Genomic DNA, 57,671 nt, shown 5'->3' on the forward strand with positions numbered 1-57,671 from the left:
CGAGTCGAGCAGTGTCGGATTGTCGTCGAATGCGTGCCGCAGTTCACGCAAGAACCGCGTCATGGGGTCGTTGTCCCGGATGCTCACCGAGTCCGACAACGGTACCGGCCGAGCGCGGGTCTCCGCCGGATCGCCGGAGGTGTAGGGCTGTTCCAGCTCGTCCGACAGCCGCTGGGCGGCATCGGCCAGTCCTTCGACCGCTGCCGCCTCGCGCAACGCCCGGTAGGTCTGCTCGTCGATCACCCGGCGCAGTGTGTCCGGACTGTCGTCGGGCAGTTCGAATCCCAGGCGGCGCGCCATATCCGACAGCGATTCGCCGGGTGGCGCGTTCGTCGGCTCCGGCGCTGTTTCCGGCTGATACGGCGGCTCGTCCTCCAATGCGATCGCCTCGTCCACCGACACCAGCTGGTGGTGATAGAGGTCATCGATCATGCGCTGTCGCAGCTCCGGATCGGCCCGGTCGAAAAGCTCCATCAGCGTGTCACGAGCCTCGGCGCCGTCGATCAGTCCGGCATCGAGCTGGGCGACAATCCCCTGCCGAACCTGCTCCGGGTCGGCTTCGGTGATCCAGGGCCGGTACTCGGCTCCGTCGGCGTCGTACACGGGAACGTAGTCGGCTGCCGGAACCGGTTGCCGACCGGACAGCCCGCCGATCAGCGGCGCGTGCTCCCGGCCCTGCCACAGGGTGATGCTCTCCTTCAGAATTCGGACCACGTTCGGAGCCGGATCCCCCGCGTCCGGTGCCGGTCCGATCGTCGGGATACCCGGGGTCGGTGGCGGCGGCTCGGGTGTCGCCGGGGGCGGTGCAACCAGATCGTCGATGCCCTGGACACCGTCACGGATGGCCGTCTGCCCCTGCCCATCGATGCCGGAACCCGACGGATACTTGGGAGTGTCGGCGAAGTATCCGCGGTGCAGCAGGGCATCCATCGCGCGGCGGGCCAGGGGACGCTCGTCGGGAGTCACGTCGCGAACGGGCTCCACCGCCGAATCGGCCGGCGGCCGGACCGGGCGCCAACTGCCTTCCCCGTCCGGCACCACGTGCACGACGAACCGTTCGCCGTCGATCTCGAACTCGATACGGCGCGGCCGATCTCCTCCTGGTGCGGACGGTTCGCCGTCCATCCAGTCGACTTCGGGCGGCCCGTCTCGGTCCGATCCGTTGTCCGATTCCGGATCGCCGGATGCCGAATCCTGTTCGGCGGTATCGCGCCCGAGCTGCAGATCTATCTCGGACCGGATCTGCTCCGGTGTCCTGCCGAGTTCGGCCTGCCTCGCCAGCACGGCGAGTTCGTGTTCGGGGGAGTCGGTGCGCAGTTGCACCGGCGGTTGCCCCTCGACCGTCTCGATACTGGTCATAGCGATACCGTCGACCGATATCGGAACCTTGGTGTTATCGGCCATCCACGCGCGATAGACCGCGAAGTCGAAGTCCGGGCGGGAAACGAGTTCTTCGGCGTGCCTACGGAGCTCTTCCGCATCTCGCCGGATCCGATCCGGCTGCGAATCCGACGGCGAGGGCCGGTTTCCTGGCTCGTCCGGGGCCGGTCGGTAGCCCGGGTCGTCTGCCATTGCCACACGCTCGTGCAGTCCTCGGTCGATACGAGCCTGCGTATGCCACAGGGTCATTTCCCGGTCGATTTCGGACAGCGACCGGTCGGCCCAGCGAACCGCCGGCTCGGCGTCCGGCGCGAACCGGATCAGCGGTTCGTGGCCGGAGTTCGGATCGGGATCGAATTGATGGTCGCCGACGATCTTTTCGAAGTTGTTCGCACGCTGATAGGGGTCGAAGGTTTCCCAGTACAGGTGCGGGCCGTGCTGTACACCGGCATCTCGACGGATCAGTTCCTGCTGATGACGGTTCAACTCGTCGTAGGTTAGCCGGCTGTCGTCCTCATGCCGGATATCGAACAGATCATGGTCACCGGTGATCGGTTTCCAGGTCCCGTCGGCCGCCCCCTGGACAATGCCGTCCTCGGTGACCCGGAACGTGCCACGCTCCGCGAGCCTGTCCATATGATCTCGGTACTGCTCCCAGTCACCGTTGCGCCGATCCAGCCGGGATTCGAGCGCCTCCCGGTGGTCGGCCGGCATCCCGGTGGTATCCGGCATCGACAACATTCCGGGCGGGAACCGACCGACCAGGCCTTTCGCCTCGGGCGGTGCCCCGAGTTCGATGTCCAGGTCGTTGATGGTCTTGTCCTTGATGGCCATCGGCTTGGGCATCGCGCCGTCCCGGAGGTGCGGTACGGCATCGGGGTTGGTCGGGCGAACATCGATGACCAACCCGTGATCTTCGGCGTAGACCTGCAGTTTGCGCTGGTTCTCGACCGGAATCCCGTAATCCGACTCGATCTGCTCCGGGGTCGTCCGTGACGGTTCCGGCGCTCCCGGATCATCGTCACCCATCCAGTCGATGCCGTCCGACGGCGGCTCGATCCGGCCCGGCGGACGCAGGGCGTCATCACTGCGCGGGTGAACCGGATAGTTACCGGTTGCACTCTCGGTACCCACCAGTAGATGCGTGCAGTTGGCGCAGCACGGCGCGCCACGGCCCTCGCCGCTCAATGCGTACGGCGCGTTGAGCGCTTCGGCCATGACCTGCCTGCCGTGCTCGATCGCCTCCTCGATACGCTGCCGAACAGTTTCCACGTCGCCGGGATCGTTCAGCTTCCTTGCGATATCCGCGGGATCTGCACCGTCGCGGAGCATGTCCTGGACCGCGCCCAGCTCCGCAGGGTCGGTGAGCAATTCCTCGATGGCGCCGATGTCCACGCGGTCGTGCAACAGCCGGTCGGTCGTCTTGATCTCGGCGTGCCCGAGCGGCTCGTCTGGGTGGGCATGCCGGTTCGGCCCGTTGTCGTACTCGTACGGCCCGTTCTCGACCATCCTGGCGAGACTCTCGCGCAGGGCGGGATGCGGCCGGGCAACAACATCGTTGTCACCACCATTGACACCCTCGTAGACCGTTCCGGTGGTTCGATCGATGCCGACAGCGAGCATCGGCCCGACAGCTGATGCGTCGAGCCTTCCCGTCTCGGGTTCCGGCACCGGCCTGGACTGCTCTGCCAGGGCAGCGTCGCGTTCCCCGACTGCGTTTTCCAGCGCCGTCCGGGCGTTCTGTGCTTCCGCAGCGAATTGTTCCGCCTTGGCTCGGAGCGCGGCCGCTTTCGCCTCGTTGCCGGCACCGATCGCCTTCTCGAGCGCCGCGGCGACACCGCTGGCTTTCGATTCCAGTGCATCGGCCGCCCGCCGGGCGTCTCTTGCGGCCACCTCGGTCCGTTTGACCTCCTCAGCACGCAGATTCTCGAGTCGTTTCGGTTCTGCGGCGGCGTCGTAGAGACCCGCCCGTTCCTCCGCCAGCCGCAGCGTGTAATCCGATACCGGCTCGCCGTCGACGTGGGTGATCAGGCCGGACTCCGGGTCCCTCGTCAGTTCGGGGCCGCCCTCGTGGTCGAGGGTCCCCAGAACGTGGGTGTCCGCATGTGGGGGCGGCACGGACCCGTCGGGGTCGGCTCCGCGCAGCAGATCGGAAGGCGGTGGCCCGCCGCTTCCGTCCATGACATCCAGGCCGTATCGCCAATCGGCATCGGTGACGAGCGACTCGTCGGCATCGAGGGGTGTCCGGTCGGCTTGCGCATCCGTCCGGTCGCTCGGCCCGTCGCCGGGTTCGGTGGAGGTCTGTGGTTCGAAGGTCCGCCACTCCCCGCCCGGCTTGATCTGCGCGGGTGAATCGGGGGTGCGCGGAGTACCGACGGCGTCGGTCGGGGCGTAGACGGTCGCGCCCAAAGCATCGGCGACGTACTGGGCCCAGCCCGCGTTGTTTCCGCTGTGGCAGGAAAGCAGCCGGATAGGTGTGCCGGGAACGTAATCGGGGTTGTTGCGGATCGCGTCGACGATCTGCTGCGGGTGGGTGTTCCACCGGTTGCCGGGCACCGGGCTGCCGTCTCGGGTGCCATGCACGACCACGTCGTGCTGCCCCTCGTTGCGTACGTTCTCCCGAACCCGGTGGGTGGCCGGGTCGTCACCGATCGAGGTGCTGTCGGGCCGGTGAATGACGCCTTGCCCGTTGTCCAGGAAGCTGTCGTACACCGGCGGGTTGCCGTCGCTGTCCACCCAAGGTGGTTCCGGAGAGTCGTCGGCCCGGTCCCGATCCGTGAAATCGGTCCGGTCCGGCCCGGGCTCGGCATCGCTGTCGGTCCGGCGCGCGCCGGAGTCGTTGCCCGCAGACGGGGTGTGGTTCGCCGAACCACCGGACGCCACTACCGGCGGCACGACCACCACGGGAATGACATCTCCGGCCTCTGCAGCGTCCGGGCGTCGTGGCGCCGCGGAGTCACCGGCATCGGCCGGGTCGTCGGCACGAGCGGTCGAACCATCGGCCGTACCGGCTCCGCTGGGCACAGGGTGCGGACCGCCCGGCGTGGTGCCCGGTGCAGCAGCGGTCACGGCATCTGGTTGCGTCGAGTCCGCAGTCACCTCGTCCGGGCGGGCCGATACCGTCTCTCCGGCCGTTTCGGTCGTCCGGCCCACCGGAGCGGGCGCATCGGACCGTCCGGCCTGGACCCCGACATTGTCGTCGGCCGACACCATTGCGGCGCGAGTATCGACCGCACCGGCGCGGGGGCGCGGCGCCGAACCGTCGCCGATCCGGGGGCGGTCGGCCCCGGACCGGGAGTCCGCGGCGCCGGCCCGGGACTCGGATGTCGATGGGCGGGGCGAATCCGTCGCACCACGGACCTCCGGGGCCCCCGCCCTCGGCGACGAATTGGCCGGCCCGGAACCTGCGCGGGATTCGCCGCCGGTCCCCTGCTGCGGTGCCGACTGCGCTGTCCCGCTCTGTGGCTGGCCGGCGGCGGCCGGGGCGTGACCGCCCGATTGCTGCCCGGCCGGCGCGCCGTTCCGGGTGTTCGTTCCGGAGCCGTCCGTCGAACTGCTTCCCTGCGCATCGCCGGCCGCGCCCACTGCCCGGGCATCGGTGTCGGTCCCGTTGCTCTGCTGCGGACTCGCACCGTCGGACTGTCCGTTGCCGGTACCGCGGCGGGATCCGGAGTCCGAATCCGACTGCGGCGAGCCGGATTCGCCCCGCCCGGATCCGGAATCCGAGTCCGACCGCGCATCGTTGTCCCGGCGGGAGCCGGTATCCGAACCGGATTCGGCGGCTCCCGCGCTGCGGGTCTCGACCTGCGGCTTACCCGAGCCGGCGGCATCGCCTGCACCGCGGCTCTGATCCGAGCCGGAGGTAGCCCCCGACGGACGCGTGCGCGCTCCGTCGGAGCCGCTGTTGCTGCCGCCCGACCCGGTTGTCCCGGCACCGGTCGTACCCCCGCCGCCACCGGTCGCACCGGCGCCGGGTCGCCCGTTGACCGAACTTCCGTCACCGGCCGATGGGGTTCCCGGGCTCGGAGTCGGGGGGTTTCCCAGAACCTGATCGATTCTGGAGGACAGGCTCGGCCTGTCGAACAGCGAGGGTGCGAAGTTGTTCCAAGCCGCTGCGGCACCGGGTTTCATGGCGCCGGTCATGAACCCGTTGGATGCCCCGGCGGACCAGGTCAGTGGGTCGGTCAGCCCGGCTTTGAGCCCGTTGACCGCATCCCCTACGGAGAATTCGTCGTCGAAACCAGCGCGGCCGAGGTCGTAGCCGAACTGCCCGAGCAGGCCGCCTGCCGAGCCGGCCAGGCCCGCGCCGGTGCCGGTGATCGCACCGCGGAGCCACGGCGTCATCCCCTTGACGAACGTGTTCCCGATCAGATCTCCGGCAGGCCCGGCCAGCGCGCCGCCGGCCGCGGAGCTCACAATGGCGCCGGCCAGCTGATGCCCATCGATGCCGTCACGATGGTTCTGCGAGATCTGCCAGCCCTGAATGCCGATTTCCTGCAGCGTGCCGATGGTCACATCGATAGCGACATGCCGCAGCAGGAATCCGAGCACCCGGGTGGCTGCAGCACGGCCGACGGCCTGGATGATCCGGTTCACGATCTGCCGGCCGAGAATCCGCACGGCGATCCGGGTAGCCGCGATCGCGGCCGCGTCGATGCCGGGTTTGAACGGACCGGCCGCGAAGGAAGCTGCCAACTCGGCGGCCAGCAAGGCCAACGAGCTGATGTACATCAACTTCGTGTACTCGATCTGGGTGCCGGTGTCGGACACCGATTCGGAGATCTGATCGAAGTACGAGGCGAGCTTGATGATCGACTGATCTTTCTCGCCGCCGTCGCCACTCATCATGCTGTTGAAGCCGAGGACCATCTCCTCGACGCCTTCCCCGAAGGGATAGGCCGTCAGCGCTGCGGCTTTGGCGTCCGCTATGTCGTCGACGATCTCACGCAGGCTCGCCGCGGCAGCGGTCCAATCACCGGCCATGGCCCACATGTCGTCTTCATTGCCCTGCGGCCATTCGACACCCGCGACCCAGGACAGATGCTGCAGATAGCCCGGAATCTCGATGGCCAACGGTCAACTCACCCTCCCGTCGACGGCACGTGTCCTCGCCGACCAGTCACTACTCGCCGAGATTGCCACCCGACTTCGAAGGCACCCCAAACACTATATGAACAAACATCTCTCGCAATCCATCCGGTGAGCGCAGCCCCGTTCCACCACGCGACCTCACCGATACCCGATGCACGGTAGGGCAGTCCGGCAGCGTCGGGTATCGGAGGACAGCCCTGCTCGGCAGCAGGTGTTTCGCCCGGATACCATCCCCGAGACGGCACCCGACCTCACCACACGGGTGCCACCTCGACCGCCCCCGGGTGGGAACAGCAAGAGGAGTTCGACGTTGTCCATCGAAGAGTTCGTTCGAGAACGCCCCGCACTGCTCGAAGAAGGCAACCGCCTGGACGCCCTGTATCGGAAGGTCGGCCCGACTGACGAAGGCCGCGAAGCCGCCCGCCGATCCGGCGCGCTCCACGAGCGTTACACCGAACTACTGCCGAACACGCTGGTCTCCCGATGCCCCTTCACCGATCGGCCCGTCCACTGGTACATCGACACCGTCGGCTTCGACGGCTGGTACTGGAAACATAGGAACCCTTGCCGCCGAACGCAGCACGGAAATCCACGCACCTGGCTGACCATGACCGGGGCAGCCCGCCTCACCGAACCCGTCACTCCGGCACCATTCGACCGCAACCCCGGACCCGATCGGCCGTACGTCATCCCCCACGTACTCCGCGAACCGACTACCCGCGCCGTCCTCAACCACACCCCCGTCGGCCCCCACACCGGCTGGAACATCACCTACTTCACTTCGGACCACTTCCACCACGGCTCAGTCGAACAGCGCTGGAACACACTCCCTTTCGAGTACTACGATCCGATGGGTTTCCCTCTCGTATGGGGCACCCACAGCGCGAGTGCTCGAGAATGTGACTTCGACCTCGCTGCTTGGATCGAGAACGGCAAACTCGCCTGGATCGCCCCGGGCGACCCGGACGCAACGCTGCACCACACCACCAACGGCTGCCCCTACCTCGAAATCCCCGGCACCCGTATCAATCAACGGCTCCCACTCACCCGGGACTGATCCGGTCACGCCCCTACCGAATCACCGGCACCGCAGTCGACGTCGGAACTCCGGCGAGGATGCTCCGGCAGCATCATCGGCGGAAACGTTGCGGACTTCACCGCGAAGTCGGTTCCCGACAGCTGCACATCGAGGTCCGGCGCCACCGTGACCCGGCCGGCATCGGCGAGCACCGCGCCGGTGACGCTCAGCAGGCCGGCACGACGGCCGACCGCACGGATAGCGCACTGCGGTGCCGCCGGGTCACCAACTGCTGCCGGTGACGCCCCCGCGTCCGGCGGCGGGCATCGAATCCCGGCTGTCCACGCGATTGCGCTCCCGCGGGGAGGTCAGCGGAGCTGCCGTGGGTTCGGGCATCTCGATTTCGGGCATGTCCTCGATGAGCTCGTGCAGTTTGGGCAATCGGGCCCGCGTCTCCTGCAGCGGGGCCATGAGTTCGGCCGTCCGCTCGGCGACCACAGCAGCGGCCTGCTGGGCGGCTTCGGTCACGGCGGCCGCGATCTCTTCGAAGGTCAGCTCGTCGATATCGTCGCTGAACTTGGTCTCCACTACCACGTTGTCCGCGTTCACGGTGACGGTGACCCGCTTGCCGCGCACCGCCGCCGTCCCGAGGATCTCCTGCCGTTCCCGCTGGATCCGGGCGACATTGCGAAACTGTTCCTGAACACCGTCCAGGATCTCGGCCATATCGGCCTTGGCCTGCTCGTTCGTCACCTACTGCTCCCGGAACCGTCAGCGCATGCCGTCGGCATTGCCCTGCTCCATCTTCTTGATCAGTGCGGCACTCTCACGCTGGCCGTCGGCGAAGTTTCCCATTCCCCCGGCCATGTTCTCCGCACCTTCGAGAGTGGCATCCCGCGAGGCGATGTAGCCGTCGTTCCCGCCGGGCCCCTTGGCGAACGCCGACCCCACCGCGTCGTCCCCCCAGCACCCGTCACGCCCGGCGAGAGCCGTGTTCAGGGTCGTCAGGACCGTGTTGATATTGCGCTGCACCCGTTCGGACTTCTCGGCAGCCTTGATGAACAACTCGTCGTCGTACTCGAACTTCGGGGCCATCGCTCCACCTCCCACACCGGCGGGACGCCGCCCGCCGTCACGCTCCGAGCCCGAGGCTAACACCGAACCGGCGACCGGGCTTGAACACCATATGAACAAACTGATTTCGTCGAATGTCCACCTCGGGCAGATCGCCATGGCAGGGTGTCTATGGCAGACTCGCAGAGGTGGGAGTCTGCGCACCTGGGCGCGGCGTTCGGAGAGGTTGACGCGACGATGGGGTATCGATGGGGCGGCCGGTGGATCTGAGTTCACTGGAGCGCCGGGTCGGCAGCGATCGCCGGATCAGCGCCGCCGCGCAAACCCCCGAATCCTATCTGCAACTGGCCGACGCCCTGCGGGCATATGCGACCGCGCTGGCGGCAACCCGATCCACCCCGAACACCCGGGACCGCACTGCCGAGGCACTCGAGCCTGCACAGGAGGCTATCGCGATCCGGCTGCACTGGTTCGTCAGCGGCTACTCGACTGCCAAGGACGCCGGAGCCCTGCAGGATTGCCTGCGATTGTTCGAGCAGACCACGCGCACCCTGGGGCACCGCCAGCTGGCCACCAACACCATTCGCAGTGCCTGTTCGGCCTACCGTCAGGTGGCTCACGACCGGCCGGATGTGGCGGCGACCTGCGCCGACGGTCTGTCGAAATGCGGTGTATGGCTGTGCCGGCTGGATCCGGAGGCCGCCGCGGCCGCCACCGAGGACGCCGTGCGGATCCGAGCCGCCCAGTACGCCCGCAACCCCGAGCTGGCGGCGAAATACCTGACCGGCCTCAGCACCCTGCTTCGTACCCTGATGGTGGGCCGCTCCCGGAAACAGGCGGTTGCCGGGTACCGCAGCATCTACAACGCCGTGACCAGCACCGAGATGACGGCCGGACTGCGTGACCTGCCGATCACCGAACTGGATTTCACCGCCAAGACCCAGCAGGCGCTGACGAAGCTCGGCACCCCCACTCTGGACCAGGCGGGCCGGCTCACCCAGCAGCAGATCCTGTATCAATCCGGTGGCGATCTCGCGACGATCGAGGAGATCAACTGGAAACTGGCCCTGGTCGGCCGCAAGCCGCTGGCCGCCGGCGCAATGCCCGAACCCGCACCCCGGCCGATGGAGATCAGCGCCACCTACGGCGCGCTGGCAGTGCGTTGCGCCGCACCCGACGCCCTGGACCAGGTTCGGGCCGCAGTAGTCGCCGCGTATGCACGCGACGGTGCGCAGCCGGTTCCGGGTGCCCGGTTCGCCGGCGTCGACCGTCCGCACTGGGGCGTGCGCGAACCCGAGGTGAACAACGACACCGCCCTCGGCGAGGACGTCGTACTGCTGGAACGCACCAGCGGCAGCTGGATTTCGGTGAAGAGCTTGAACTGGGAACTCGGCCCGGTCGGCCGGCATCTGCTGGCGCAGCGTCTCTCCGAGCGCTGGCCGGTGATCACGGTCGCGACCATCGAGGATGTGTCGTACGAACTCTGCGGCTACGAGAACGGTGCTGCGACCCAATACGCCGCGCTCGGCCGGCCCAGCGGGCAGGCGCCACTCGGCCATCCCTTGGCGCCGCTGGACTTCGGCACGCTGGCGGACTACGGCGCCGATTACGCGTCGGAGACCCAGGTGCGGGGCGCGTTCGGCAATGCCGCCATGTTCGCGAAGCTCACCCAATTGCCGGGCAGCGGGATCCGGCAGGCAGCGGAGAAGGGGCCGCTGGTCGACGCCGAACCGTACGCGCTGTTCTTCGAAGCGCAACGGGACCGGCAGAACTGACCGCCACGCTACACCGGTCGCGGACCGGGATAGCGCAGCCTGCCGTCACTGACCAGCGCGACCTCGTGCTCCCCGCTGATGTCCAGATAGGGACATCCCTCGACCCCGCTGTGCAGGGTCATTGCCGGATCTCCCGGTTCGATCCAGCGGAGCTTGCCGGATTCGAGCCACGGCGTGAGGTCGAAATCGTAGTCCGGTGGCCAGGGCGTGGTCGAGTTCCAGCCCAGCCAGCGGCCGTCGTCGTCGTAGACGCTGTACTCACGGTCACCCCAGGTGTTCTCCAGCCGCACCTCGGGTGGCTTCGGGCCGAAGTAGCTGATCGGCCATCCGGTGTGCGGCCCCACCGGAACCTGACCGAGTACCGCGACCACACCGGGACAGGACAGTAGCCTGGGCACCACGAAAGGCGCCGCGGGCCCGGGCCTCGACAGAAACGGCGCCCGCTCGACCGGTGCCACGATGCGCATGGCACCCGGCATCGCCAACCACGTCGCCGGCAGGCGCGGCACCCGCCGAATGGGATTGTGGTAGTCCCAGAACCAGCCTTCCAAGCCGGCCGTATCCAGCGGCCAGGACACCGGTTCCCCGGTGTGCGGGCACCGGGCCACCGGCACGTCGGGCAACAGGTCACGGTAGCGAGCATGCCCGGCATCGAGCCGGGCGAGGAGCTCGGGGGCCGGATCCGCAGTGGCCGACACTTCTGCGGCAAGCCGGTTGCCGGTGTCCAGCAACTCCCGGCGTAGCTCGAGTTCTGCCGCCGAATAGTGGTTCACCCGCGCCCCTCGCCCATGATCTGCTCGTGGATATCCCGCTCGGCGGGGGTCTCCGGCGCCCAGTAGCTGTCGATACCACGCAATGTGGACAAGCCTCGGGCTCGCAGGTCCTGAACTGTCGGCCAATAGTCTTCCGGCCCCAACGGGCTGCCGTCCCGGCGCCGGATGTCGAACACCGATTCCGGGCCGCGAAGGGCGGAGTAACCATCCGGCACCTTCACAAACACGATGCCATCTCGCAGCATCACCGATCCCGATGCCACGTACGCGGCGATTCGGTCGGCGAGCAGGTCGTGGAACTCCGTGTACCGCATCCGGAACCGTTCGACCAGGGCGGTCCGGACCCGAGCATCAGCGCTCTGTTCGGGTGGTAACTGCGGGTCGAAGAACCCGACCAGACCGGCACCGCGGGGATGCGCACCCAACCGGATGTCGAAGGAATCTATCGTGGCGGACCCGATATCCGCCGCGGTCAGTGGCATGTCCGGCCCCCGTCGCTCATACCACCACAGCGTAATTCATCGAACCCGGTGGCGCGCTGCGGCACCGGTCGCATCCCCCGGCATCACCCCCACGGCAGCGGCCGGACCGCCTCGGCCGCAGGTTCGATCACCTGCCCGGTGACGAATCGGCTCCACAGGCCGAACTGCAGCGGCTGACCGGGGAGTGCGGCGGCCCGGACGAAACTGTGCGTGCCCGACGGGCCGGTGTGCACACCCCCGAAGCTGACCCGGAACCGGGTGGTTGCGCCGCGATCGGCCGGCGGCAGCGGGGAGGGAAGCAACTCGTCGAAGGCCCAGCGGTAGGTATCGGCGTGCGGGCCCGCCACCGGTTCCAGGGTGTTCTCGAAAACGGCGCCCCGCTCCGGAACGGTGATCAGCACGCCGCGGGCACCGTCGGGATACACCGTATTGAACACTGCAACCTCGGCCGCACCGGTCGGATAGAAGTCCGCCCGGCCGGTGCCGACCCGCGAGCCCGGCGGGCAGCCGGCCGGCCCCTCCGCCTCGAACATGTCCCGGGAGCAGGTCGGAAAGTGTTCCGGCGCAAATGATATCGACTTGTCGAAGAGGAAGACGAACTGGCTCGCAGCGGCGGGCTTGCGGCCGTCGGCAGTCCGGCTGGTGCGGTCGAAGTGCACGGTGACGCCGGTGAGGGCACCCCCGTCCGGGCGTACCGAGACCGCCAGGGTGTCGAGGTTCTCCGGCCCGGCGACCTCCGGTTCGGCCGGTGCCACCGGGCCGCTGGGCGTCGGCGCCGCAGGTGATTGTGCAGTGGCGGCGCCGGACATCGGGAGGGAAACGAGCAGGGTGGCCACAGTGGCCAGCGTTGCGCGGATACTGCTGGTGGTGAGTGCCATGCCCCTGATCCTGGGCCGGGTTGCCGACGCCATCCAGGGCGGCGCGTGACCAGGTTGGCCCGATGGCATGATCGGTGGCGTGCGAGTACTGGTGCAGCGAGTGAGTTCCGCGCAGGTGTCGGTGGACGAGGAGATCGTCGGCCGGATCGACCCGGCGGCGACCGGCGCACCACACGGCCTGGTCGCCCTCGTCGGCATCACCCACGACGACACCGATGCCACCGCGAAAGCCCTCGCCGACAAGGTGTGGCGACTGCGTATTCTCGACGGACAACGCAGCGCCGCCGATCTGAACGCCGCGATCCTGGCGATCAGCCAGTTCACCCTCTACGCGGATACCGCCAAGGGCCGCCGACCGTCCTGGAACGCCGCCGCTCCCGGACCGGTTGCCGAACCACTATTCGACGCCTTCGTCGCAGCCCTACGGGAACTGGGCGCCACCGTCGCCACCGGGCGATTCGGCGCACACATGGCCGTGGAACTGGTGAACGACGGGCCGGTCACCTTGCTACTGGAGGGGTGAACCGCCGCTGCGCACCGGCCGTCACGAGCTACTCGATCCCGTCGTCCAAGGCACTCGACCAGATCCCATCCTGACCGGAACGTTCCCACTCGTCCCAGGCCGCTTCATAGCACGCGCCCAACTCCTCGGCCTCCATTCGATCCGCGAACGGGTCGTACTTCACGGATTCACCGTCAGGAAGTCGACATGCGATGGCCGAACGACCGAGATGTGGCGTCGGTCGGTAGTCGCCACCGTCGCGACCCTTCGACGTTCGGCGACAGCGACAACCGATGCATCGGCCGTGCCCAACGGCAGGTCACGGTACCGTGCGACAAGCTCCGCGATCCGCAACCAGTCGGCTGAATGCACCGCCTCGACTGAGAACAAACCCTCGGCAAAATCTCCGAGGAACCTGACTTCGGCTTCCGCCCCCAGTCGAGTACCGATCAGGTACGCAGCCTCCGCTATCACCAACGTAGGAACGACGAGCGGGCCGCGATGGGATTGCAGCAGTTCCGAGCAGGCAGTGTGATGGGCGTCATCGGCGTCGACATAGGCATACAGCGGACCTGCATCGACGATGAGGGGGCCTATTTCGCCCACTCCTCGGCCAGGATCTCATCGATCCGGCTCGACACATCGGATCGACCGCTCCGACCTGCACCTGCCGCACCGAACTTCCGTCGGCCGGCGGGAACCGAGAGGTACTGCGAGATAGCTTCACGCGTCAGCTCGGAAACCGTCACCCCCCGACGCTCCGCCTCGTGACGGAGACGGTCGTCCAGTTCGTCCGGAAGCTTCAGCGTTGTCCGCCTCATGGTATGCCAGCACACCGAAGTCGGCGTTGCAGTGCACCTATTCCGGCCGCACGGTCAGGATACGGGGCCCGTCCTCGGTCACCGCGACGCTGTGCTCCCAGTGCGCTGCCCGGGAACCGTCGGTGGTCACCACGGTCCAGTCGTCTTCCAGGGTTTCGGTCTCGGTGGTGCCCAGGGTGAGCATCGGCTCGATGGCCAGTACCGAGCCGACGACCAGCTTCGGGCCCTTTCCGGGCGCGCCCTCGTTGGGCAGGAAGGGGTCCATATGCATCTCGCGGCCGATGGCGTGGCCACCGTAGCCGTCGACGATGCCGTAGTTGCGCCCGTGCTTCCGGGCAGCGGCGTAGGTGCCGAGTTCGATGGCGTGCGAAACATCGGTCAGCCGGTTGCCGGGGAGCATGGCGGCGATACCGGCCTCCATGGCGAGCCGGGTCGCCTCGCTGAGCTGCCGATCGGCCTCGCCGAGCTCGCCGACGCCGAAGGTCCAGGCCGAATCGCCGTGCCAGCCGTCGAGGATCGCACCGCAATCGATGGACACCAGATCGCCTTCGGCGAGCACCTCGTCAGCGGTCGGGATGCCGTGCACCACCCGGTCGTTCACCGAGGCACAGATCGAACCCGGGAACCCGTGGTAGCCCTTGAACGACGGCACCGCACCGGCATCCCGGATGGTCTGCTCGGCGATATCGTCCAGCTCCAGCGTCGAAACACCGGGCTTCGCCGCGTCGCGCACGGCGACCAGGGTACGGCCGACGATCGCGCCCGCCGCCGCCATGGCGTCGAGCTCGCCGGCCGTCCGGAACGGTACGACCTTCTTCTTCCGGCCGAAGACCACTACTTGCCCAGTGCCTTCATCGCCCGGGAGTTGACCTCTTCGACCTCGCCGACACCGTCGACGGTGACGACCAGGCCGTCGTAGTACTCGAGCAGCGGCTCGGTCTCCGCGCGGTAGACCTCGAGCCGGTTCGCGATGACCGCTTCGGTGTCGTCGCCGCGGCCGCGAGCCAGCATCCGCTCCTTGACCATCTCCTCGGGCACCACGAAGCACAGCACCGCGTCCAGCGCGGTACCGGAGTCCGCGAGGATCTTCTTCAGCGCATCGGCCTGGTCGACGGTGCGCGGGTAGCCGTCGAGCACGAAGCCGTTGGCAGCATCGGGCTCGGCCACCCGGGCCTGCACCATCCGGTTGGTCACATCGCTGGGCACCAGGTCACCGGCGTCCATGTACTTCTGCGCCTCCCGGCCCAGCGGGGTCTGCTGGCCGATGTTCGCACGGAAGAGGTCTCCGGTGGAGATGTGCGGAACGCCCAGCTTCTCCGACAGCAGGACGGCCTGGGTGCCTTTGCCGGCACCCGGCGGACCGAGCAGAACAACTCTCACTTCAGAAACCCTTCGTAACTTTGATTATTCAGCTGGCTCTTGATCTTCTCGACGGTATCGAGGCCGACGCTGACCATGATGAGCACCGCGGTGCCGCCGAACGGCAGGTTCTGTGCGGCGCCCGAATTGCCCATGTCCAGGAACACGTTCGGCAGGACGGCCACCAAACCGAGATAGATCGAGCCGGGCAGGGTGATGCGGCTCAACACGTAGCTCAGGTAGTCCGCGGTCGGCTTGCCGGGACGCAGGTTCATGACCACGCCGCCGAACTGCTTCAACTCCTGTGCGCGCTCCTCCGGGTTGAAGGTGATCGCGACGTAGAAGTAGGTGAAGAACACGATCAGCGCGAAGTAGATCCCGATGTAGATCGGGTTGCTGGGGTTCACCAGATACTTCTGGATGATCTCCTGCCACCAGCTGGGATCGGGATTGTTCGTCGACGAAGTGAGCTGCGCGATCAGGTTCGGCAGGTACAGCAGCGACGACGCGAAGATCACCGGGATGACGCCGGCCTGGTTGACCTTCAACGGGATATAGGTGGCGGAGCCGCCGTAACTCTTGCGGCCGACCACCCGGCGGTTGTAACGCACAGGGATCCGGCGCTGACCGCGTTCGACGAAGACCACTGCGGTGACGATCGCCAGCGCCGCGACACACACGATCGCGAACACCATGCCACCCCGGTTCTCCAGGATCATCCCGCCCTCGGACGGAATGCGGGAGGCGATACCCGCGAAGATCAGCAGCGACATGCCGTTGCCGATGCCGCGTTCGGTGATCTGCTCACCGAACCACATGACCAGGGCGGCACCCGCGGTCATGACGAGCACGATGATGATCATGCCGAAGATGCTGGTATCGGCGAGAATGTCCTGCGGACAGCCCTGCAGGAGCTGGCCGCGGGCCGCGAGGGCGACGAGACCGGTCGACTGCAGCAGGGCCAGCGCGATCGACAGATAACGCGTGTACTGCGTCATCTTGGTCTGACCGGCCTGGCCTTCTTTTCGCAGCTCTTCGAAGCGCGGAATAACGACGGTGAGCAGCTGGATGATGATGCTCGCGGTGATGTACGGCATGATGCCGATCGCGAACACCGACAGCTGCAGTAGTGCACCGCCGGAGAACAGGTTGATCAGCTGGTAGATACCGGCGTTCTCACCGCCGGATACCAGTTCGACGCACTCCTGCACGGCCTGGTAGTCGACTCCCGGCGAGGGCAGGCTGGCACCGAGCCGGTACAGGGCCACGAGCCCCAGCGTGAAGAGAATCTTCCGCCGCAAGTCCGGTGTCCGGAAGGCCGATACGAAGGCGGAAAGCACAGATCCTCCAGGCGTTCGACATGGTCATGCCATGGATAGTTCAGCGAAGCCCCAGGCGGTGGACGCCGATCCCCATGACGGTCTTGGCAGACAACAATTGAACTCTAACAGTGGCACCGGACGAGCGTTCGACTCGTCCGGTGCCATCTGTCACAGAGTACCGTCAGCCGAGTTCGGTAACGGTGCCACCGGCGGCGGTGATCTTCTCCTTGGCGGAGCCGGTCACCTTGTCGACGGTCACCTGGACCGCGACGCCGATCTCACCGTCGCCGAGCACCTTCACCAGCTGGTTCTTGCGCACGGCACCGGCGGCGACGAGCTCGTCCTTGCCGATCTCGCCACCCTGCGGGAACAGCTCGGCGATCCGCCCCACGTTCACGACCTGGTATTCGGTCTTGAACTGGTTCTTGAAGCCCTTGAGCTTCGGCAGGCGCATCTGCAGCGGCATCTGGCCGCCCTCGAAGTTCGCCGGCACATTCTTGCGAGCCTTGGTGCCCTTGGTACCGCGGCCCGCGGTCTTGCCCTTGGAGCCCTCACCGCGACCCACGCGGGTCTTCTCGGTCTTGGAGCCCGGGGCCGGACGCAGGTGATGCAACTTGATGGTCATGTCAGACCTCCTCAACGGTTACGAGGTGGCGCACGACCTGGATCAGCCCACGGTTCTGGGCATTGTCCTCCCGCACCACCGACTTGCGGATGCCCCGCAGGCCGAGAGTGCGCAGGCTGTCCCGCTGATTCTGCTTGGCGCCGATCGTGCTCTTGATCTGGGTCACCTTGAGATCTGCCATGTCAGGCTCCCTGTCCTGCGCGTGCGCGCAGCATGCCGGCCGGGGCCACGTCCTCGATCGGCAGGCCACGGCGGGCCGCGACCTCTTCCGGACGCTGCAGCTGCTTGAGGGCCGCGACCGTCGCGTGCACGACGTTGATCGCGTTGTCGCTACCGAGCGACTTGGCCAGGATGTCGTGGATGCCCGCGCACTCCAGCACAGCACGAGCCGCACCACCGGCGATCACACCGGTACCGGGCGAGGCCGGACGCAGCATGACCACACCGGCCGCCTCCTCACCCTGAACCGGGTGGGTGATGGTGGAGCCGATCATCGGGACGCGGAAGAAGCCCTTACGAGCCTCCTCGACACCCTTCTGGATGGCCGCGGGAACTTCCTTGGCCTTGCCGTAACCGACGCCGACCAGGCCGTTGCCGTCGCCCACGATCACCAGGGCGGTGAAGCTGAAGCGCCGACCACCCTTGACGACCTTGGAGACACGGTTGATCGCGACGACGCGCTCGAGCTGGTTCTTCTCGGCCGCGTTGTCCCGGCGGTCACCGCCACCACGGCGGTCGCCGCCGCCCCGACGGTTGTCGTTGCTGTTCTGTCCGGCGGGACCGTTTCCGCCGTCACGCCGCTGACGTCCCGGCATCAGACGTTCCTTCCGTTCGCATTCTTGATCATCAGAACTTCAACCCGCCTTCACGAGCGGCATCGGCCAGCGCCGCGATCCGGCCGTGGTAGTCGTGACCACCCCGGTCGAACACGACGGCCTCGATACCGGCGGCCTTGGCACGCTCGGCGATCAGCTGACCGACCTTGACACCCTTGGCGGTCTTGTCGCCGTCGAGGGCCCGCACATCGGCCTCGATCGAGGACGCGGCGGCAATGGTCTTGCCGACCGAGTCGTCGACGAGCTGCGCGTGCAGGTGCCGCGAGGAGCGGTTGACCACCAGGCGCGGACGCTCGGCGGTGCCGGCGACCTTCTTGCGCAGGCGGAAGTGCCGACGAGTCTTCGACAGGCGACGCTTCGTGGAGGCATCCTTGCCCAGCGGAATACGCTTGGACTTCTGGTTTTCGGTTTGCGCCATGATCACTTACCCGTCTTTCCGACCTTGCGGCGAACGACTTCGCCCTCGTACCGGATGCCCTTGCCCTTATACGGGTCGGGCTTGCGCAGTCCGTGGATCACAGCGGAGATCTGACCGACCTTCTGCTTGTCGATACCGGACACGGTGAACTTCGTGGGGCCCTCGACCTTGAAGGTGATGCCCTCGGGCGCCTCGATCGGCACCGGGTGGCTGTAGCCGAGGGAGAACTCCAGGTTGGAGCCCTTGGCCTGGACGCGGTAGCCGACGCCGAAGATTTCCATCTTCTTCTCGTAGCCCTTGGTCACGCCCTCGACCATGTTGGAGATCAGGGTGCGGCTCAGGCCGTGCAGCGCACGGCTCTTGCGCTCGTCGTCGGGACGGACGACCTCGATCTCGCCGTTCTCCGCCTTGGCGACGGTGATCGGCTCGGCGACGGTGTGCTCCAGGGTGCCCTTCGGCCCCTTCACGGTGACGTGCTGACCATCGATGGTCACCTCGACACCGGACGGCACGGCGACCGGCTTCTTACCAATACGCGACATTAGTCTTCGGCCTCCCTTACCAGACGTAGGCGAGGACTTCGCCGCCCACGCCGGCTTGTTTCGCCTGACGGTCGGTGAGCAGGCCGGTCGACGTGGAGATGACCGCCACGCCGAGGCCGCCGAGGACCTTGGGCAGGTTGGTGGACTTCGCGTACACCCGCAGACCCGGCTTGGACACGCGCCGCAGACCCTGCAGGCTGCGCTCCCGGTTGGGGCCGTACTTGAGGTCGACGACCAGGTTCTTGCCCACGGTCGCGTCCTCGGTGCGGTAATCGGCGATGTAGCCCTCGCGCTTGAGGATCTCGGCGATGTTCGCCTTGAGCTTCGAGTGCGGAGCCGTCACCTGATCGTGGTACGCCGAGTTGGCGTTGCGCAGACGAGTCAAGAAGTCTGCGATCGGATCAGTCATGGTCATGGTTAGACCTCGACACCTTTCTCGCTGCGGTTCCCATGCAGCACCGGGCGCGCCCGGCCGTGGGCCTACAGCAATTCGGCTGGTCCGGCCGGCAGTTACCGACCGGATGAGAACTCGTGCGAGTACTCGGCACCCGGGCCGTCCCGAACGCCGCGCCGTGGCGGCGACGGACACAGATGTGCCCAGGCAACCGCCCAAGTGTAGGCAATGCCGTGGTCGGGGGCCAAATCGGGGTCCGGGGCCGACTCCCCCGGCGACCGTCAGGCCGTGCCGCGCACCCGCTCCAGCCCGTCGAGGATCAGCTCGAGTCCGGCGTCGAACTCGTCACTGTAGGAGTACCCCGGACGCAGGGCGTAGCCGAGCATCTCGACCATGTAGGGGTACCGATCGGCGTCGATATCGATGCCCGAGGCCACCGCTTCCAGACCGGTGGCATCAGCGAACGGCAGGTTGGCCTCCTGCTGGACGAAACCGTAGATATAGCTGTCCAGCACCGAGAAGGCGCGGGCGGCCGCGGGCAGCGTGAAGCCGTCGGTGCGCAGCGTGGCCAGCACCCATTCGTGGTGCCGGAGGGTGGCCGGGCCGGGCTGGGCCCGCGAATCCATCAGGGTGATCGCCCACGGATGCGCCCGCAGGACTGCCCGCAACGAGACCGCCCGCTGCCGCATCGCGGCCCGCCAGCCCTGCGCCGCGGCCGGCGTCTCGATCTCACCGAATACCGCGTCGACCATCCCGTCGAGCAGATCACCCTTGTTCGCCACATGGTGATAGAGCGACATCGCCTCGATCCCCAGCCGTTCGGCCAGCGCTCGCATGGTGAGCGCCCCGACGCCCCGTTCATCGGCGAGCTCGACCCCGGCCGAGACCACTCGCGCCCTGGTCAGCGGCGCCCGTACCGCCGCCTTGCGCTGCTCCATTCCCATTTCCTCCACTCTTCCGCTGCGGGTACCTTACCCGGTAAGGTACCCTTACGACGTAAGGGCGACACAGCGCCCGGTCACCGGTGAAAGGAACGGGTCCATGAATTCCGAAGCTCGCGAACCCCAGCAGCGGCCGAAGATCTGCATCGTCGGCGCCTCCGGCAAGCTCGGCCGGTACCTGGTGCGGATCGCACTCGACCTCGGTTACGACGTGGTCGGCGTATGCCGGGAACGCAGCGTCGGCAAGCTCGACGATTTCGCCGACCGGATCACGATCGTGCCCGGCCACACCAACGACCGGGACGTCATCCGCACCGCCGTCGCCGGCTGCGAAGGCGTGCTCACCGTGCTCGCCCCGTGGGGTGTGCAGCAGTACTCCTCCGGAACAGCCCAGGCGGTACTCGACTACGCCCCACCCGGCGCCCGGCTGATCTTCTCCTGCGGCTGGCACATCAGCATGGACGGCAAAGACGTCTACTCCCGCCGCTTCCTGGCCACCGTCAAACTGGTCACCTGGGCCGCCAAACTGATCCGGGCAGTGGAGATCGACGACCAGGTCGAAGCCTGCCGCCGCATCTTCGCCAGCGACACCGCCTGGACGGTAGTCCGCGGCAGCGACCTGGAAGAAGGCGAGAGTGAAGGCCTCCCCATCTGGCGCCCCCACGTCGGCGACCCCGCCCTCGCCTCCAACCGCACCCGCCGCATCGACTTCGCGCTGTTCATGATCGCCGCCCTGCGGGACGATTCGCTGATCCACCAGGCGCCGGCGATTGTCGGGCGGAAGACCGAATCGGCGCTGGCGCATGAGGGTGCAGGCCTTGACGAATCCGCAGGACAACGCCGCAATTGAGCTACGATTGCCACATGTCGTGCCCCGACCTCGACCATCCCGCGGACCTCCCGGAATACCTGACCTGGGAGGAGCTCGAACAGCTGCCGGAGGACGTCGCCGCCCGCATCGAGCTATGGGAGGGGCGCGTCGTCTGGTTGCGCCGGGGCCCGGCGGAGCATCAGGATGCCACTCTCGCTCTGACCAACGCCTTGAAGCGCTGCGCTCGGGAAGCGGGCATTCAGGACCCCGAACAGTGCTGGCGGGTAAGTTTCGAGACCAATGTCTTCTTCGGAGCCGAAGGCAAGTCCGACTTCGTCACCCCGGACTTCGTCGCATACCGCTGCCTCGATCGCCCCTATCAGGACATCCGAGCCGCCGATACAGTACTGGTGGGCGAGGTCCTGTCCCCCTCGAACTCCGATGCCGAGATGGAACTGAAGAAGGCCCGCTACGCCCGCGCCGGCATCCCCTGGTACTGGGAGGTCATACTGGCCGCACACCGCAGCGAAATCGCCCACGTCCTCGTCTACGGTCTCGTCCCCGACGGACCGCCCGCTCCCGGTGTCACCCTCTTGCAGCGCGCCAACTACGCCCTCGCCGGCATCTGGTCACCAAAGGACTCGACCGCCATCACCATCGACCGTCCCTTCCCGATCACCATTCCCTGGTCCGAGTTGGAGTTCTGAACATGTCCGAAGATTCGGGCGGACCGATGGCGGCCACAATCGAGGTGCCGGCACGGACACGAGACCGGCTGCGCCAGTTGGCTGCTGCCGAGGGACTCACCCTGGCACAGGCGATCGAGAAACTGCTGGACGAGCACGCGGCCCGACCCGTGCCAACCTTCGGCGGATTCCATGGCGGCAAGCCGATGGCAGCCGACGAGATCGACCGTGAGCTTGCTGGCGGCTTCGGCAAGTGGTGACAATTTCGTCGTCGATCCAAGCGCCATACGCATATCGCCCCTGCTGCACTACGACGCGGATCGACCTTCTGACACCCTGAGACACAGACTCACCCACCTCTGAGCATCGAAACACTGCAGTACACAACATCTTCCACCTGCCGTCGGCTACACGGCCAGCTAGGCTGGCCGGGTACCGACCAAGGAGAGGCGGGGCATGGATATCGAATTGGGGAACGCCATCGAGGCGCTTCGACACCAGCTACTGGAGGCTGCCGAACAAGGCGGCGAACGGGATCTGCGGTTCGAGGTGGGACCGATCGAGTTGTCGTTCGAGGTGGAGCTCCGGAAGGACGCCTCCGCGAAGTTCGGGTTCAAGGCATGGGTGGTATCGGGTGAGGCAGGCGCCGGTGCAGCCCACACGAATCGGCAGCGCGTGACGGTCACCTTGAACCCACAACAGGCCGACGGCGCCCGGGTTATGGTGGGAAGCGATCGGGGGGATACCGGCCCCGGCGACGTTTCAGGACACATCGGTCGCTGACTGCGCCCCGCGGTTCAGCGGGGAGGGGCGTCATGCACTCGGACCAGGTATTCGGCGTCGAGGGCAGCGGTTCCGGCTCGGGATATCTGATCACCCCTCGGCTGGTGCTGACCTCCGCACACATCGTCGGACCGGCCACAGACACCGTCAAGGTTTTCCGACCGGGCAAGCCGGACAAATACTCGGGCACCGTGATCTGGTGCGGTGCCCCGGGTGGTCGTGCCGACGCCGCGCTGATCGAACTGGCCGATCCGGCCTGGCTTCCGCCGGCCGCCCTCCCGTCGGCACGGTGGGGCCGGACGGTGACCTACGAACCGGGAATCGAGTGCCGCACTTGGGGTCTGCCGGATTTCGCGCAGTCAGCGGGAACTCCCCTGGAGACGGAACAACCGAACGGCCGCATCAACCCGGGCAGCGGGTTCGTGGGCGACCGCTACATCATGCAACTCGACGGCCACCCGCCGCTCGCCCGCGGCGGCTCCCCTTGGCAAGGCATGTCCGGCGCCGCGGTATTCGCCGGCGACCTCCTGATCGGTGTCGTAGCCGCCGATCCCACCAATCGCGACCATGCTGCACTGGACATCGTGCCAGCCTATGTTCTGTTCGCCCAGCAAGACTTTTGCTCAGCGATCAACAAACACTGTGGTCCCGGCTCCATGCACCTCGAACCCATCGAACTCCAGAGCCTGGATGATCACCGAGCTCCCCGTCACGCAACGAACCTTCCGGCAACGCCTTCGACGCTGCTGACCGCGCGCCGGGCAATCGTCCCCTTCCAGCCCGGCCGTGAGGAGGTTCTTGCGGATCTGCACGAATGGTCAGATCAAGATTCCCTCGGCACCTGGCTGATCCACGGCCCGGGTGGGCAGGGGAAGACCCGACTGGCCCACCACTTCGGCGAACAGCTGACTGCAGAGAACTGGGTGGTCCTATGGCTGGACTCCGACGCATCCGTCGAAAGCCTGTATCCGCTGCGAAATGTCACCGCGAACCTGTTGGTCGTAGTCGACTACGCCGAGGGCCGAACCGCGCAGGTGGCCGCACTGTTCGAAACACTTGCGACGCAACGGCCCGGCCACCGCGCAAAGGTGTTGCTGCTGGCCAGAACTGCCGGCGAGTGGTGGGAAAAGGTTTCCGAACATGGTGGCCTGGCAGCCGGAGTAGCGGCGACAGCGCGGTTCACCGACCTGCCGCCGCTAGAGCCGACGACCGACGCCCGCGCGGAAACCTATCGCGCAGCCGTAATGGCGTACGCGGACGCACTCGCGCGCCTGCCCGACGCCGACGAACTGGATTGGGAGCGAACCGCCGTAGACGTCATCGCGACATTTACGTCCGCATACGACAACACGCCGACAACGCTGACCGTTCACATGACTGCGCTGACCGACCTGCTCGACAGAACCGAATCAGGGGCGACCACCGGATCAGCGCAACAGGCAAGCCCCGAGGACCGCGTGCTCGGCCACGAGAAATACTACTGGGCCAAAACCGCAACCACCCACGGGATTACCCATCTGGGGTCCGCGGTCCTCGAAGACACTGTCGCCGCCACAGCGGTCGTCGCTCCCGCGACCCTCGCCGACCTCGACCGAACCCTCCAGCGCATCCCCGACCTGTCCGACCAGCCCAACCTCACCCGAGGAAAAGTCCGGAACTGGCTGATGCACCTGTACCCGGGCCACGCCCCCGGCACCTTCGGCGGCCTCGCACCGGACCGAGTGGCCGAGCAGCTCGTCGGCCGCCGCATGCTCGACTACAAACGGCCATGCATAGTCGAAACGCTGGCGAATACACCCGAGACACCGGAGGAGATTCAGCATCTCGTCACCGTCTGCACCCGCGCGGTCAATCACTCTTCTCTCACCGACGCCGGTGCACGACTCACCCAATGGTGCGTCAAACACGTCGATACCGTCCTCCCAGCCGCGATCCAGGTCGCCACCCAGGTCGAATCACCGACCCCGTTACTGAGCACGCTCCACGAGATCGCCAGAGATCAAAGCACTCCGACCACGGTACTGATAACAGCAGTTCGGAATTTCCCCGACCGGAGCACGGCCCTGCTAGGTGTCACGGTCAGCTTCGACCACGAACTCACCCGACGTGTCCGCGCCATCGCCGATACCGACCACAGCTTTCTCCCCCACCTCGCACACCGTCTCAATGATCTCGCCATCTCCCTCGGCGACGTCGGCCGTCACGAGGAAGCCCTCACCACAATCACCGAAGCCGTCAACATCTGGCGACCACTCGCCGAACACGACCCCACCATCCACCTCCCGAACCTGGCAATGGGCCTGCTAACCCTGGCAAACCACCTCGGCGACGTCGGCCGTCGCGAGGAAGCCCTCACCACAATCACCGAAGCCGTCAACATCTGGCGACCACTCGCCGAACACGACCCCACCATCCACCTCCCCGATCTCGCCGGTGGCTTCGTCAACCTAGCCAGTCACCTCGGCGACGCCGGCCGCTACGAAGAAACGATCGACGCCGTCGCAAAAGCCGTCGACATCTGGCGACCACTCGCGGAACAAGACCCCACCACTCACCTCCCGAACCTGGCACTGGGCCTGCACAACCTCGCAAAAGCCCTCAGCGAGGTCGGCCACGACAACGACGCCCTGGTGGCAATCACCTCAGCCATCGACATCCGACGACAACTCGCCGAAGAAGTACCCGACACCCACCTCCCGGACCTGGCAAAGAGCCTGCACAACCTGGCGAGCCACCTGGGCGCCGTCACGCGCTACGACGAAGCTGTCACAACCGTCACGGAAGCCGTACAGATCCGGCTGGAACTCGCCGAGACGCAACCCGGTATCCATCTCACCCACCTCGCAGCCAGCCTGCTCAATCTCGCCCTCTACCTCGAGGCCGTCGCTGTTCTCGGCACCCTCGGCGACAGTGAAGCTCTGGCCGTTCTCACCGAATCCGTTCGAGCCCTGCGCAGTCTCACCCGACAACACCCTGGTATGTACGGGCCCGACTTCAGCGACCGCATCCGCGAGCTCGCCGGCGAGCTTCACGACCTCGCCGGCCTTCTCGATGTCCTCGGCCGCCGCGAGGAAGCTCTCGCCACAATCACCGAAGCCGTCGACATCTGGCGACAACTCACCGAACATGACGCCGATCCCCACCTCCCCGATCTCGCCGGCAGCCTTACCAACCTGACGATCTACCTCGGCAAACTCGGCCAGGGCGACGAGGCGCTGAGCACCATCACCGAAGCTGCCCGGATCCGACAAGACCTCGCCGAACGAGCCCTCGACACCCACCTCCCCAACCTCGCCAACACCCTCGCCATCCTCGCTATCTTCCTCTCCGAGTTCGGCCCCAACGAGGACGCCCTGACCGCCCTCATCAAAGCCGCTCATACCCCTCTCATCAGGCAATACCCAGACACCGACGACTCGGAGTCCGCCGGCAGCCTCCACGACCTGGCCGGCGAACTCCACAATCTTGCCGCCACATTCGATGACCTCGGCCGCGACGCGGAAGCTGTCACCATTATCACCGCAGCGGTCCACGTGCGGCGACTACTCACCGACCAAGACGCCGACGCCCACAGCCCCGGTCTGGCCGACAGCCTGCACGATCTTGCCTTCTACCTAGGCAAGATCGGCCGCGACCATGAAGCCCTCAACGCGCTCACCGAAGCCGTGCAGACCTACCGCGCTCTCGCCCGGAAACACCCCGACACCCACCGCCCAGCCTTAGCCGGAAGCCTCCACAACCTCGCCGTCTACCTCGATGTCCTCGAGCACCCTGAGAAAGCTCTGAAAGCGGTCACCGAGGCGGTACGCAACTTCGAGATACTCGCCGAAGAGTCGCCGACGGATTACCTCCCTCAGCTGGAACTAGCACAGATTGTGCTCGAGGAAATTCGTCGGCCGGAATAGCCAGGCGAATCTCGGACCCCTGCGTCGTCGGCACTTGCGTAGTCGTCGATCGACTCCACCGCGCGCTCGAAGTCGTGGTCCGAACCGATACACCCGGCCCACTTCCGGGATAGGTCATTCAGTCGACCCCCATTGTTCGCCGGAGCCGGCAGCAACCGGGCAACACCGACGCCGTTCCGGGTGATCAGAAACGCCTCCCCCGCCTCGACCTCGGCGAGCACGTCCGGAAACGCCCGCGCCACCTCCGGAGCGCTGATCTCTTTCATTCCTTCAGCTTGCCGGAGTCGGTGATCGGGAAGTCTCCACCGGCCCCGGTCACTTCCGATCCATCTCGGTAGCCAAGGCCGCGGCGAGGAGGCGGGCCAGGGCCGGAGTGTCCTGGGCATCGAGCATGGAGATGTAGTTGGAACGGTGTGCCACCTGGATGATGGCCGGAAACCCGAAGCGGCGGATGGTCTGGAAGGCGATGAGTGCTCGGCCGGTGCGGCCGTTGCCGTCGGAGAACGGATGGATCCGCTCGAACGCAATGTGCGCGCCTGCGATTGCTTCCAGCAGCGGCTCGTTGTCCAGATTCGCCGTCTGCCACTCGGCCTGATCTATCCACTGACGCATCATTTCGTGCACCCGTTCCGGCGGGGTGGGGAGCCAGGATGCACCGGTGACGATATTGCTCGAGGTCTTGAACCGCCCCGGATCGTGGGTGAGGTGGTCCATCAATGCAGCGTGCAGCTCCATCACCAGGTCCACCGACAGCGGTTCGTCCGCGGCGACTGCCTGCAGGATACGAGCCAAACCCTGGTAGTGGTTGGCGACTTCGTATAGCTCCCGCAGTGGCGTGCCCGCGGCAGGGGTCCGTTCGTCCACAAGTAGTGTGATGGTGTCGGCGAGCGTCAGCGTATTGCCCTCGATGCCGGCGGAGTGATGCGCCAACCGCACCAGCACATCTTCGGCGTACTCGGGGGTGAGCACACCGGTGCGGGCGATATCGGCCAGGAAGTCTTGGCGCCGCCAGGTCACCGGCGGGTCCGATGGGCATTGATGATGTCCATGAGTTCGGGCAGGTCGGCGTCTTCATACTTGCTGACCGCGCGAGCTTCCAGAACTCCGGAGCGGACCGTCACTTCGACCGTGTCCCCCGGCGTAACGCCCAGGGATCGCAGCTCGGCCGGGCTGATCGTGATGCCCGCCGAACTGCCAATAGTGACAACCTTCTTCCGCATACGAACATGGTACTCCGCATACGAATATGCGGGGGCGTGCTCCCGCACGGTCGACAGGGACGGAACACCCCACTCGGAGGGCCCCGGACTCGGAACCATACGTCGCCGTCGAGACAGGTGAGGGTACACGCCCGGGAGCCGGCCGCGGTGGGCCATATCGCGCAGGCAGACGCGGCACAGGCCGAACTTGCGGTAGACCGCGTGCGGCCGACCGCAGCGCTGGCAGCGGGTGTAGGCGCGGACCGCGAACTCAAGCTTGCGGTCGATAGACAACTGAGGGTACGGACTCGGTCGAGTCCGTACCCTCACTTCATCTGCAGTTGTCGCGTCCGGGACGCGTGCGCTCCATCAGGAGCGCCGACTCACCAGGAGCTCTTGTGCACGCCCGGGAGCTGGCCGCGGTGGGCCATATCGCGCAGGCAGACGCGGCACAGGCCGAACTTGCGGTAGACCGCGTGCGGCCGACCGCAGCGCTGGCAGCGGGTGTAGGCGCGGACCGCGAACTTGGGCTTGCGGTTGGCCTTGTTGATCAGAGCCTTCTTCGCCATTGCTCAGTTCTCCTTGAACGGGAAGCCGAGGTGCTTGAGCAGGGCACGGCCTTCTTCGTTGTTGGTCGCAGTGGTCACTACGGTGATGTCCATACCGCGCGGGCGGTCGATCTTGTCCACATCGATCTCGTGGAACATCGACTGCTCGCTCAGGCCGAACGTGTAGTTACCGTTGCCGTCGAACTGCTTCGGCGACAGGCCGCGGAAGTCGCGGATACGCGGCAGGGCGATGGAGACCAGCCGGTCCAGGAACTCCCACATACGGTCACCGCGCAGGGTGACCTTGGCACCGATCGGCATGCCCTCACGCAGCTTGAACTGCGCGATGGACTTGGTGGCCTTGCGGATCTGCGGCTTCTGGCCGGTGATCAGGGCCAGATCCTCGACGGCGCCGTTGATGAGCTTGGCGTCGCGGGCGGCGTCACCGACACCCATGTTCACGACGACCTTCACCACGCCGGGGATCTGCATGACGTTGGCGTACTCGAACTCCGAGTTCAGCGCGTCCTTGATCTCGTCGCGGTAGCGCTGCTTCAGCCGGGGCTGCACCTTCTCTGTGGTGGTCATATCAGATGTCCTTCCCGTTCTTACGGGAGATGCGAACCCGCTTGCCGGTCTCTTCGTCGGTCCGGTACCCGATACGGGTCGGGTTGCCGTCGGAATCGACGACCATCACGTTCGAGACGTGGATGGGGGCTTCCTGGGTCACGATGCCGCCCGAGGAAGCGCCACGCTGGGTGGCGGAGTTCGCGACGTGCTTCTTGATCCGGTTCACGCCCTCGACGAGCACGCGGTTCTGCTTCGGGTAGGCCTGGATGACCTTGCCCTTGGCACCCTTGTCCTTGCCCGCGACGACGAGCACGGTGTCACCCTTGTGCACCTTCATGTCAGAGCACCTCCGGGGCCAGCGAGACGATCTTCATGAACTTCTTGTCCCGCAGCTCACGGCCGACCGGGCCGAAGATACGAGTGCCGCGCGGATCGTTGTCCGCCTTGATGAGCACGGCGGCGTTCTCGTCGAACTTGATGTAGGAACCGTCCGGACGGCGGCGCTCCTTGGCGGTGCGCACGATCACGGCCTTGACGACGTCGCCCTTCTTGACGTTCGCGCCCGGGATGGCGTCCTTCACGGTGGCGACGATGGTGTCGCCGATACCGGCATAGCGACGCGACGAGCCACCGAGCACGCGGATGCAAAGGATTTCCTTCGCACCCGTGTTGTCGGCGACGCGCAGTCGCGACTCCTGCTGAATCACTTCAGCTCCTCCTTGACCTGGATGTATACGCACGCCGGATTGCCGACCCGACGGGCATGGTCAGTCGCCCTCCGGACGCGCGCCTGCCGGTGGACTGAGGCGACCACCGGGGGTTCACTGCCGAATTGCGGACGCCAGGCGCCGCAGGCAACCGGTTCAGTGTATGGGAACGGCCTGGTCGAACCCAAATCGGGGCCCGGGTAGTCGGCGCAGGGGCGCCGTCAGACCCGGGCGAACTGGGTGTCCAGGGTCCACGGTCCCTCGCCGGACAGTTCCAGGCGCTGGGTGTGATGCTGGTCCACCGTACTCCGGTGCGCGACGCTGACCAGGATCGTTTCCGGCACCTCGGTGCGCACCAGGTGGTATAGGGAGTACTCCAGCCCCTCGTCTACCGCGCTGGTGGCCTCGTCGAGGAACACCAGTTTCGGGCGGATCATCAGGATCCGGGCGAACGCGATGCGCTGCTGTTCACCGGGCGAGAGGATCGCCGCCCAGTCCGCTTCCTCGTCGAGCCGGTCCGCGAGGTGCGCCAGATGCACCTTGGTGAGTGTCTCGCGCAGGGTCGCGTCGTCGATACTGCCCGGTTCGGCCGGGTAGGAGATGGCGGTACGCAGATCGCCGAGCGGCAGGTACGGGATCTGGGAGAGGAAGAGGGTGTCGTTGCCCTCCGGGCGGCGCACCTCGCCGGCGCCGTAGGGCCACATCTGGGCGAGGGTGCGCAGCAGCGTGGTCTTACCGCTGCCGGACGGACCCTTCACCACCAGCGCCTCACCGGGCGTGAGCCGCAGGGTCAAGGTGTCGATCAGGACGTCGTCGGCGGGCGTCCGCACGTCGATGTCCGCCAATTCGAGCGAGTCGGGCAGCTCGGCGAGGGCGATCTTGGGCAGATCGCGGGAGTCGTCGCTGGCGACGATCAGGCCGTCGATTCGGATGAGCGAAGCCCGGTAGGCCGCGAAGTCGTCGTAGGCCTCGCGGAAGAACGACAGCGAATCGTGGATCTCACTGAAAGCCCGCGACGTCTGGGTCAGTTCACCGAGGGTGACGGCACCGGAGAAGAATCGGGGCGCCTGGATTATGAACGGGAACACCACTGCGGTCTGGTTGACCGACAGGTTCCAGCCGCTGAACTTCAACGTCTGGAACACGATCGCCCAGTAGGTCTGCAACACGGTGGCGAACCGCGACAGCAACCCCCGCCGCTCGACACCCTCGCCCTGATAGAAGGCGATCTTCTCGGCGCTGTCGCGGACCCGGACCAGGGCGTAACGGAAGTTTGCGGTGGCCCGCTCGTACAGGAAGTTCATCCGGATCAGCGGGTGCCCGATCCAGAAGGCGATGATCGTCGTGATCAGCACGTAGACCAGCACCAGGAACATCATCGCGCGCGGGATCTCGAACCCGAGCACGGTCATCGGCCCGGACAGCTCCCACAGGATCTGTGTGAACGACACCACGGTGACGACGGACGATACGGCGCCCAGTGCCAGCGTGCGGGACTGCTGCACGAAGATGGTGATATCGGCCTGGATTCGCTGGTCCGGGTTGTCGATCGTGTTGTCGATGAACCGGGCCCGGTAGTAGGCGCGATCGCGCATCCAGTCGACGGTCACGTGCTCGGTGACCCACCGCCGCCAGCGAATGTCGAATGCCTGGCTGACGTAGTAGAGGACCAGGGCCCGGACCACGTGGATCACCGCCAGGACGCCGAACAACTTCATGGCAGCCCAGAACGCCGCCTTGCCCGCCTCCAACAGCGCGGAATCACCGGCAGCCAAGGCCGACCCGGCCGTCTGCAGGGCGTCGTACATATCGACGCCTTGATAGGAGAACAGCACGGCCATCCGGACGCCGAATACCGTCAGGAACAGCAGTACCGCGACGAAGGCCAGCGTCTGCATCCGCTGCGGCCCGGTGAAGAATCCGGCGCTGATCCGCCAGAACTGCCGCCCCCACTCGGTGTACTTGAGCAACAGTGCCACGACGACGGTGAATACGACCGCGGTGATCGAGAAGGCGATCACCAGCCACTTCACCGTCTCGAAGAACTCATTTCCCCAGTCCCTTGACGTCTCCAACCGAGTTCCCATCCCGCGAGTCCTGAAAGTCGGGGAAGTCTAACCCGGTGCGGAGTTTCACACCGGGTGATACGGGCCGCTACCTATGCGACCACCTACCGCATACATTAGGTTTGCCTGACCTATGCTGACACAGGTGAGCTCCGGGGAGACGCCCCGAGGCCAGGAGGTGCGCGAGATGAAATCGGTCAGGAAGACGCCGGTCGGAAGGACTCGGACGTGGTCGCGGGCGGCGATCGCCGCGGTGGCGGGGGCGCTCGCGATCGGGGTGGCCGGGTGCAGCTCCGGCGTGGAAGATGCCACGGGCCCGGGGGGCGAACCGATCACCATCACCCACGCGCGGGGCGAGACCACGATCGAGGGCACCCCGGAGCGGATCGTCGCACTGGGCAATCAATGGCTCGACTCCACCCTTGCCCTGGACGTGACCCCGGTCGGCTACATCGACAATGTGGCCGCGCTGTCCGGGTCGACGCCGCCGTGGGAACCGGAGTCGCTGACGTCGGCCGAGGCCCTCGATCACGGCGGCGACATCGTCGAGCAGGTCGCGGCCCTGGAGCCCGATCTGATCCTCGCCGATCCGTTCATCGCCGACGAGCAGACCTACGACAAGCTGTCCAAGGTCGCCCCGACGCTGCCGGCGCTCACCGACGAAGCGGTGACGCCGTGGCGGGAGCAGGTGCGCACCCTCGGTGAGGTGCTGGGCACCCCGGAGGCCGCCGACGAGGTGATCGCCGACGTGGACGGCAAGATCGACGCCCTCGCCGCGGAATACCCGGGCCTGCAGGGCAAGACCTTCGCGAGTACCTGGCTGGTGAGCCCCGCGCAGCTGGTGGTGCTGACCGATCCGGCGGACGGTTCGTCGGAGACCTTCACCCGGCTCGGGATGAGCATCCCGCAGAACCTGGTGGATGCACCGGCCGATCAGGGCCGGCTGATGCTGTCGACCGAACGTCTCGACGAACTCGGCGCCGACCTGCTGATCGCCGGCTATTCGCCGGGCATGGACGAGCAGTACCGGCAGCTGCCCGGCTACGACGACCTGCCGGCCGTACAGCAGGATTCGGTGATCTTCTTCGACACCACCGAGATCGGCGCCGTCAACCAGCCGACCGCGTTGTCGCAGCCCTACATCCTGGACAAGCTGCGCCCGGCCCTGGCCGCTGCTGCCCAGTGAGCGCGAGGACCGCAGCCTTGCCCGTCACCCTTCGCTATTCCCTGCGCACCGGCATCACCTGCGTCATCGTGCCCGGTGGGGCCGTACTGCTGGATCCTCCGGACAACCAGAAGCTGACCGGCCTCGGTCCGGCCGAATCGCAGGCGCTGAAATCCCTCAACCAGGGCGCGATGACGGTGTCCGCCGACGACACCGGCCCGGCGGCCGCGCTGCTGGGCCGCCTCGCCGCGTCCGGCCGGCTCACGGTCACGGTGCTGCACCGGGATCGCGAGCTGTACACGGTGGCACCGTTCACCCGGCCCCGGACCGAATCGAACTCGGCCCCTCAGCCCAGCGCAGGCCCCGAAACTCAGGGGCTCGCCGGTGAGAGCTCCGGGCCGGGCAGCGCGCAACTGTCCAAATTCAGCATCCTGCATCGCGATTCGGACGGTTTCGTGCTGGAACACCCGCTGGGCTGGTGTGATCTGCGGATCCACGACGCACAGGTGCTGGCGTGCCTCGGTGGTGACGATGCAGGTCTGCCCGCCGAGGTACGGGAGCGCTTGCTTGCCGACCTGCGGCACGGCGGGTTCACGGCAGACGCCGCATCGGAAGAGCAGCAGTTCGGCCCACGCAGCTGGAACGCGGCCGACCTGTGGTTCCACCGGCGCAGCACACTGGGGCCGCGCACCAGCAGCTGGGAGAATTTCGGTCCGACCAAATGGGCGAAGGGACAATTCCCGCAGCCGCCCGCCCGCAAGCCCGGCTATCCGGGAGCTCCGGTACCGCTCACCGCCCCGGATCTGGCGGTGTTGCGCGCCGAGGACCCGCCGTTGAGCGTGGTGCTCGAGGACCGGGTCTCCACCCGCGCCTTCGACGACGCCCGGCCGATCACTCGCGAGCAGCTGGGCGAACTGCTGTACCGGACGGCGCGCACGCGCGGACAACGCCCGGCAGACGAGGGTGAGGAACTGCTCTCGCGCCCCTACCCGTCCGGTGGCAGTGTGTACGAGCTCGAGGTGTATCCGGTGGTGCGCAATGTCGCCGGCCTGAAACCGGGCATGTACCACTACGACTCGTTCGAACATGTGCTGCGCCCGGTGGCCGATGCGGCCGCCCCCGCCGTGTCCCGCCTGGTCAAGTCGACCTCGGCGACCCTCGCCGACGGCGCCGAACCGCAGGTGCTGCTGGTCCTGGCCGCCCGGTCCGGCCGGGTGCTGTGGACCTACGAACAGGTCGGCTACTCGGCGATGCTCAAACACGTCGGAGTGCTGATGCAGACGGTCTACCTCGCGGCGACCGCGATGGGCCTGGGTGCCTGCGCCCAGGGCTTCGGCGACACCGAAGCGTTCGTCACCGCGGCCGGCGTGGACGAACTCGAGGAATGCAGCGTCGGCAGCATCATCATCGGCTCCCCCGCCCCGGCGCCCTGAGCCGGTTCCGGGGCCGGTCCGGCCACCGCCGGATCCGGCCCCGGAATCGGATTGACCTAGGTGTTCTCCAGCACCTCTTCGTCGGACATCCGAGCGACCTCGAGGTACAGGCTGGCCACTGTGTCCAGCCGACCGGCCCGGCCGGCTTCGGTTTCCCGGTCGCTCAGCAGGGTGGCGAGTTCGGCGACGGTCCGGGTGCCGAACAGGTCGGACACCTTGACGTGGTCGACGTCGAGCCATTCGCGGACTCGGGCGACGAAGGTGGTGGCCAGTACGGAATCGCCGCCCAGGCCGAAGAAGTCGTCGTGCACGCCGACGCGTTCGCGGCCCAGCACCTCGCCGACGAGTTCGGCCAGGGCGGCTTCGACGTCGTTACGCGGTGCGGCGTCCGCGGTTTCGGCGCCGCCGGTGTCCAGTAGCTCCAGTACGGCTCGGCGGTCCAGCTTCCCGTTGGCGGTCAACGGCATCCGGTCCAGGATCTCGATCCGGGCCGGAATCATGTAGCCGGGCAGCAGATCCGCGATCGGGCCGGTGATATCGCCGATGCCGTCGCCGGTGACGGCCGCGACCAGGGTGGGCGCGCTCCCGCCGACGACCGCGGCCACGGCGTGCCGCACACCGGGTACGGTGCGCAACGCGCTTTCGACCTCGCCCAGTTCGACGCGGTAACCACGCAACTGCACCTGGTGGTCGGCCCGGCCCAGGAACTCGATGGTCCCGTCGGGCCAGTACCGGGCCATATCACCGGTTCGGTACCAGCGCATGCCGTCGTACTCGACGAATCGTTCGGCGGTGCGATCCGGGTCGTTGCGGTATCCGGCGGCGACATTCGCCCCGCCGACCCAGAATTCGCCGGGTACCCAGTCCGGGCAGTCCCGGCCCGCGGGCGAGACCACCCGGCAGCGGACGTTGCGCAGCGGCACGCCGAACGGCACCGTCGCCCACTGCGCCGGCGGCTCGCCGATGACCTCGCAGATGGTGTTGTGGATGGCGGTCTCGGTCGCTCCGCCCAGCCCGGAGAACCGGCACCCGGGCACCTGGGCGGCGAGGCGGCGAGCCAGATCGGCGCCGACCCAGTCCCCGCCCAGGGTGACCGCGCGGAGTGCGTCACCCAGCCGGTCGCCGCCGATTTCCAGGATCATGTCGAGCATGGCCGGCACGCAGTTGAGGATCGTCACCCGATGCTGCCGGAGCAGTTGCACCCAGGTGGTGGCCTCGGCCCGCTGTTCGGCATCGACGGCAGCCACCGAGCCGCCCACCGAGAACATGCCGAAGATGTCGTAGACCGAGGCGTCGAATTCCAGCGCGGACAGGGCGAGCACCCGGTCGTGGGCGCCGACCTCGAACCAGTCGTTGACGGCGTCGATGGTGTTCATGGCGGCGCCGTGCGGGACGTCGACACCCTTGGGGGTCCCGGTCGAGCCCGAGGTGAAGATGACGTAGGCGATCGCCTCGGTGCCGGGGATCTCGGGACGGTCCAGCGGCTGCGGATGGGTTCGGGCGGCCTCCAGCGGGACGACGGTGACGTTCGGGCCGAGATCGGCACCGGGCACGGTCAGCGCGGCGACGACCTCACCGGTGCGCAGGATTTCGGCCCGGCGCCCGGCCGGCTGGTCGAAGCCGATCGGGATGTAGGTCGCGCCGGCGGCCAGTACGCCGAGCACCGCGAGGATCTGGTCCGGACCCTTGGGCAGCTGCACCGCGACGCTCGCGCCCGGCTGTACTCCCGCGGCCCGCAGCGCACCGGCGACGGCCAGCGCCTGCCGGGCCAGCGCACCGTAACTCCAGCCGTCGACGGCGGAGTCGAGGCCCCACACCACGGCGGGTGCGTCCGGCCGGGTGACTGCGTATTCGAAGAAACCTTCGTGCAGGCAGCGTCCGCTGACCGGCCCGTCGGTGGCGTTCACCGTGTTCCGGACCGCGGCCTGTGCCGCCGGCAGACCGGGGGCGGCGTCGGCGGTCCAGCCGGCGTCGGTGCCGCCGAGGCGTTCGATCGCCGCGGTGTAGGCGGCGAACATATCGTCGATCAGCCCGGGTGGGAACGCCGATTCCCGAACGTCCCAGTTCAGCAGCAGCCCGCCCCGCACCTCGGTGACCTGGGCATCGAGCAGCACCTGCGGCCCCTGGGAGATGATCCACACCGGTTCGCCGAAGGTTTCGGTCACCCGGTCGGCGAACAGTTCGCCGAGGTTCAGGGCACTGGTGTAGACGATCGGCGCGAGCACCGGCTCACCGCGGTGCCGGCCGAGGTCGCGCAGCACCTCGAGGCCGGAATAGGCGGTATGCGCGCCACTTTCGTGCATGGCCCGTTGCAGTGCGTGCGCGCGCTCGGTGGTGGTCAGGTCGTCGGTGACGTCCACCTCGAGCATGATCGACGAGGTGAAATCGCCGACCACCCGATCGATATCGGGATGCACGGCCTCGCGCTGGAACAGCGGCACGTTCAACAGGAACCGGCTCTGCGCCGACCAGCCGCCGATGGTGTCGGCGAACACCGCGGCCAGGGCCATCGCCGGTGTGACGCCCCGTTCGTGCGCCGCCGTCAGCAACCGCTGCTTGGCGGCCGGTGCCAGCCAGTGGTCGTAGCGGACGGTGCGGTGCGGCTCGGCGCGCTCGGCGACGGGGACGGTCGGCAGTTCGGGGGCACCGGGCAGTTCGGGGAGCCGCTCCTGCCACCACCGGCGGTCCCGGTCCCGGGGCTCGGCGGGTATTTCCCGTTCGGTGCGGTACTGCCGGTAGGTGTATCCCGGAGCCGCCACCGGCACCCCGTGGTACAGGTCGGCGAGGTCGCCGATGAGGACCCGGTAGCTCATCGCATCACCGGCCAGCATGTCGACATCCAGATGCAGCCGGGTGCGCCCGCCGTCGCGCAGCGTGAGCGTGACGTCGAGGACCTGGCCCGCCTCGATGGCGAGCCGCTGGTGCGTCTTGCGGTCGCGCAGCTCCGCGAGAGCGGCGTCGTCTTCCGCCGCCGAATATCCCCGCAGGTCCACCACGTCGAATACCGGGCGGCCCGGTGCTTCGAGCACCTGCTGGGTGCCGTCGGGCAGGAACCGGGTGCGCAGCATCGGATGGATGGCGACCAGTTCGGCCACCGCGTGTTCGAGCCGCCGCGCATCGATCACGCCGCCGTCGAACTCGACGTACAGGTGCGCGGCGACCCCGCCGAGCTCCTGTTCGTCGGACCGCCCGATCCAGTACGCATGCTGCATGGTGGCCAGCGGGAACGGTTCGGATCCGTGGTCGGCCGGTGCCGCGGTCCCCGCGGAATCCGTTGCGCCGACGGGTTCGCCTGCGGCGGGTGCGTCCTCGGCGTCGGCCCCCGCATCGTCCGGCCCCGTACCGCTGTCCAGCAGTGCGCTCCAGGCAGCCACCGTCGGCGCCGCCGCGAGCTGGGCGAAGTTGATGTCCAGACCACGTTTGCGCCAGCGGCCGGCCAGCTTCATCGTGCGAATGGAGTCCAGCCCGAGCTGGATCAGATCGGCGTCGTCGGCGATATCGGTGCCGGGGCAGCCGAGCAGCTCGGCGACGGCCTCGCGGATTTCGTCGGTGCCGATCACCGGTTCATGTGACGACGCCATGGTGATCTTCTCCTCGTTGCCAGGGACGGATGTCTTCGAGCGCGGCGGCCAGGGCCGCGACGCTGTGCTGCCAGAGTTCGGCCAGCCGCCGGGCATCGTCCTCCTCGAACAACGCCGTGCTCCAGCGCCAATTGGTGGACAGTTGCGGCCCCTGCGGTGTCGTGCCGATGGCCGCGATGACATCCAGGGCGTAGCGCAGCGGCAGGTCCGGTTCCGGGTCGAGCGGCAGCGCAGCGGCCGGGCCGGTATCGGTGAGCAGGGACCACGGTTTGCCTTCGTGACCGCTGAGATCCATCCGGCCCAGGTAGTTGAACTCCACCTGCGGTGCGGTCGCCGATACGGCGGGGTCCCGGTTCACGTAGCGCAGCAGGCCGTAGTCGAGGCCGTCGTTCGGTACGGCCGCGGCCTGGTCGGCGACGACCGCCAGCAGGGTGCGGGCGGCCGCCGGATCCACCCGGACCCGGTCCAGATCCACGTTGTCGGCGCCGGCACCGAAACGCACCGGGAAGACACTGGTGAACCAGCCGAGGGTATTGGTGGTGTCGGTGTCCAGCAGGCCATCCGCCCGGCCGTGGCCCTCCAGCGCCACCAGGGCACCACCGGACGGGTCCTGATTCCGCTCCCGCCGCCAGGTCACCAGCGTCACGGTGAGTGCGGCGAGCAGGAACTCCCGCACTCCGATGCGCTCGGTGGTGGCGGCGAGGATGCGTTCGGTGACGGCCACCTCGACCGGCGCCTCGGTGACCCGCAACGACGACCAGCTGTCGGCGACCGGGTCGGGCAGGCGGCGGCCGAGCGCCGGATCCGGTCCGGCCAGCTGGGCGGCCCAGTAGTCGCGCTGGGCGAGCACCTCCGGTTCCGCGGCGCGCTGCCACAGCAGCTGCGACCAGCGTCGATAGGAGGTGAACTCCGGAGCGGGCTGCGGAGCCCCGCCGGACCGGACGGCTTCCCACGCCTGGGCCAGACCGGTCATCAGAATGTGCCAGGACACCACATCCACCGCCAGGTGATGGATGGCCAGCAGCAGCACATCCCCCGACTCGGCACCGGTGATCCGGACCGCCCGCACCATATCGCCGGTACGCGGGTCGATCTCGTCGGTCACCGTCCGGGCGACTGCACCGATGGTTCCGGCTATCCCGTCCCCGGCCGCACCATCCACCGCGGGTCCGGCAGCTCCTGCATTCCGATCGGCCGGCGACGGCTGCACACGGTCGTCCCCCTCGGCATGCCCGTCCGGCCGCACCGGCACCACGGTCAGCAGGTCGGCGGCCCGAATATCGCCCGGCGGGCGGGTGATCAGCCGCGGACCGTCCGGCGTGTCGGCGAGTCGCGAGCGAAGCGTGTCGTGGCTGTCCACCGTGGCTTGCAGGACGGCTTCGAGCTGTTCGGCGGTGATCCCGTCCGGCAGTCGCAGCAACGCCGACTGGGTGAACCGCCGGTAGCGGCCGTATTCGTGCAGCCAGGACACGATCGGCAGCGGTGGTATCGCACCGTACTCGGCCGGTTCCCCGGATGCCGCTACCGTCGGCGCCGCATCGGCGGCCGCGGCCAGCTCCCGGATGGTCGGTGCGGTCAGCACCATGCGCGGATTCACTGCGAGCCCGCGGCGGCGGGCGGCGTTGACCAGGGAGATCGCCACGATGCTGTCGACACCGAGCGCGAAGAAGTCGTCGTCGATTCCGGGGGTGGTTCCGTCGAACAGTTCGGTGAACACCTCGCTCAGCAGCTGCTCGGTGCGGGTGCGCGGCGGCTCGGCGGCTTCGGACCGGTGCGGCCCGGCCAGTGCCTGTTCGGCGCGGCGACTCAGTTCGCGGCCGTCGAGTTTGCCGTTGCCGGTGACCGGCAGCCGGTCGGCGAGCACGATCCGGGCCGGGATCATGTACGCGGGCAGCCGGTCGGCGAGCGCGGTGCGCAGGGTCGTGGGTTCCAGCGCACGGCCGGGCTCACCGACCACGAATCCCACCAGGTTGGCGCCACCGGCTCGGCGCACCACGGTGACTGCGGCCGTGGCCACCCCGGGCAGCCGGCACAGCGCGGTTTCGATCTCGCCGACCTCGATCCGGTAGCCGCGGACCTTGACCTGGTCGTCGGCCCGGCCCAGGTAGGCGAATCCGCCGTGCGGCTGCCGCCGGACCAGATCACCGGTGCGGTACATGCGCCGACCGGGGCGCAGTGGATCGGCGACGAACCGGTCCGCCGTGGCGGCGGGCCGGCCGACATAGCCGCGCGCCAGCTGCGGCCCCGACAGATAGAGTTCGCCGGCGACACCGGGGGGCACCGGCCGCAGCCGGGAATCGAAGACATAGCCGGCCATTTCGGCGACCGGCGGCCCGATGGTCGGCTCGCCGGTGTCGGCCACCGCGGCGACCACCGCCTCGACCGTCGTCTCGGTCGGCCCGTAGCAGTTGTACACCGCGGTGCCGGGCAGCGCCCGCAGTCGCGCCCAGAGGGCAGTGTCGATCGCCTCACCGCCCAGAGCCAGGACGGTCAGCCGGTCGGCCGGCAGCCCGGCCGCGGCCAGCTGCGCGAACATCGACGGGGTCGTGTCGATCATGTCGATGCCGTGCTCGATCATTCCCGCCACCAGGCGGTGCGCATCCCGCATCTCCTCGGCGTCGAACAGGTGCAGCGACTGCCCGGCGAGCAGACCGACCATCGGCTGCCAGGACGCATCGAAGCTGAACGACCAGGCGTGTGCGATGCGCAGCGGTCGGCCGAGTTCGGCCTGTGCGGGCCGATAGACCCGCTCGCGATGATCGGCGGCATAGGCCACGAGGGCGGCATTGGTACCGACGACGCCCTTGGGCTCACCGGTGGAGCCGGAGGTGAAGATGAGATAGGCGCTGTGCTCCGGGCGCCGGTCGACAGTCGGCGCCACCGCCGGCCGCTGTGCTGCCCGGGCCACAACCTCGGGGTCGTCGAGCGCGAGGACCCGACCGGCGGACGGGCCGCGGTATTCACCGGTGGTGAGCGTCAGTACCGGGTCGGCTTGCCACAGAATCGATTCGATCCGCGAATCCGGCAACGAGACGTCGACGGGTACGTACGCACCGCCCGCCGCGAGCACTGCCAGCAGGCCGACGATCGATCGGGGTGAACGCGGGACCGCCAGGGCCACTACGGTTTCGGGGCCCACGCCCCGGTCGGCGAGTTCGCCCGCCAGCTGTGCTGCCGCAGCGTGCAGTTCGGCGTAGGTGAAATGCGTTCCGGCCTCGACCTCGCCGGGGCCGTAGCTCAGTGCCGATGCCCCCGGGGTGGCGGCGGCCTGGGCGGCGAACTGTTCCCACACCGTGGCACCCGGTCCGGCGGGAGCGGCCGCACCGGCCGCCGCGAACTCGGCATGCTCGGCGGCGGTGAGCAGGTCCAGGTCGTCCACGGTCGCGGCCTCGGGCAGCTGCCGCAGCACGGCCAGCAGTCGGTCGCCGATCTCGGCGGGTGCGACATTCGGCAGGGCCGCCGGAATCGCCTCGACGAGCACGATGAGCTCACCGTCGGTGAGATGGGAGACCACGGTCAGCGGGTAATGCGCCAGGCTCTCCATCTCGACCGGTCGGAAGCGCGCGCCGTCGGCGGTGGTCACGGTCTGGATCGCGGCGTCGATCGGCGCGTTCTCGAATACGAACAACGTGTCGAACAGGGTGCCGGTACCGGCCGCGCGCTGCACTGCCGACAGGCTCAGGTAACCGATGTCGCGCATGGCCGCAGCATCGCGCTGCGACCGGGTGCACTGCTCGACGATTCCGGCCGCCGCATCGATGTGCTGCACCACCGGAATGGTGTTGATGAACAGGCCGATCATCTGCTCCACACCGGACAACCGGTCCGGGCGTCCGGAGACGATGGTGCCGAAGACCACGTCGCGCCGGTCGGTCAACCGGCCGAGCAGCACCGACCAGGCGAACTGGACGACCGTGTTCAGGGTGAGCCCGTGCGCGCGGGCCCAGTCCTGCAGCCGCCCGGTATCGCTGTGCGAGAGGGTGAGCCGGGTCTTCTCCGGCACCGCAGTACCCCGGCTCTCGGGCACTCCGTCGGCGAGCATCAGCGGCCCACTCGACGTCGCGAGGTATTCGGCCCAGGTCGCCAGTGCGGCCTCGGTGTCCTGGGCGGCGAGCCAGCCGATGTAGTCGCGGTACGGGCGTGGCGCCGGCAGCGCCGCCGCCGAACCGCCCGCCCGGTACACCGCGAGCAGCTCGGTGAAGAACACCGCGACCGCCCAGCCGTCCATCAGGATGTGGTGTGCCGTGACGATCAGTCGCCGCCGCGGCCCGGTGGTTCCGGAATCGGGCACGGTGAGCAGCAGCAGTCGCAGGACCGGGCCGCGGCTCAGGTCGAACGGCCGCCGCCGCTCCGATTCCGCGATGGCGTCGAACTCGGGCGGCGTGGCCTCGCGCTCGGTCCACGGCAGTTCGGCCGACGAGGGCACGATCTGCACCGGATGCGGCACATCGGTGTCCCAGAACGACGCTCGCAGGTTCGGATGCCGCACCAGCATCTGTTCGGCACTGCGCCGCAGCAGCGCCACATCCAGCGGGCCGTCGATGTCGACGACGAATTGCATGGTGTACAGGTCGATTCCGGCGCCGGTCTGCCGTGACAGAGAGAAAAGTCCCTCCTGCAGCGGGCTCAATGCCAGCACATCTTCGATCTGCGGGGTGCTCATGAGCGCGCCTGCCAGGATGCGGTCAATGCGGCCAGCGCGGCGGAGTCGAGCCCGGAGGCGCTCATCGGCGCATGGGTGTCGGCCGGCTCCGGTTCGGCGGCCGGCTCCGGCGGCGCTGCGGCGGCCACCGCCGCCGCCACCTCCGCGATGGTCGGATTCTCGAACACCAGCTGCGGGGTCAGCGGCAGGCCCAGCTCCGCAGCACGGGCCGACCACTGGATCGAGATGACGCTGTCGCCACCGAGCGCGAAGAAACCGTCGTCGGCGGTGACATCGGTGATCTCGAGCAGCTCCTCGAGCAGGGTGATCAGGGTTCGCTCGATCTCGGTGGCCGAACCGGCCGGTGCGGTGGCGGCGGCTGGGGCGGCGGCCGGTTCCGGAGCCGAGCGCAGCCGGTCCAGTTCTGCGGCCGGCAGTACCGCAAGAGCCGACACCTGCCGGTCCGGGTCGGCACCGTATGCCGCCAGGGTGGCCGCGAGCGCATCGGCGATGGACTGCGCTGTCGCCGGATCGTAGAGGTCGGCATTCACCACGACCCGGACGTCCATACCACCGTCGGCGGTCACGTTCAGGCTGAGATTCAGATCCAGGAACGAGATGTCGAAGTCCACCGGCAGCACGGTCAGGGTGGTGTCGCCGGATTCGGTGAGGCCGCGCGGCGCCGGCGCCCAGTCCGCGCCCCGGAAGTGCACCATCGTCTGGAACAGCGGATTGCGCGACCGGGACCGGGGCGGATTCAACGCCTCCACCAGGCGTTCGATCGGCAGTTCCTGGTGGGCGGCGGCATCGAGCACGACCTCGCGGCCGCGTGCGACGGTCTCCCGCAGGGTCGGATCGCCGGACAGATCGTTGCGCAGCACCATCATGTTGGCGAACAGGCCGACCAGGGCGCTGCTCGGCTCGTCGAGCCGGCAGGCGACCGGGGTGCCGATGGCGATATCGGTACCGCCGCCGAGGGTGTGCAGCACCGTGGCGACCACCGATTGGCAGAGCATGAATTCGCTGGCGCCGACCTGTTCGGCCAGCGCGACCAGGGCGGCACGTTGTTCGGCCGGGACCCGGAAGGTCACCACTTCACCACGCTTGCCCAGCACCGGCGGCCGCGGCCGGTCGTGCGCCACGGTGATCTCGTCGGGCAGGCCGGCCAGCGCGGCCCGCCAGTACTCGACCTGTGCGGTGGCATACGGATCGGCGCCGGTGCCGAACAACCGCTGCTGCCAGATCGCGTAGTCCGGATACTGCACCTCCGGCACCTGCCGGTGCGGCGCCGCGCCGGTGCCGACTCGGGCGCGGTAGGCGACGGTCAGATCGTCCAGGAAGATCCCGAGCGAGGCATGATCGGCGACGATGTGGTGCACAAGCAGCGACAGCACCTGCGTCCCGTCCGCGGCCACGAACAGCCGGGGCCGGAACAGCGGCTCACCGGCCAGGTCGAAGCGATACTCCGCCACCGCGGCGAGTTCGGCATCGAGCCGGTCGGCGGTGATCTCGGTGACCGGCAACTCGACCGGCGCGGCCGGTTGCACCGATTGATACGGTGCGCCGTCCTGTTCCGGAAACACCGTCCGCAATGCCTCGTGCCGAGCGACCACGTCGCCCAGTGCCGCGGCCAGCGCCTCCCGGTCGACCGGCCCGTCCAGGCGCACCGCGAACGGCAGGTTGCCGACCGCGCTCGGGCCTTCCATCCGGTACTGGAACCACATGGCCAGCTGGGAGTAGGACAGCGGCAGCCGGTCCGGCCGCGCACCCGCGGTCAGGACGGGACGTGCCGGGCCCGCGGGCGCACTGTCCGCACCGCCCTCGCCGGTGCTGATCTCGTCCTCGTCCAGGGCATCCAGGTCGATGCCGAACTCGTCGAGGAACTGCTGCGCCAGCTGCGCGGCCAGCCCCGCGGGTGTCGGGCGGTCGAACACCGCACGGACATCGAGTTCCATCCCGAACTCGCCCCGGATCCGGGCGATCAGCCGGGCCGCCAGCAGCGAGTGGCCGCCCAGGTCGAAGAAGGAGTCGTCGGCGCCGACCCGATCCATTGCGAACAGCTCCCCGAACAGCGCGCACATGCGCCGCTCGGTGGCGGTGGCCGGAGCCCGGAAGCTGCGGGCGGCCACCGGCTCCGGCGCGGGCAGTGCCCGCTTGTCCAGCTTGCCGTTGACGGTCAGCGGGATCTGTTCGAGCACCGTGAACGACCCGGGCACCATGTACTCCGGCAGGCTCGCGGCCGCGTGCGCACGCACCTGCGCCGGATCCAGTTCCGTTGCCGCCGTTCCGGTGGCGGGAACCACATAGGCGGCCAGCATCGGGCCCGCCGCGGGGTCGTCGGCCACGATCACCACACAGTGCCCGACCTCCGGGTGGCTGCCGATAGCGGATTCCACCTCACCGAGCTCGATCCGGAAGCCGCGGACCTTGACCTGGTCGTCGGCCCGCCCGGCGAAATCGAGGATGCCGGTGGCATCGCGGCGGGCCAGATCGCCGGTGCGATACAGGCGTCCGCCGGGCGTGAAGGGATCGGCGACGAAACGCTGCGCGGTGAGACCGGCGCGGCCGAGATACCCACGGGCGAGCTGTGCGCCACCCAGATAGATCTCGCCCACCACACCGTCCGGGACCAGCTGCAGGGCCTCGTCCAGGACATAGGCGGTGACGTTCTGGTTGGGCCGGCCGATCGGTACGGTACCGGCGCCCTGCGGTCCGGTCACCGCGAGGTGCGTCGCGCAGACGACGGCCTCCGTCGGCCCGTAGTGGTTGCGCAGTTCGGCGTCGAAGATCGTGGCGAACTTGTCGGCGACCTCGCCCGGCAGGGCTTCACCACCGACCGGCACATGCCGCAGCGACCGCCATTCGTGCACTTCCGGCAGCAGCAGGAAGGTGCTCAGCATCGAGGGCACCATGTGCAGAACGGTCACCCCGCATCGGGTGATCAGCTCGGCGACGTAGCCGATATCGCTGAAGGCGTCCGGCTTCGGGACCACCAGCCGGGCACCCAGCGCCAGCGTCACGAAGATGTCCAGCAGCGATGCGTCGAAGCTCACCGACGACGACTGCAGCAGCCGGTCGTCGGCGGTCATGCCCCACTGCTGGGCGAAACCGCGAACATGTTCGGTGATCGCGGCGTGCGCGACCGGCACACCCTTGGGCCGCCCGGTCGAACCGGACGTGTAGATCACATAGGCCAGGTTCTGTGGGCGCAGCGGCCGGGTCCGGTCGGCATCCACCGGATCGGAATCGGGGTAATCGCACGCCATGGCCTCGGCGGCATCCAGCTCGACCCGGCCGAGCACGAGCTTCGGTTCGGCATCGGCGATCAGGTATTCGATCCGGTCGTCCGGATACGCCGGGTCGATCGGCAGGTAGGCCGCACCGGCCTTGAGCACGCCGAGCAGTGCGACGACGAATTCCGCCGACGTGCTCAGCCGGAGGCCGACGATGTCGTCGGCGCCGATGTCCTGCCCGATCAGCCAGTGCGCCAGCCGGTTCGACCGCCGGTTCAGATCGGCGTAGGTGAGTTCCAGCTCGTCGGTGACCACCGCGATCGCGTCCGCCGCCCGCGCGGCGTTCGCCTCGAAGAGTTCCACCAAGGTGCCGGGCTCGGCCGCGACCACCGGTCCGCGGGAGTGCGCGAGGATGGTCTCGCGGTCCGCGGCACCGAGCAGATCCAGATCGGCGATCCGCCGATCCGGTTCGGCCAGGGCGCTGTCGAGCAACTGCACATAGTGCGCGAGCAGCCGGTCGACCAGCGACTCGTCCAGGTCGGCCACCCGATATTCGGCCTCGACCACGGTGGCGCCGCTCGCCTCGGTCACGATGGCCAGCGCCAGCGGCACCTGCGCGTCGGTGACCCCGAGATCCAGCTGTTCCGCGGTCACCCCGGGCAGCGCGAAATCCTCGGCGCTCTTGCGCATGCTGAAGCCGATCCGGACGAGCTGTTCCATCCCGTCCCGGCCGGCCACCCGCTCCGGGGCGGCAATCCGGACGACCTGGTCGATTCCGGTGTCCTGGTGAGCGAATCCGCCGAGGCAGGTCTCCTTCGTCGCGGCCAGCAGCGAGGTGAAACTCTCCTGCGGCGCGATCGTCTCGCGCAACAGCAGGGTATTGCCGAAGTAGCCGATGAGCGCCTCGGCGGCCGCATTGCGGCGCACCGTCACCGGGACCGAGACCAGGAAATCCGCGGCCGCGGTGTAGCGGTGGGTGACTGCAGCGAAACCGGCCAGCCACACCATGAACGGGGTGGCCGCATGGGTTCGAGCGGATGCGGCCACCCGCTCGGCCAGTTCGGGCGGCACGGGCCGGGTACGCCGGGCAGCCTGTTTGCCGGTCGCGGCACCGGGAGTGCCGGGCAGCTCGAGCGGCTCCGGCAATGGCTGCAGGGCGGAACGCCAGTAGTCGAGACCGGCGTCCTCCGAACCCGGTTCCGCGGGCACTTCGACGTCGGCGAACTGGGCGCTGAGTTCGCCGAGCGCGCCCTCGGCGGCGTACGCCGCATTCAGATCGGTGAAGAACACCGCCCAGGAGTCGTCGTCCCAGCAGATGTGGTGCACGGTCAGCAGCAGATGCCACTCCCGGTCGCCGGTGCGGGCCAGCTCGGCCCGCAGCGGCGCCGCGGCGGTGAGGTCGAACGGCCGGTCCGCGGCCCGGCGGGCGAGCACGGCGACCCGCCGGTCCCGGCTCTCCGGCCCCAACTCGGTCAGATCGTGTTCCGCCCATTCGGGTTCGATACCGTCCCGCACGACCTGGTACGGCACGCCGTCGGCGCCGGCACCGTAGGTGGTGCGCAGGATGTCGTGCCGGGCCACGACCGCGGCAAATGCGGACCGCAGCCGGGCGGCATCCAGCGCACCGGTCAGCCGGTAGACGACGCAGACGTTGAGGCTGGTGTCCGCGGGGTCACGGGACTGCAGGAACCACATCCGCTGCTGCCCGGGGGCCAGCGGATGCTGTTCCCCGCGTGCCCGGCGGGCAGCCGGGGCGGCGGCAGCATCGGTGGCAAGAACGCCGCTTTCGGCCATCCGGCGGCGCAGCAGTTCCCTGCGGCGGTCGGCAGCTCCGGCACCCGACCGCTTTGTGGCATCGGTGTCTGGCATGAATCTGGCCCTCAGCCCTCTTGATTGGTGTTCTCGGCCATGAGCAGTACGACATCGTCGAACGACGCACCGCCGAGGATCGCTGCGACCGGAAGATCCCGGTCCAGCTCCGATCTGATCCGTTTACGAAAATCCAGCGCCTGCATCGAATCCAGGCCGAGTGCCACGAGTGGCACGGAGGTGTCGATCGCCTCGCCCGGATCGGTGCCCATCACCTGCGCCAGCTGAGCCGCCAGCAGGTCGGGCAACGGGGTGGCGGGCGGCTCGGCCGGGGCGGCCGGGACCGGCCGGGCGGCCGGCGGTGCCGGGTCCGGGGCCGGTGACGCCGCAGGCGCATCCGGTACCAGCGCGAGCACCCGATCCTGGCCGAACGAGGCCAGCACATCGCGGACCAGCGCCCAGTCGGCCGCGGCGACCACCGCGTCACCACGATGGTCGGTCAGCCCCGCCGCGATCGCCGCAGCCGGTGCCATCGGCACCATTCCGGCACCGGATACCCGGGACACGCCGTCCGCGTCGAGTGGGCCGACGACCTGCCACAGCCCCCATTGCACCGAGACGCAGTCCACGCCACGCGCCCGCAAGCGGCGGGCGGCGACATCGAGCAGCCGGTTGGCGGCGGCGTAGAGAATCTGCCCACGCCCACCCAAGGTGGCGGCGATGGAAGAACACAGCACCACCCGTGCGGCTGCGGTCAGCGGGAACGCCGCCAGTGTCGTTTCGAGTCCACGAATCTTGGAGCTCGTCACGGCGGCGACATCGTCGGCGGTGATCTCGGTGAGTTCGGCGTCCACGTAATTGACCGCCGCATGGATCAGCAGGCCTACCGGCGGCGCCGCGGCGGCGGCGCGTTCGACGGCCGCGGGGTCGTTCACATCGCAGGCCGTCACCACAATCTCGGTGCCACCTGCCCGCACTGCGGCGAGTTCCTCGGTGACCGGGCCGGTTTCGCCGGAACGGCTCAACAACGTGATCCGGGTGGCGCCCGTGGCCGCATAGTGCGCACACAGCTGCATTCCGAGCCGCCCGGTCCCGCCGACGATCAGGACATGCGACAGGTCCGGCGTATCCGCTGCCGACGGGGAATCATCCGGCACCAGGCGTTTGCCGTACACCCGGCCGGTGCGCAGCGCCAGCTCGGCTTCCCCGGCGGTGTGCAACGCTCCGACGACTCGCCCCGCCTGCTCCTCGGCCGGGACGGCGGAGTCGAGATCGAGGTGCCGGAACCGCAGTTCCGGATACTGCACTCCCGCGCATCGGAAGCCCGCGGCGGCCGCCACCGGGAAGGCCGGCATCGGATCGGCGGCGAGTACCGGCTCCGCACCGAGGGTTACCAGCCAGAGTTCGCCACCGGCTGCTGCCTGCCCGATCGCGGGCAGCCAATCCCGGTCGGTGAAGAACCGGGTGAGTTCGACACCGGCCGTGGCCGGTTCGGCCGCATCCGGCGCCGCCGGGCACAGCAGCACCACGGCGTCGTATTCGGGCGGCGCCGCCCGGTCGGCGAGCTCGGCGCGGCCGAGCACGGTTGCGGTGGCACCGTATCGGTCGGCGGCGCCGGCCACGGCCTCGGCGAGCTCGCGGCACTGGCCCGTGTAATCGACGAGGGCGAGCGTCCGGGGGGCGATCATGGACCGTTTGTCCAGCGCGATCCATGATTCCCGCAACCGCTGCGGAGCCGGTCCGGACTCGGGCGGCGCGGCGGCGACGGGATCCTGCGATTCCGTGACCGTGGCCGTGACCGGGGTTCCGGGGTGTGCCCACAGCGTCTTGCGCTGCATCTGCGTGTTCGGGAAACCGGGCAGCGGCAGCGCCGGCGGGCCGGGAACGGCCGTCTGCAGGGCCGACCAGTCGTAGTTCAGATCGTGTACGGCGACCTCGGCCAAGTTCCGGGTGAACTCGGCCAGTCCGGTCGCGGTCCGCAGCGAGGTACCGAGCACCCGGATGTCCCGCTCGGCGGGCGCCGACCGGACGTTCTCCTGCAGCGCCAGCTGCAGCACCGGATGTTCGGCCACTTCGATCAGGGTGTCGATGCCTGCGGCCACGGCCGCCCGGACCGCCTTGTCGAAGCGCACCCGGTTGCGCAGGTTCCAGTACCAGTACTGCGCATGGGTGAGATCCGGGGTGATGCGCTCGCCGAGCGTCGCCCCGTAGCAGGCGATCTCGCCGGGCGCGAACGTCGAGCTGCTCAGTCCGCTGCGCAGGATTCCCTCGAATTCGGCGCGCAGCCCGCTCACATACGAGGTGTGCGCCGGATAGGCGACCTGGATCTCACGGGCGAACTGCCCGCGTTCGGTGGCGATGGAAACCAGGTCGGTGACCGTCTCCCGCTCACCGGAGATGGCAAGGATATTCGGCGCGTTGACCACCGAGAGTTCAGCCCAGCCGGAATGCCGGGCCAGCAGCGTCTCGCACTCGTCACGATCCATGCCCAGCACGGCCATCGAGTAGCCGCGCGGTGCGATCCGGTCCACCTGCCGGGCGCGTTCGGTGACAACCAGGACCGCGTCACGCAGGGTCATGATCTCCGAGACCGCCCCCGCGGCCAGCTCACCCTGGCTGTGCCCGATCGTCGCGGCGGGGCGCACCCCGGCGGCCCGCCACATGGCGGCCAGGCCGTACATGTGGAACATGAGTGCGGGCTGGACCTCCCACACGACATCCTCGTACCGGCCTTCGTGGCCGAGCAGATAGTGCAGCGGCTGCGAGTGGCCGAATCGTTCGGCGTGCATCGCCACGCATTCGTCGACGGTGTTCCGGTACTCCGTCGATACCTCGTAATAGGTGGCGCCCATCCCGGGCCGCTGACTGCCCTGGCCGGGGAAGACGAAGCCGATCTGCCGCGCAGCGGCGGGACCGGCACCGGTCACGACCGCCGGATGCGAGGCGCCGTCGGCGACCGCGCGCAGGCCCTCGGCCAGCTCCGCACGGGTCCGGACCATGGCCAGCGCCCGGTACCGGCGTGCGCTGCGGGTACGGAACAGCATGTCCGCGATCTGTTGCGGGGTGAGGTGTGGATACTCCGCCAGGTAGGCGCCGATCGCAGCGGCCTCGGCGCGCAGCCCCTCGGCACGATCCGCGGACAGCAGCACTGGAACGGTGCCGTCGGGCAGCTGATGACTAACGCTGGGCATCGACGGGCTCCTCGAGAACGGGCATCGAAACGATGGCGTGCGCATTGGTGCCGGCCACGCCGAACGACGAGACGGCGCCGTAGCGCACCCCATCGATCGGCTCCCACGGTTCGGCCACCGAGGCCAGACGCAGGCCGGTGGCCGACCAGTCGATCTCGGTGGTCGGACGGTCCGCCCACAGACTCGGTGCGATCCGGCCGTTGGCCCCGCACTGCAACACCTTGATCAGGCCGAGCATCCCGGAGGCAGCCTGCGCGTGACCGGTGTTCGTCTTGACCGAGCCCAGTGCGGGATCGCCCCCGGCCGCACCGTAGGTACGGGCCAGCGCGGTCAGTTCCAAGGGGTCGCCGACCGGGGTGCCGGTGCCGTGGCCTTCGATCAGGCCGATCAGCTTCGGCTCGATCCCGGCGGCGGCCACGGTGTCCCGGATCAAGCGTTCCTGGGCCGCGGCGCTGGGCACCGCCAGCGGGGCGCCGCCGCCGTTGTGGTTCACCCGGGAACCGAGCAGCCGCCCGTACACCCGGTGCCCGAGTTCCCGGGCCCGGGATTCGCGTTCCAGCACCAGCACGCCCGCGCCTTCACCCCACAGGGTTCCGGTGGCATCGACGGAGTAGGACCGGCAGTGGCCATCGGCGGCCAGCGCATTGTTCTTGGAGAATTCGAAGAACGCACCGGGACTGCCCATCACGCAGACCGCGCCGGCGAGCGCCCATTCACATTCGCCGCCCCGGACGGCCGCAGCGGCCTGATGCACCGCGGTCAGCGACGAGGCACATGCGGTGTCCACGCTGATCGACGGGCCGATCAGCCCGAGGCTGTGCGAAACCCGCCCGGCCACCGCACCGAGTGCCGTGCCGGTGACCCGGAACCCGCTGTACTCGTTGACGGCTGCCGCGCTGGGGCCGTATTCCATCGCCGACACACCCATCCAGCAGCCCGCGGAGCTACCGGCGAGGGCGCCCGGATTGAGCCCGGCGTTCTCCAGCGCCGCCCAGGCCACCCGCATACCGACCCGCTGCTGCGGATCCATCGCCACGGCTTCCCGAGGCGTGATCCCGAAGAACATGGCATCGAATTCGCCTGCGCCCGCCAGGAATCCGCCGGCATCGCACACCGGAGACCAGCCGTCGAGCTCACCGAGTGTGAACAACTGCTCCAACGGCCATTCCCGATCCCGCGGAAACGGCCCGATCAATTCCCGCGATTCGGCGAGCGCGGACCAGAATTCCGGCAGGGTATTCGCCCCGCCGGGGGCCTCGACCGCCATACCGACGATCACAATCGGATCATCGGAATCCGCCTGTCCGGCAACCTGCATCGTCTTCTACCCCACAACCGCTGATACATCGGGCCGGATCAGCTCGGCAATGGCAGCGAGGTGGTTGTCGAGATAGAAATGCCCACCGTCGAACAAGGTGACTTCATGGCCGGACCGAGTGTGTTCGGCCCAGGTGTGCAGTTCCTTCGGCGCGACGAAGGGATCGTCGTCGCCGCCGAGTACCAGCAGCGGTGCCTCGACGCGGACATCGGCGGGGCAGGAGTAGGCGTCGAAAGCCCGGTAGTCGGCCTGCATGACCGGCAGCGCCATCCGCATCACGTCCCGGCTGGCCATGACCGCAGCGCCGGTACCGTTCAGCGCGATCATGTGGTCGAGCAGTTCTTCTTCCTCGGTGGGATGCCCGGGCAGGTCCGCGATCCGCAGCGGAGCCGCAGCGGAGGAGACCGTGAGCAGCCGCACGGGGTAGCCCGCAGCCTCGGCGAGCCGGACGAATTCGAAGGCCACGACGGCGCCCATGCTGTGACCGAAGACGGTCAGCGGGAGCTCCTTCGCACGGCCGGCGGCACCGAAGGCCTCGAACGCTCCCGCCGCGAGTTCGGGCAGGGTCGCCGCGGCGGGCTCCTTCGCCCGATCCTGCCGGCCGGGGTACTGGAACACGATGGTGTCGAAGTGCTCGGCCAGCGCCTTCGAGAACACCCGGTACGCCGACGCTCCGGCACCGGCGTGCGGAAACACCAGTAGCGGAGGGGCATCAGCCGAACGCGGGGCCTGGAATTGCCTGATCCATCCGAGCTCCTTGGACATACAAACCTCTTCCAGCAGCGACGGGGAATACCCGCCGCTCGTTCACGCCGTGATCGCAACCGGCAGCGAAAGGCAGTGTCCAGACACCGAGCTCGGCTGCGATCACAATCCTCTCGACAGCAATCGCGGACATCGTGCGCTGATCGCAGCCACTTGTCCCGGCGAATTAGTATAGGCTAACCTCATCACCCGGGCCAACCTACCCACCATAGACGGTAGCGCATTTGCCTGGGCTTACCTTAGATTCAGTCGGATGCCGTAGCCAGACCGGGCACCGGTAGAGAAATGATGGGACCACTCGCATGATCAACACACGCAGCTCGCTGACCCGCCGCGCCGTTGCCGCTGTCGCACTGGCCGCCGGCGTCGGCCTCGGCGCCGCAGCCGTGGCCACCCCGGCCGTGGCCGGACCCGTCACCGGCCAGGTGCGCACTCAGGCACCGAGCGTGGGCGAATTGCAGGCCAAACTGCAACTGGTGGTCAACACCGGTGCCGATCGCTCGGCCCGCGCAGCCGAACTCGAGGCCGGCGAGGCGGGACTCCCCCTGGCGGATCAGATCGGCCAGGCCATGGCCGCCACGCCGCCCAGCTTCCGCTGGAGCGTCATCGGGCCGGTATGGACGGAGGGTGACACTGCCGGTGCGCAGCTGCAGACCGCGGTCGACGGCTGGGAGCCGTGGCACTTCGATCTCACCTGGCGCAAGATCGACGGCATGTGGAAGCTGACCCGCGAATCGCAGTGCACTGTCGCCAGCGTCGCCTTCCTGCCCTGCACGGTCTGACACCCAGGGGAAGACAGGGCAGCCTAATTAGGTTAGCCTTACCCATATGGGCAGAGGATACAACGGGTTCATCGTCAAGGTATGGGGAGCCGACGACTACCGGCTGACCGTCACCTCGACCGAGAAGGTCACCGACGAGTACCTGCGCATCGGGTTCGACGCCGGGGGTCTGCTCGCAGACCACCCGGTGCACCCCACACAGTTCGTCCGGCTCTGGATCCCGGATGCCGAGACCGACAAACTGCATCACCGCGGCTACACCCTGGTCGATTCCGACCCGGACAAGGATCACACCTACATCGAGTTCGCCCTGCACAGCGGGCCCGGCACCGAATGGGCCAAACGCGCAGCAGTCGGCGACACCCTCGATGCTTCGGTGCTCGGCTCCAACTTCCGTCTCCCCGAGGCCGCACCGAGCGAATACGTCGTCTTCGGCGACACTGCGTCGCTGCCGGCGATCAATTCACTGCTCGACGCCATCGGCGATACGCCGGCCCGGGTCTGGTTGGAGTGGCAGTACGAATCCGACCGCACCCTGCCGGTGCGCAACAAGCCGCATCACGAGGTCACCTGGCTCCAGCGGGTCGACGGCGGCCGGCTGCTCCGGGAACAGGCCGAGCAGATCACCTGCCCGGGGGATGCCTTTGCGTGGGTGGCCTGTGACGGCCGCACCACGCGGTCGATCGTCAAGACCCTCAAGCAGACCCACGGGATGGAGAAGACCTCCATCAAGTACCAGGCCTACTGGAAGTAGCGCGGTACCCGGCGGCCGGCGGGCACTCGCTACCCGGCCGCCGGCGTCCGAGCCGCCTCGGCGGAAGCGGCTGTTCCGGCAGGCGCCGGCAACCATCCGGCCAGGACGAACACGGCTGCCGAGATGCCTGCGGCCACCAGATATCCACCGGCGATCGAGGTGGCCTGCATGACCGGCCCGAACAGCAGCGGCGAGCCGAACTGGCCGATGAACATGGCGCTGCCCGCCAGCGCCGCAGCCTGACCTTGCCGGTCGGCCGGCGCCGACTCACCGACCGCGATCGCCAACACCGGCAGCAACACGGCGTTGCCGGCCCCGAACAGGATGCCGGCCAGATACACCGGCACCGGGTGCTCGGCCAGACCGAGCACACCGAAGGCACCGACCCAGCTTCCGGCGGTGATCCGCAACAGCGCCGGGTAGCCGAACCGGGTCCGCAACCACGCGAACCCGAAACCGACGGCGACCGCGGCGAGTCCCTGTATCACCATGAACACCGATACGAAGATCGGTGCGTGCACCTCCAGTTCGGCCAGACGCTGCGGAAGGAACGCCGCCAGGCTGAAGAACATCGCCCCCGCCAGCAGGTTCAGGCCGAACCAGCACAGCAGTGCGGGTCGCAGCCGCAGCAGCCCGAGGGCCGAGCCGCCGGTCGGCGACCGGGTGGGGGCCGAGGATCTCCGCGGCGCGACGAACAGCACCGCGACCCCCAGCGGCACCGCCAGCAGATAGATGGCGAACGCGGCATGCCAGCTGATCCCGCCGAGCACTCCCGCCGCCAACGGCCAAACCACCCCACCGGCGGTGATCGCCACCGTCCGCTGTCCCATGATCCGGTCCCGACGTGGTCCATCGGCGAGTTCCAGCAGGGCGACGGTGGTGGCACTGAACACCGCGGCAGCGCCGACCCCGAGCAGCAGCCGTCCGGCCAGCAGGAGCGGATAGGAGTCGGTACATACCCCCACCCCACCCGAGAACCCGTAGAGCAGCAGACCGGCGGCCAGCGGTCCGCGCACACCCCACCGGTCGATCGCCCGGCCGGTCAGCGGGCTCGCCGTCGCCATCGCCAGACCGTGCGCGGTCATCACCAGCCCAGCGGCGGTTCCGTCCACGCCGAGATCGCCGCGCAACAGTTCCACCACCGGCATCACGATCGCTCCGGCGATCACCCCCAACGACGAGGCCAGCAGCACGATCGCCAGCTCCGCCGAATCCGCTACCCCGGACCGTAAACCGTGCACGTCACCTCCAGCTGTGCCACCGCTGCCGAACCTAGGAGCGGTCGACGACCGGGCGAGCCGGGTATTCCGGCCAGTGGGAGTGAGATTGCGCAGTCGGTGGCCGTTACCGGGCCGCCACCGGTTCCGCGAACCGAAGATGACCATCGGAAGTCCAGCAGGCCGGCGCGCCGGTGCGCCGGAGCCCGGCAGTGGCCTCGCAGGTCGCCGATGCTCCTGCGGTTCCGCCGATATGGACGGTCCCGGGGACTGCCACCGGAACCGGACGACCCGCCGCATCGCAGACCAGCATGCGGGCGCCCGGGACCGGGCGGACGCGGGCGGTGCCGTCCAGCGGGCCGCGGGCGACCGGGCCCAGATAGCCCGGTGCCAGGTAGCCGACCGATCCGCAGACACTCGCGGCGACCCGCAGGTCACCGTTGCCGAGGAGGTCCCAGCGTCGACCGGAATCGTCATGGCCCGGTATCTGGGCGGCCCAATCGGTTCCGATCGTCACATGCGTTGCGGGGCCGGCCAGGCGGGCGACCAGCTCGTCCTCGGTGGCCACCGGAACCAGGGTGGCGCCGTCCGCGAGCGCGGACAACCACTCCACCAGCAGATAGGTGGTTCCGAGAGAGGTGGCTACCAGTCGCAGGTCGACACCCGGCTGGGCCGGGTCGCGGCGGACGGCCCGGCGCGACCGGACCACGGCCCGGCGATCCGCGACGGCAGCAGCCACCGCGTCCGAGCCGAATGTGCACATCCGGGGCTCGGGAGCAGTTTCCGGACCGTCGGGAACGACGATCCGCCCGTGCGCTACGAGCCCGGCGACCAGGGCGGTGAGCTCGCCGACGGTGCCGTCGCCCGTAGCGTCGGCGGACCCCGCGTCGAGGGCGCGGATCACCTCGCCGAAGGTCCGCCGATGCTCGCCGGCGTGCAGCGCGATGCGTTCGTGCGGGAATTGCCGGGCCCGGTCCAGCAGGTCCGCGATACTCGGAACCCGGCCGGGATCCACACCGCAGCACCACTCGTCGGGAATCGGGAGCCCGGCGGGGCCGGGTGCCGGATCCCGTCGGACCGGGGCATGTCCGTTTCGGGCGGTTGCATCGTCGGAACCACGTACTCCGGCGGCCCAGTGGACCGCTGCGGCGCCGGCGGGCGCGATGGTTTCACTCTGCATGTGCCGATTCCTCCGTTGTCCCGGCCGGCCGGCGGACCGGGAACCGATCCGGTGGTACGGCGACCTCGATCAATGCTGCGAGGCCGGCGACCGTCGGGGTGTCGAAGGTGGTGCGGACGTCGATCTCCACCCCGAATTCGGTACCGATCGCCGCCGCCAGCCGCATCGCCAGCAGTGAATGCCCGCCCAGGTCGAAGAACGAGTCGTCGGCGCCCACTCGGTCGACACCGAACAGCCGGGCGAACACCTCGGCGACGCGGGTCTCGGTGGCGGTGGCCGGTTCCCGGTACGGTGCCGCCGAAACTGGTTGCGCGGCCGGCAGTTCCCGCCGGTTCAGCTTGCCGTGCCCGGTGCGCGGAATCTCGTCGAGCAGGGCGAACGCAGTGGGTACCGCATAGTCGGGCAGGCCTGCCGCCGCGTGCGTACGCAGTTCCGCGAAATCCGGTGCGGCGCCGGCCACCGGGACCACGTATGCGGCCAGCACGGTCCCGGTCGCCGGATCGGCCGTTGCCGCGACCACGCAGTGCGCCACCGCCGGATGGGTGGTCAGCACCGCTTCGACCTCGGCCGGTTCCACCCGGAAGCCGCGGATCTGTACCTGCTGATCGGCTCGGCCCAGGAACTCCAGCACCCCGGCAGCGGTGCGGCAGGCCAGATCACCGGTCCGGTAGAGGCGGCCCGCTGTATCGAACGGATCGGCCACGAACCGGCAGGCCGTCTCCGCAGTCCGGTTCAGGTACCCGCGCGCCAATTGTGCACCGCCCAGATAGATCTCGCCGACCACCCCGTCCGGAACGGGCTGCAGCCGCCGATCGAGCAGATAGGCGGACACATTGCGATTCGGAATGCCGATCGCAACGATGCCGGGCCCCTGCGGGCCGGTCACCGGCAGGTGGGTTGCGCTCACCACGGCTTCGGTCGGTCCGTAGTGATTGCGCAACTCGGCATCGAACACGCCCGCGAACCGGTCGGCCACCTCACCCGGCAGCGCTTCACCGCCCACCGGTACATGACGCAGCGAACGCCACTCGCTGATCTCGGGCAGCAACAGGAATGTGCTCAGCTCGGCGGGCACCAGATGCAGCACGGTGATAC

The 57,671-nt window shown here is 68.3% G+C and carries 48 protein-coding genes and 1 pseudogene (2 of these 49 cut by a window edge); 12 read left to right on the plus strand and 37 right to left on the minus strand.

Features of this window, described 5'->3' with window-relative positions:
• On the minus strand, positions 1–6,453 hold the 5' portion of the coding sequence (locus tag AC1HFH_RS23405; protein WP_480244938.1) for a WXG100-like domain-containing protein. Its footprint begins 3,621 nt before the window's first position; 6,453 of the gene's 10,074 nt are visible here — the first part of the coding sequence; the start codon lies at positions 6,451–6,453; the stop codon falls past the left edge of the window.
• 328 nt (positions 6,454–6,781) lie between these two features.
• Here AC1HFH_RS23405 and AC1HFH_RS23410 point away from each other — a divergent pair, with 328 nt between their 5' ends.
• A complete protein-coding gene (locus tag AC1HFH_RS23410) occupies positions 6,782–7,528 on the plus strand; it encodes a hypothetical protein (RefSeq protein ID WP_480244939.1) in 747 nt (248 codons plus the stop codon).
• A gap of 5 nt (positions 7,529–7,533) precedes the next feature.
• Here AC1HFH_RS23410 and AC1HFH_RS23415 read toward each other — a convergent pair whose 3' ends face one another.
• The 3 genes from AC1HFH_RS23415 to AC1HFH_RS23425 form a co-directional block, all read right to left on the minus strand.
• The gene (locus AC1HFH_RS23415) at positions 7,534–7,701 is read right to left on the minus strand and encodes a hypothetical protein (protein WP_480244940.1); all 168 of its coding nucleotides are present in this window, start codon (positions 7,699–7,701) and stop codon (positions 7,534–7,536) included.
• Positions 7,702–7,771: 70 nt separating this feature from the next.
• The gene (locus tag AC1HFH_RS23420) at positions 7,772–8,242 is read right to left on the minus strand and encodes a YbaB/EbfC family nucleoid-associated protein (protein ID WP_480244941.1); all 471 of its coding nucleotides are present in this window, start codon (positions 8,240–8,242) and stop codon (positions 7,772–7,774) included.
• An 18-nt stretch (positions 8,243–8,260) separates the two neighbouring features.
• Positions 8,261–8,584, minus strand: coding sequence for a hypothetical protein (locus AC1HFH_RS23425; protein WP_480244942.1), 324 nt, complete (start codon positions 8,582–8,584; stop codon positions 8,261–8,263).
• A gap of 239 nt (positions 8,585–8,823) precedes the next feature.
• Between AC1HFH_RS23425 and AC1HFH_RS23430 the strand changes: the two genes are divergently transcribed.
• Positions 8,824–10,338 carry a hypothetical protein gene (locus AC1HFH_RS23430; protein WP_480244943.1) on the plus strand — a complete coding sequence of 505 codons (1,515 nt, stop codon included), beginning with the start codon at positions 8,824–8,826 and terminating at the stop codon, positions 10,336–10,338.
• An 8-nt stretch (positions 10,339–10,346) separates the two neighbouring features.
• Here AC1HFH_RS23430 and AC1HFH_RS23435 read toward each other — a convergent pair whose 3' ends face one another.
• The 3 genes from AC1HFH_RS23435 to AC1HFH_RS23445 all read right to left on the minus strand — a co-directional run bounded on the left by AC1HFH_RS23435 (position 10,347) and on the right by AC1HFH_RS23445 (position 12,471).
• Entirely contained in the window at positions 10,347–11,111 is a 765-nt protein-coding gene (locus tag AC1HFH_RS23435) for a hypothetical protein (protein WP_480244944.1), read from the minus strand.
• The gene (locus tag AC1HFH_RS23440; RefSeq protein ID WP_480244945.1) at positions 11,108–11,593 is read right to left on the minus strand and encodes a hypothetical protein; all 486 of its coding nucleotides are present in this window, start codon (positions 11,591–11,593) and stop codon (positions 11,108–11,110) included. Before AC1HFH_RS23440 ends, AC1HFH_RS23435 begins: the two co-directional genes overlap by 4 nt.
• 83 nt (positions 11,594–11,676) lie before the next feature.
• Positions 11,677–12,471 carry a hypothetical protein gene (locus AC1HFH_RS23445; RefSeq protein WP_480244946.1) on the minus strand — a complete coding sequence of 265 codons (795 nt, stop codon included), beginning with the start codon at positions 12,469–12,471 and terminating at the stop codon, positions 11,677–11,679.
• Positions 12,472–12,550: 79 nt separating this feature from the next.
• Here AC1HFH_RS23445 and dtd point away from each other — a divergent pair, with 79 nt between their 5' ends.
• Positions 12,551–12,994: a D-aminoacyl-tRNA deacylase gene (gene dtd / locus AC1HFH_RS23450; protein WP_480244947.1), complete on the plus strand. Its 444-nt coding sequence runs from the start codon at positions 12,551–12,553 to the stop codon at positions 12,992–12,994.
• 28 nt (positions 12,995–13,022) lie between these two features.
• Here dtd and AC1HFH_RS23455 read toward each other — a convergent pair whose 3' ends face one another.
• The 13 genes from AC1HFH_RS23455 to AC1HFH_RS23515 all read right to left on the minus strand — a co-directional run bounded on the left by AC1HFH_RS23455 (position 13,023) and on the right by AC1HFH_RS23515 (position 20,228).
• The gene (locus AC1HFH_RS23455) at positions 13,023–13,157 is read right to left on the minus strand and encodes a hypothetical protein (RefSeq protein ID WP_480244948.1); all 135 of its coding nucleotides are present in this window, start codon (positions 13,155–13,157) and stop codon (positions 13,023–13,025) included.
• On the minus strand, positions 13,154–13,579 hold the full coding sequence (locus AC1HFH_RS23460; protein ID WP_480244949.1) for a type II toxin-antitoxin system VapC family toxin: 426 nt from the start codon (positions 13,577–13,579) through the stop codon (positions 13,154–13,156). Before AC1HFH_RS23460 ends, AC1HFH_RS23455 begins: the two co-directional genes overlap by 4 nt.
• Entirely contained in the window at positions 13,567–13,794 is a 228-nt protein-coding gene (locus tag AC1HFH_RS23465) for a ribbon-helix-helix domain-containing protein (protein WP_480244950.1), read from the minus strand. Before AC1HFH_RS23465 ends, AC1HFH_RS23460 begins: the two co-directional genes overlap by 13 nt.
• 37 nt (positions 13,795–13,831) lie before the next feature.
• A complete protein-coding gene (gene map, locus AC1HFH_RS23470) occupies positions 13,832–14,629 on the minus strand; it encodes a type I methionyl aminopeptidase (protein WP_480244951.1) in 798 nt (265 codons plus the stop codon).
• Positions 14,629–15,174 carry an adenylate kinase gene (locus AC1HFH_RS23475; RefSeq protein ID WP_480244952.1) on the minus strand — a complete coding sequence of 182 codons (546 nt, stop codon included), beginning with the start codon at positions 15,172–15,174 and terminating at the stop codon, positions 14,629–14,631. The genes map and AC1HFH_RS23475 overlap by 1 nt, the downstream gene beginning before the upstream one ends.
• Positions 15,171–16,493 carry a preprotein translocase subunit SecY gene (secY, locus tag AC1HFH_RS23480; RefSeq protein ID WP_480244953.1) on the minus strand — a complete coding sequence of 441 codons (1,323 nt, stop codon included), beginning with the start codon at positions 16,491–16,493 and terminating at the stop codon, positions 15,171–15,173. The genes AC1HFH_RS23475 and secY overlap by 4 nt, the downstream gene beginning before the upstream one ends.
• A gap of 163 nt (positions 16,494–16,656) precedes the next feature.
• Entirely contained in the window at positions 16,657–17,100 is a 444-nt protein-coding gene (gene rplO, locus AC1HFH_RS23485; RefSeq protein WP_480244954.1) for a 50S ribosomal protein L15, read from the minus strand.
• 1 nt (position 17,101) lies between these two features.
• Positions 17,102–17,281 (minus strand): 50S ribosomal protein L30, encoded by a 180-nt coding sequence (gene rpmD / locus AC1HFH_RS23490; RefSeq protein ID WP_480244955.1) that lies wholly within the window; start codon positions 17,279–17,281, stop codon positions 17,102–17,104.
• A 1-nt stretch (position 17,282) separates the two neighbouring features.
• Positions 17,283–17,915 carry a 30S ribosomal protein S5 gene (gene rpsE, locus AC1HFH_RS23495; RefSeq protein ID WP_480244956.1) on the minus strand — a complete coding sequence of 211 codons (633 nt, stop codon included), beginning with the start codon at positions 17,913–17,915 and terminating at the stop codon, positions 17,283–17,285.
• Between the two features lie 31 nt (positions 17,916–17,946).
• Entirely contained in the window at positions 17,947–18,354 is a 408-nt protein-coding gene (rplR, locus tag AC1HFH_RS23500; protein WP_480244957.1) for a 50S ribosomal protein L18, read from the minus strand.
• Positions 18,355–18,356: 2 nt separating this feature from the next.
• The gene (gene rplF, locus AC1HFH_RS23505; protein WP_480244958.1) at positions 18,357–18,896 is read right to left on the minus strand and encodes a 50S ribosomal protein L6; all 540 of its coding nucleotides are present in this window, start codon (positions 18,894–18,896) and stop codon (positions 18,357–18,359) included.
• A 16-nt stretch (positions 18,897–18,912) separates the two neighbouring features.
• Positions 18,913–19,311 carry a 30S ribosomal protein S8 gene (rpsH, locus tag AC1HFH_RS23510; RefSeq protein ID WP_480244959.1) on the minus strand — a complete coding sequence of 133 codons (399 nt, stop codon included), beginning with the start codon at positions 19,309–19,311 and terminating at the stop codon, positions 18,913–18,915.
• A gap of 260 nt (positions 19,312–19,571) precedes the next feature.
• Positions 19,572–20,228, minus strand: a complete 657-nt coding sequence (locus AC1HFH_RS23515) for a TetR/AcrR family transcriptional regulator (protein WP_480244960.1) — start codon at positions 20,226–20,228, stop codon at positions 19,572–19,574.
• A gap of 103 nt (positions 20,229–20,331) precedes the next feature.
• On the opposite strand from AC1HFH_RS23515, the gene AC1HFH_RS23520 reads away from it, so the two are divergent.
• The 5 genes from AC1HFH_RS23520 (at position 20,332) to AC1HFH_RS23540 (ending at position 26,416) form a co-directional block, all read left to right on the plus strand.
• Complete coding sequence (locus tag AC1HFH_RS23520; protein WP_480244961.1) at positions 20,332–21,081, plus strand: NAD(P)-dependent oxidoreductase; 750 nt, start codon at positions 20,332–20,334, stop codon at positions 21,079–21,081.
• 14 nt (positions 21,082–21,095) lie between these two features.
• A complete protein-coding gene (locus AC1HFH_RS23525; RefSeq protein ID WP_480244962.1) occupies positions 21,096–21,749 on the plus strand; it encodes a Uma2 family endonuclease in 654 nt (217 codons plus the stop codon).
• 2 nt (positions 21,750–21,751) lie between these two features.
• Complete coding sequence (locus tag AC1HFH_RS23530) at positions 21,752–21,988, plus strand: hypothetical protein (protein ID WP_480244963.1); 237 nt, start codon at positions 21,752–21,754, stop codon at positions 21,986–21,988.
• A 196-nt stretch (positions 21,989–22,184) separates the two neighbouring features.
• Positions 22,185–22,511, plus strand: a complete 327-nt coding sequence (locus tag AC1HFH_RS23535) for a trypco2 family protein (RefSeq protein WP_480244964.1) — start codon at positions 22,185–22,187, stop codon at positions 22,509–22,511.
• 32 nt (positions 22,512–22,543) lie between these two features.
• The gene (locus AC1HFH_RS23540) at positions 22,544–26,416 is read left to right on the plus strand and encodes a tetratricopeptide repeat protein (RefSeq protein ID WP_480244965.1); all 3,873 of its coding nucleotides are present in this window, start codon (positions 22,544–22,546) and stop codon (positions 26,414–26,416) included.
• A gap of 315 nt (positions 26,417–26,731) precedes the next feature.
• Here AC1HFH_RS23540 and AC1HFH_RS23545 read toward each other — a convergent pair whose 3' ends face one another.
• From AC1HFH_RS23545 to AC1HFH_RS23580, 8 genes and pseudogenes are all read right to left on the minus strand, one after another.
• Positions 26,732–27,433 carry a Fic family protein gene (locus AC1HFH_RS23545; protein WP_480244966.1) on the minus strand — a complete coding sequence of 234 codons (702 nt, stop codon included), beginning with the start codon at positions 27,431–27,433 and terminating at the stop codon, positions 26,732–26,734.
• Positions 27,430–27,636, minus strand: a complete 207-nt coding sequence (locus tag AC1HFH_RS23550; RefSeq protein ID WP_480248024.1) for an AbrB/MazE/SpoVT family DNA-binding domain-containing protein — start codon at positions 27,634–27,636, stop codon at positions 27,430–27,432. The genes AC1HFH_RS23545 and AC1HFH_RS23550 overlap by 4 nt, the downstream gene beginning before the upstream one ends.
• 123 nt (positions 27,637–27,759) lie before the next feature.
• Positions 27,760–27,909, minus strand: a pseudogene (locus tag AC1HFH_RS23555) (type Z 30S ribosomal protein S14); the annotation flags it as partial.
• Between the two features lie 89 nt (positions 27,910–27,998).
• Entirely contained in the window at positions 27,999–28,184 is a 186-nt protein-coding gene (locus tag AC1HFH_RS23560) for a type Z 30S ribosomal protein S14 (RefSeq protein ID WP_480244967.1), read from the minus strand.
• A gap of 3 nt (positions 28,185–28,187) precedes the next feature.
• Positions 28,188–28,751 (minus strand): 50S ribosomal protein L5, encoded by a 564-nt coding sequence (rplE, locus tag AC1HFH_RS23565; protein ID WP_480244968.1) that lies wholly within the window; start codon positions 28,749–28,751, stop codon positions 28,188–28,190.
• A 1-nt stretch (position 28,752) separates the two neighbouring features.
• Positions 28,753–29,070 carry a 50S ribosomal protein L24 gene (rplX, locus tag AC1HFH_RS23570; RefSeq protein ID WP_480244969.1) on the minus strand — a complete coding sequence of 106 codons (318 nt, stop codon included), beginning with the start codon at positions 29,068–29,070 and terminating at the stop codon, positions 28,753–28,755.
• A gap of 1 nt (position 29,071) precedes the next feature.
• Positions 29,072–29,440 carry a 50S ribosomal protein L14 gene (gene rplN / locus AC1HFH_RS23575; protein WP_480244970.1) on the minus strand — a complete coding sequence of 123 codons (369 nt, stop codon included), beginning with the start codon at positions 29,438–29,440 and terminating at the stop codon, positions 29,072–29,074.
• 221 nt (positions 29,441–29,661) lie between these two features.
• Positions 29,662–31,527 carry an ABC transporter ATP-binding protein/permease gene (locus AC1HFH_RS23580; RefSeq protein ID WP_480244971.1) on the minus strand — a complete coding sequence of 622 codons (1,866 nt, stop codon included), beginning with the start codon at positions 31,525–31,527 and terminating at the stop codon, positions 29,662–29,664.
• 166 nt (positions 31,528–31,693) lie between these two features.
• On the opposite strand from AC1HFH_RS23580, the gene AC1HFH_RS23585 reads away from it, so the two are divergent.
• Entirely contained in the window at positions 31,694–32,692 is a 999-nt protein-coding gene (locus AC1HFH_RS23585; RefSeq protein ID WP_480244972.1) for an ABC transporter substrate-binding protein, read from the plus strand.
• On the plus strand, positions 32,689–34,104 hold the full coding sequence (locus AC1HFH_RS23590) for a SagB family peptide dehydrogenase (protein WP_480244973.1): 1,416 nt from the start codon (positions 32,689–32,691) through the stop codon (positions 34,102–34,104). Before AC1HFH_RS23585 ends, AC1HFH_RS23590 begins: the two co-directional genes overlap by 4 nt.
• A 56-nt stretch (positions 34,105–34,160) precedes the next feature.
• Here the strand turns inward: AC1HFH_RS23590 and AC1HFH_RS23595 are convergent, their stop codons facing one another.
• Genes AC1HFH_RS23595 through AC1HFH_RS23620 form a run of 6 tightly spaced genes read right to left on the minus strand, consistent with a single transcriptional unit; the run spans position 34,161 to position 52,643 of the window.
• Positions 34,161–37,685 (minus strand): non-ribosomal peptide synthetase, encoded by a 3,525-nt coding sequence (locus AC1HFH_RS23595; RefSeq protein ID WP_480244974.1) that lies wholly within the window; start codon positions 37,683–37,685, stop codon positions 34,161–34,163.
• Complete coding sequence (locus AC1HFH_RS23600) at positions 37,669–42,348, minus strand: amino acid adenylation domain-containing protein (protein WP_480244975.1); 4,680 nt, start codon at positions 42,346–42,348, stop codon at positions 37,669–37,671. Before AC1HFH_RS23600 ends, AC1HFH_RS23595 begins: the two co-directional genes overlap by 17 nt.
• Entirely contained in the window at positions 42,345–47,429 is a 5,085-nt protein-coding gene (locus AC1HFH_RS23605) for an amino acid adenylation domain-containing protein (RefSeq protein WP_480244976.1), read from the minus strand. Before AC1HFH_RS23605 ends, AC1HFH_RS23600 begins: the two co-directional genes overlap by 4 nt.
• Positions 47,430–47,440: 11 nt before the next feature.
• Positions 47,441–50,560 (minus strand): nocobactin polyketide synthase NbtC, encoded by a 3,120-nt coding sequence (nbtC, locus tag AC1HFH_RS23610; RefSeq protein ID WP_480244977.1) that lies wholly within the window; start codon positions 50,558–50,560, stop codon positions 47,441–47,443.
• Complete coding sequence (locus AC1HFH_RS23615; protein WP_480244978.1) at positions 50,547–51,878, minus strand: beta-ketoacyl [acyl carrier protein] synthase domain-containing protein; 1,332 nt, start codon at positions 51,876–51,878, stop codon at positions 50,547–50,549. The genes nbtC and AC1HFH_RS23615 overlap by 14 nt, the downstream gene beginning before the upstream one ends.
• Before the next feature lie 6 nt (positions 51,879–51,884).
• Entirely contained in the window at positions 51,885–52,643 is a 759-nt protein-coding gene (locus AC1HFH_RS23620) for a thioesterase II family protein (RefSeq protein ID WP_480244979.1), read from the minus strand.
• A gap of 302 nt (positions 52,644–52,945) precedes the next feature.
• Here AC1HFH_RS23620 and AC1HFH_RS23625 point away from each other — a divergent pair, with 302 nt between their 5' ends.
• The gene (locus tag AC1HFH_RS23625; protein WP_480244980.1) at positions 52,946–53,425 is read left to right on the plus strand and encodes an MTB12 C-terminal domain-containing protein; all 480 of its coding nucleotides are present in this window, start codon (positions 52,946–52,948) and stop codon (positions 53,423–53,425) included.
• A gap of 46 nt (positions 53,426–53,471) precedes the next feature.
• Complete coding sequence (locus AC1HFH_RS23630) at positions 53,472–54,179, plus strand: siderophore-interacting protein (RefSeq protein WP_480244981.1); 708 nt, start codon at positions 53,472–53,474, stop codon at positions 54,177–54,179.
• Between the two features lie 29 nt (positions 54,180–54,208).
• On the opposite strand, the gene AC1HFH_RS23635 is transcribed toward AC1HFH_RS23630, so the two are convergent.
• From AC1HFH_RS23635 to AC1HFH_RS23645, 3 genes are all read right to left on the minus strand, one after another.
• The gene (locus tag AC1HFH_RS23635) at positions 54,209–55,420 is read right to left on the minus strand and encodes an MFS transporter (protein WP_480244982.1); all 1,212 of its coding nucleotides are present in this window, start codon (positions 55,418–55,420) and stop codon (positions 54,209–54,211) included.
• Positions 55,421–55,523: 103 nt separating this feature from the next.
• Positions 55,524–56,576, minus strand: coding sequence for a hypothetical protein (locus AC1HFH_RS23640; protein WP_480244983.1), 1,053 nt, complete (start codon positions 56,574–56,576; stop codon positions 55,524–55,526).
• On the minus strand, positions 56,566–57,671 hold the final stretch of the coding sequence (locus AC1HFH_RS23645; RefSeq protein ID WP_480244984.1) for a non-ribosomal peptide synthetase. Its footprint extends 2,140 nt past the window's final position; only the last 1,106 of its 3,246 coding nucleotides appear in the window; the start codon falls outside the window, past its right edge; its stop codon occupies positions 56,566–56,568. The genes AC1HFH_RS23640 and AC1HFH_RS23645 overlap by 11 nt, the downstream gene beginning before the upstream one ends.

The organism is Nocardia sp. KT25-26, from assembly GCF_056627695.1.

Coding starts and splice junctions, on each gene's coding strand:
- rplF (WP_480244958.1), bottom strand. CDS start 18,896: ATGTCGCGTATTGGTAAGAAGCCGGTCGCCGTGCCGTCCGGTGTCGAG.
- AC1HFH_RS23440 (WP_480244945.1), bottom strand. CDS start 11,593: ATGCCACTGACCGCGGCGGATATCGGGTCCGCCACGATAGATTCCTTC.
- AC1HFH_RS23525 (WP_480244962.1), top strand. CDS start 21,096: ATGTCGTGCCCCGACCTCGACCATCCCGCGGACCTCCCGGAATACCTG.
- AC1HFH_RS23595 (WP_480244974.1), bottom strand. CDS start 37,685: ATGGCGTCGTCACATGAACCGGTGATCGGCACCGACGAAATCCGCGAG.
- AC1HFH_RS23445 (WP_480244946.1), bottom strand. CDS start 12,471: ATGGCACTCACCACCAGCAGTATCCGCGCAACGCTGGCCACTGTGGCC.
- rplX (WP_480244969.1), bottom strand. CDS start 29,070: ATGAAGGTGCACAAGGGTGACACCGTGCTCGTCGTCGCGGGCAAGGAC.
- AC1HFH_RS23520 (WP_480244961.1), top strand. CDS start 20,332: ATGAATTCCGAAGCTCGCGAACCCCAGCAGCGGCCGAAGATCTGCATC.
- AC1HFH_RS23630 (WP_480244981.1), top strand. CDS start 53,472: ATGGGCAGAGGATACAACGGGTTCATCGTCAAGGTATGGGGAGCCGAC.
- rplO (WP_480244954.1), bottom strand. CDS start 17,100: ATGACCATCAAGTTGCATCACCTGCGTCCGGCCCCGGGCTCCAAGACC.
- rplR (WP_480244957.1), bottom strand. CDS start 18,354: ATGGCGCAAACCGAAAACCAGAAGTCCAAGCGTATTCCGCTGGGCAAG.
- AC1HFH_RS23620 (WP_480244979.1), bottom strand. CDS start 52,643: ATGTCCAAGGAGCTCGGATGGATCAGGCAATTCCAGGCCCCGCGTTCG.
- AC1HFH_RS23465 (WP_480244950.1), bottom strand. CDS start 13,794: ATGAGGCGGACAACGCTGAAGCTTCCGGACGAACTGGACGACCGTCTC.
- AC1HFH_RS23530 (WP_480244963.1), top strand. CDS start 21,752: ATGTCCGAAGATTCGGGCGGACCGATGGCGGCCACAATCGAGGTGCCG.
- AC1HFH_RS23535 (WP_480244964.1), top strand. CDS start 22,185: ATGGATATCGAATTGGGGAACGCCATCGAGGCGCTTCGACACCAGCTA.
- AC1HFH_RS23600 (WP_480244975.1), bottom strand. CDS start 42,348: ATGAGCACCCCGCAGATCGAAGATGTGCTGGCATTGAGCCCGCTGCAG.
- rplE (WP_480244968.1), bottom strand. CDS start 28,751: ATGACCACCACAGAGAAGGTGCAGCCCCGGCTGAAGCAGCGCTACCGC.
- AC1HFH_RS23615 (WP_480244978.1), bottom strand. CDS start 51,878: ATGCAGGTTGCCGGACAGGCGGATTCCGATGATCCGATTGTGATCGTC.
- AC1HFH_RS23425 (WP_480244942.1), bottom strand. CDS start 8,584: ATGGCCCCGAAGTTCGAGTACGACGACGAGTTGTTCATCAAGGCTGCC.
- rpsH (WP_480244959.1), bottom strand. CDS start 19,311: ATGACCATGACTGATCCGATCGCAGACTTCTTGACTCGTCTGCGCAAC.
- AC1HFH_RS23560 (WP_480244967.1), bottom strand. CDS start 28,184: ATGGCGAAGAAGGCTCTGATCAACAAGGCCAACCGCAAGCCCAAGTTC.
- AC1HFH_RS23550 (WP_480248024.1), bottom strand. CDS start 27,636: ATGCGGAAGAAGGTTGTCACTATTGGCAGTTCGGCGGGCATCACGATC.
- AC1HFH_RS23605 (WP_480244976.1), bottom strand. CDS start 47,429: ATGCCAGACACCGATGCCACAAAGCGGTCGGGTGCCGGAGCTGCCGAC.
- AC1HFH_RS23540 (WP_480244965.1), top strand. CDS start 22,544: ATGCACTCGGACCAGGTATTCGGCGTCGAGGGCAGCGGTTCCGGCTCG.
- AC1HFH_RS23585 (WP_480244972.1), top strand. CDS start 31,694: ATGAAATCGGTCAGGAAGACGCCGGTCGGAAGGACTCGGACGTGGTCG.
- nbtC (WP_480244977.1), bottom strand. CDS start 50,560: ATGCCCAGCGTTAGTCATCAGCTGCCCGACGGCACCGTTCCAGTGCTG.
- AC1HFH_RS23640 (WP_480244983.1), bottom strand. CDS start 56,576: ATGCAGAGTGAAACCATCGCGCCCGCCGGCGCCGCAGCGGTCCACTGG.
- rpmD (WP_480244955.1), bottom strand. CDS start 17,281: ATGGCAGATCTCAAGGTGACCCAGATCAAGAGCACGATCGGCGCCAAG.
- AC1HFH_RS23625 (WP_480244980.1), top strand. CDS start 52,946: ATGATCAACACACGCAGCTCGCTGACCCGCCGCGCCGTTGCCGCTGTC.
- rpsE (WP_480244956.1), bottom strand. CDS start 17,915: ATGCCGGGACGTCAGCGGCGTGACGGCGGAAACGGTCCCGCCGGACAG.
- AC1HFH_RS23580 (WP_480244971.1), bottom strand. CDS start 31,527: ATGGGAACTCGGTTGGAGACGTCAAGGGACTGGGGAAATGAGTTCTTC.
- AC1HFH_RS23515 (WP_480244960.1), bottom strand. CDS start 20,228: ATGGAGCAGCGCAAGGCGGCGGTACGGGCGCCGCTGACCAGGGCGCGA.